Raw genomic sequence first — 56217 nt, 5'->3', positions numbered from 1 at the left:
GTACAACTACAAGGAATTGCAACAATGGTTAAAAGACATCGGTCACGTTTTCCATACCGATTCTGATATTGAAACCATCCTGCACCTCTACGAGGAGGTAGGAACAGAAGCACCTAAACATTTGCGCGGCATGTTCGGCTTTACCATTTACGACTCCCGCAAAAAACGGTTGTTCGGCGCACGCGACCACTTCGGGATCAAGCCGCTCTACTACGTGGAGACGCAAGATTCCATCGGGGTCGCCAGCGAAATCAAAAGCTTGCTGGAGATTCCTGGATTTACGCGCGAAGTAAACCACAACGGTTTTTATCATTACTTGACTTTCCAATACGTGCCTGATCCGGAAACGATGTATCAAGGCATCTATCGCATCCCGCCAGCGCACTCGTTCATCGTCGAAAACGACCAGATCAAGCTGGAACGCTACTGGGACGTGGAGTTCAAGCCGGATGAGAGCAAGCCGTTCTCGTATTTCGTCGAAGGAACCCGCGATGTGATGATGGAGTCGATCGACAAGCACCGGATTAGCGAAGTGCCGCGCGGAGCTTTCCTCTCCAGCGGCGTCGATTCCAGCAGTATCGTCGCCATGCTGCGCACCTATGAGCCGGTGAAAACTTTTTCCGTCGGATCAGACATCCCTGGCTACAGCGAGCTTGATTTCGCCAAGCGCACGGCTGGCTTTTTGGGAACCGAGCACTTCGAGCGGGTAATCAACGCCCAGCAATACATGGACGAATTGCCGCGTCTCATCTGGCATCAGGATGAGCCGGTGGCAGACCCTTCTGCGATCTTGCTCTACTTCGTTGCGCAAATGGCAAGCGAGCACGTCACTGTCGTCTTGTCTGGCGAAGGTGCCGACGAATTTTTTGGCGGGTACAACATCTACAGAGAACCTAGCTCTCTCAAAATGTTTTCCGGCATGCCGGGCTGGATGCGCCAGTCCATCGGCTACATGGCCCATCGCCTGCCTGATCAGGTAAAAGGGAAAAACTTCCTCATCCGCGGTTCGAAAACGGTTGAGCAACGCTTTTTCGGAAACGCCCTGATCTTCAGCGAAGAGATGAAAAGACGCGTCGTGATGGACGACATCGCACGCTCTGAATCGTACGTCTCGCCGTTTACGATCACCGAGGACATTTACAAGCGCGCCTCCCAGTACGATGATGTAACGAAAATGCAGTATCTGGACATTCACACTTGGCTGCGCGGAAACATTTTGATGAAAGCCGACAAAATGACGATGGCCAACTCCCTGGAGCTGCGCGTTCCGTTCATCGATCTGAAGGTGTTCGAATTTGCTGCGACCATTCCGACGAAGTACAAGATCGCCAACGGCACGACCAAACACGTTCTGCGCGAGGCGATGAAAGACTTCTTGCCGCAGGAAATCAAATCGAAGAAGAAACTGGGCTTCCCGGTTCCGACGCGCCATTGGCTGAAAAACGAGTTTTACAAATGGGCCAAAGAGATCATTTTCGAATCGAAGGTCGACAATTTGATCAACAAGGCTTACGTGCTCTACATGCTTGACGAGCATCGCGAAGGCAATGCCGACTACAGCCGCAAAATCTGGACGATTCTCGTCTTCATGCTGTGGCACCAGATTTTCATCGAGCAAAAATATACGTTTGATCCGTATGTGAGTCCAAACGTAGACATTCGCCGCAAAAAAAATTCCTTGCAGCACATCGGTTAACTTAACTGGCAAGGAGCGAGTGAAAAAAATTTGCAGACCCTCTCTTACTTTTCGTAGATTGTGACTAGAGCGATTTCACAATCACGCGCGGGGTAAGGGAGGGTCTTTTGTCATGCTTCTCGATTGGTGGGAACGTTATCGCCGTCTCATTCTGATCGTTGCGGCCATCGCTTTTTTGGCGCTCAGCTTTTGGCTTTATCAGCGAGACAACCGCGAAGGGACGGTTGGCGTGCCGATCGCTGCGTCTGCCTATGCGCAGGGCGCAGCGGAGCCGAAAGCGCCATCCGTTGCCACCGCGCCAGCGGAGCAAAGAGCCGCACCTGACACGTCGGTGCCTGCTTCGGCTTCGGCTTCCAGGCAGCTTGCAGCCGGGGCGGCACAAGAGCAAGCTGCTCCGTCTCTTTACGTCGACGTGAAAGGAAAAGTGAAAAAACCGGGGCTGTATCGCTTTGCGCCTGGCAAGCGGGTCGCAGATGCGATCGAAGAGGCTGGCGGAGCGCTTCCACAGGCAGACCTCGATCAAATCAATCTGGCTCAGCCACTCGCTGACGGCACCGCCTTGATCATTCCGGCAAAAGGCAGCAGCGGCACTTCTCCCCTGCCCGGCGTAGGCTTGCCCTCCCCCGCTTCTGTCCAGGTGGGCGGGAATGGTGCTCTAGGTGCGGGGAGCAGCAAGCAACCAGGCAAAACGGTCAATCTCAACTCGGCCACAGTCCATGAGCTGATGACGTTGCCTGGAATCGGCGAGTCGCGGGCAGCAGCGATCCTGGAATACCGCACACAAGTCGGTCGTTTTCGCTCGGTCGACGAGTTGAAAAAGGTATCGGGGATCGGGGCCAAGATGTTCGAGAAGATCAAAGACCACATCGTTGCGCAATAAACGATCATCCGGTCATGATTGGCAAAATTGCCACATAGAATGGGAAAAGAATATCGGAGGGAGGTATGCCCATGGATAAAATCGGGTTCATTGGTACGGGCAGCATGGGCAGTATCTTAATTGAAGCATTGCTGTCCGCCAAAGCGCTGTCTCCCAGCCAAATGATCATCACCAATCGCACAATCGAAAAAGCCGAACAGCTCGCAAAGCGGCTTGGCGGGCTGGCGGTCGCTCATAGCAACGCAGACTTGGCCAGAGAAGCCAACATCATCGTGTTGTGCGTCAAGCCGCTGGAATACAGCGAGTTGCTTGCCCAACTCGCCCCTGTTTTGACGGAGGGACATCTGTTCATCACCATTACCAGCCCGATCAAACTGGAGCATTTGGAATCGAAAGTGCCATGCGCCATCGCCCGGGTCGTGCCCAGCATTACCAATGCCGCACAAAGCGGAGTCAGTCTATGCGAGTTCGGGTCGCGCGTTAGCGAGGAGCAACGTCATTACATCCGCAATCTTTTCGCCCACATCAGTACCCCGGTCGAAATCAGCGAACCGTTTTTGCGCATCACTTCGGACATCGCCAGTTGCGGCCCTGCTTTTCTCAGCTACATTTTGCAGCAGATGATTCAAGATGCCGTGGAGGAGACAAACATTTCTCCAGAGGCTGCTACGTATTTGACCTCGCAGATGCTGATCGGCGTGGCTGACTTGCTTCGGGAAGAAAAATTTACGCTCCCTTCCTTGCAGCAACGGGTCTGCGTCCCGGGAGGCATCACCGGAGAAGGTTTGATTCCTTTGCAAAGTAAGTTTCCAGGCATTTTCAGAGAAGTATTCCAGCGCACACGAGCGAAATTTTCCGAGGATCAGGAACTGCTTGACCGTTACTTGAATGAGCAGCCGCAGTAGCTTGCATATGTGCTGATCGTTGCACAGGTCGATAAAAGATCGCGTGACAGGCTGCGTGACAGGCTGCGTGACAGTATGCTTGACTGGGCGCGTGATAGGCTGTGTGATAGTACACTTGACCGGGCGCATGACAGGCTTCGTGACAGTATGCTTGACCGGGCGCGTGATGGGCTGCGTGATAGTACACTTGACCGGGCGCGTGATAGGCTGCGTGACAGTACACTTGACCGGGCGCGTGATAGGTTGCGTGACGGGTACGCTTTGACCAAGCGCGTGATAGGTCGCGTGACAGTACGCATGACCAGGTGCATGACAGGCCGCGTGACAGTACGCATGACCAAGCGCGTGATAGGCTGCGTGACAGTACGCTTGACCGGGCGCGTGATAGGCTGCGTGACAGTACGCTTGAACGGGCGCGTGATAGGCTGCGTGACAGTACGCTTGACCGGGCGCGTGATAGGCTGCGTGACGGGTACGCTTGACCCGGGCGCGTGATAGGTCGCGTGACAATACGCTTGACCAGGCGCGTGACAGGCTTGCTTGCCGGACCCGCACGCAGATAATCAAAAAGGAGTGGGACGCCTGTCGTGCAGGCTCCACTCCTTTTTTCCGTTTGGATTATCATGCTCCCTCTTCTAACCAGCAGTGATTGCTAAAGACAGAAGTAGCAAGCAAATAATCTTGTATGGTTGTTCACTCGAATCGATTAGCGAACGACGATGTTGACCAGTTTGCCAGGAACGGCAATGATTTTGACGATCGTTTTGCCATCGATCAGTTCTTTGATCATGTCGTTGTTAAGCGCCAGCTCTTCCATTTGTTCCTTGGTCGAATCGGAAGCGATCAGCAACTTCTCTTTGTTCTTGCCGTTGATCTGGATGACGATTTCCACTTCGTCCTCCACCAGCTTCGACTCATCGTAAGTTGGCCATGCTTCGTAGGAGATCGTTTCGTTGTGTCCGAGCTTCTCCCACAGTTCTTCACCCAAGTGCGGAGCGATTGGCGACAACATTTTTACGAAGTCTTCCATGTACGATTTCGGCAGAACGTCTGCTTTGTACGCTTCGTTCACGAATACCATCAGTTGGGAGATACCTGTGTTGAAACGCAGGCCCTCGTAGTCTTCGGTTACTTTTTTCACGGTTTGATGGTAAACGCGCTCCATGCTCGTCGCTTTTTTCGTATCGACGATTTTCTCGTTCAGCTCGCCGTTGTCTTGCACGAACAGGCGGTATACGCGGTCCAGGAAGCGGCGCGCACCATCGAGGCCTTTTGTCGACCAGGCGATGGAAGCATCCAGCGGCCCCATGAACATCTCGTACAGGCGGAGCGTATCGGCGCCGTGGCTGTGTACGATATCGTCAGGGTTGACGACGTTGCCTTTGGATTTGCTCATTTTTTCGTTGTTTTCGCCGAGGATCATTCCTTGGTTAAACAGCTTTTGGAATGGCTCCTTGGTAGGTACGACGCCGATGTCGTACAGGAATTTGTGCCAGAAACGGGAGTACAGCAAGTGCAGTACCGCGTGCTCTGCTCCACCGATGTAGATGTCGACTGGCAGCCATTCTTTCAGCTTTTCCGGATCAGCCATGGCTTGATCGTTGTGCGGATCGATAAAGCGCAGGAAGTACCAGCAGCTGCCCGCCCATTGCGGCATCGTGTTGGTTTCGCGGCGCGCTTTCATGCCTGTTTCCGGATCGACGGTGTTCAGCCAGTCGGTAATGTTGGCAAGCGGCGATTCGCCCGTGCCGGATGGCTTGATTTCTTTTGTTTTTGGCAGCATAATCGGCAGTTCGGATACGGGAACAGTTTTCATCGTGCCATCTTCGAGGTGCAAAATCGGAATCGGCTCACCCCAGTAGCGTTGACGGCTGAACAGCCAGTCGCGCAGACGGTAGGTCACTTTGCGATTTCCTTTGCCTTCGGCTTCCAGCCATTCGATCATTTTGTTGATCGCCTGCTCTTTGTTCAGACCGTCGAGCATGCCGGAATTGATATGCTCTCCATCGCCTGTGTACGCTTCTTTGGAAATGTCTCCACCCGCGATTACTGCTTTGATCGGCAGGTCGAATGTTTTTGCAAATTCATAGTCGCGCTCGTCGTGTGCAGGTACCGCCATGATCGAGCCGGTTCCATAGCTGATCAGCACGTAGTCCGCGATCCAGATCGGCAGGCGCTCGCCGTTTACCGGATTGATGGCGTATGCCCCGGTGAATACCCCTGTCTTTTCTTTTGCCAGGTCTGTACGTTCCAGATCGCTTTTGTGTTTGGCTTGCTCCAGATAAGCTTCTACGGCTGCTTTTTGCTCTGGGCTGGTAATCTGCTCAACCAGTTTGTGCTCTGGAGCGAGTACCGCGTAAGTAGCGCCGTAGAGCGTGTCCGGGCGCGTCGTGAAGACGGTAAAGCTTTGATCGTGTCCGTCGACGGCAAAAGTAACTTCTGCCCCTTCGGAGCGGCCGATCCAGTTGCGCTGCATTTCCTTGATGCTCTCCGGCCAATCCAGCTCTTCCAGGTCTTGCAGCAGTCTTTCCGCATAGGCCGTAATTTTCAGCACCCATTGCTTCATTGGACGGCGCTCGACTGGATGTCCGCCGCGCTCGCTCTTGCCATCGATGACTTCTTCGTTTGCCAGCACCGTTCCCAGTGCAGGGCACCAGTTTACAGCTACTTCGTCAATGTACGCCAAGCCGTGCTCATACAGCTTCGTGAAAATCCACTGGGTCCATTTGTAGTAGTGCGGGTCAGTCGTGTTGATCTCTCTGTCCCAATCGTAGGAGAAGCCCAAAGACTTGATTTGGCGGCGGAACGTGTTGATATTTTTTTCCGTGAACTCCGCAGGGTCATTGCCTGTGTCGAGTGCGTATTGCTCAGCAGGCAGACCAAACGCATCCCAGCCCATTGGGTGAAGCACGTTGTAGCCTTGCATCCGCTTCATGCGGGACAAAATATCGGTAGCCGTATAGCCTTCCGGGTGTCCGACGTGCAGCCCTGCACCGGAAGGGTACGGGAACATATCGAGAGCGTAAAACTTTTGCTTGCCTGGGTCTTCTGATGTTTTAAAGGTTTTGTTTTGCTCCCAGTATTGTTGCCATTTTTTTTCGACTTCACGATGACTGAAAACCATGGTAGAGCACTCCCATCTTGAAATAGGTAAAAAAGTAGAAAACTTGGCTATGCCAAGCTGTTGCCAACATCATGATCCAAACTGCCTTTCGGCCATATAAAGAAAACCTCACGCCCCAATCGCTTGAACGAAAGGGACGAGAGGTTTGTTTATACTCCCGCGGTACCACCCACATTGGCGAATGCAAAGCATCCACCCGCTTAAATCCGTAACGGGGATGAGCCGCCCACCCTTACACAACCATATTAGAATGGCCTTCAAGGCGAGTGCTGAGAGGCGAGTTCGGACGATCCCGGGTTGACTTGCACCTGCCGTCAACTCTCTGTATGCTCGCGGGGCATATTCCTACTATTCCTCTTAAACGCGTCGAAATTTGCAGTTATAACGCCATTATAGTCAATTGGAACCAACCATGTCAAACTTTATGGCTTGCGTGCGGAAAAAAGCAGGCGCTCGCTCGCTTCCTGCGGTGGCAAGTCCGAATAGTCTGCCGTAATGACGATGTCCGTGAACCCGGCCTCCGCGAGCCAGCGCATCAGTTGCACAGGCTGGTAAGCTCTTTGCCAGTGCTCCTCCTCCATCCGCTCGTACAAGCCGTTTGGCTGGCGGATGAAAAAGGTCAGCTGATGCTCTACTTCCAGGCGAAGCGGGTCGCAGAAACATTGCCAAATGTACGAAACCTCGTCGTCGACGTAGGTGAACGTCTCGTCTCCGAAAACGTGCAGCATCTTGTACGGACTGTGCACATCAAACAAGAAGCTTCCCCCTGGAGCAAGATGAGCGAACACGCGTCGAAACGTCTCTTGCACGTCCGCCTCTTCTGTCAAGTAGCTGAGAGAGTCGCACAAGGAAATGACCGCATCGGCTTCCGGCAAGGAAAGCTCGCGCATATCTTGTTCCACCCACGCTACCTCTACTTGCTCCTGGCGCATTTTATCGTAGGCAATCGCCAGCATTTCGGCTGAGAGGTCGACACCTGTGACGCGATAGCCCCGCTTCGCCAGCGGAATGGCGATCGTCCCTGTCCCGCAGCCGAGATCGATAATCCGCTTGGGTGCGCTGCCTTTTTGCCAGCTGCGCTCAATCCAGTCGAGCCACTGATCGTAGGGGGTGTCTGCCATCAACGCATCGTAGACGGCGGCCATGTGTGCGTAGGCCATCTTTATTACCCTTGCACAGCGAAGGAAACCTCTTCTGCATCCTTCCACAGGCGCTCCAGGTTGTAAAACTCGCGATCTTCCCGGTGGAAGACGTGAATGACGATATCTCCCAGGTCAACCAGCACCCAGCGTCCTTCGTCTGCCCCTTCAATCCCGCGAACATCATAGCCGTTTTTATGGGCCTGGTCGCGAATTTCACGCACGATTGCCTGTACTTGGCGCTCGTTGTTTCCGTGGCAAATCATGAAGTAATCTGCAATGACGGACAGCTTGCTGATGTCCAGCACCTTGAGATTTTCTGCCTTTTTGTCATCGGCTGCCTTCACTACCAAGCGAGCCAACTCTTCTACTGTTTTAACCATCAAAACCCTCCTTCTCTCCCTTTGCGGGATACCAAATCGTTATAGGCAATCAGCGTCAACGGATAAACCGTTTTCTGCTTTTCTATCAAAAACTGAATGGTGCCGCCCAAAGCTAGTGCCAAGGCTTGATCCAAATTCTTTTCAGCCAGCGCGCGAATCTCGTCGACACCAGGAAAAATGCGGTTCGGTTCTATATAGTCTGCCACACAAACGACTTTTTCTAACAGGGACATCCCCGCTCGCCCCGTCGTGTGGTAGCGAACGGCTTGCAAAATATCCGTATCTGTCACACCGAGATCCGTCTGGATGACGATTGCCCCGGCAAAAGCGTGCCACAGCTCTTTTTCCCCTTCCAGAAGCTCTGTCGGCATATCGTGGCGAACGAGAATTTCGAACATTTTCTCCACGGGCCAGCATTTGCAGTAGTCGTGCAACAGCCCTGCAAGCTCCGCTTTGTCCGGGTCAGCCCCGTAGCGAACGGCAAGGTTGCGAGCTGACTGGGCGACTCCGAGCGTGTGGTTGAAGCGCTTTTCATGCATTTGCGCCCGAATGCGGGCAAGCAGTTCTTCCCGATTAGTCAAGAGTTTCATAGAATCGGTTCTCCTTTATATAGCGCTCCACAGCAGCTGGCACCAGGTAGCGGATGCTTTTGCCCGCAGCCGCCTTTTCGCGGATCAACGTGGAAGAGATGTCCCAAACCGGCATCTCCACAAACGTGACGTACTCGCTTGCCTCCCGATCCAGCTCGGTGCCCGGCCGGGCGAGTCCTATAAAGCGTACCATGCGAAGCAGCTCTTGGAACTGGTACCATTTGGGCAAGATTTTGACCATGTCTCCCCCAATAATAAAAGAAAACTGACAATCAGGGAACTGCTGTGTTAGCTGAACCATTGTGTCGTAGGTGTAGGAGGGGCCTTCTCTTCTCAGCTCGATATCCGTGACGCGAAAAGCCTCGTGATCGGCCACAGCCATCTGAACCATGTTCAGGCGATGCTCTGCCAATGTCAGACTGTCCCTCTGTTTGTGCGGAGGAATGTGCGTCGGCATGAACCAGATTTCATCAAGCCCGGCCTGTTCCCTGGCTTGTTCTGCTGCCAGCAAATGACCGCAGTGGATCGGATCGAATGTCCCGCCCATCATCCCTACTTTTTTGACGGCATGCTTCATGGCGGTAGTCCTTATGGTTACGGCAGCTTGATGGTCTTGTGCTCCCGGGACTCTTTGTACAAGACAACCGTATGGCCGATCAGCTGTACCAGCTCGGCACCCGCACCTGCTGCCAAATCTTCTGCTACCTCATGTTTGTCATCGCTGTTGTTTTGCAAAATCGCTACTTTGATCAATTCGCGCACTTCCAGCGCCTCTTTGATCTGGGTGATCATATTTTCATTCACGCCCCCTTTTCCTACTTGGAAAATCGGGGTGAGATGGTGTGCTTCTGCGCGCAAAAAGCGCTTTTGCTTGCCGGTCAACATCGGCATGCCTCCTTTTAGTTCCTGCAATCAAGATTGATCAGGTTGTTTTCGTCAGTTGCTGCAAGACAATCTCACGCATGACATCTGTCGGTGCGTCTGTTCCCGTCCACAGCTCAAATGCCAGTGCACCCTGGTTTACGAACATCCCGACGCCGGAGTGGACAGTCGCGCCGATTTCTTTCGCTTCACGCAACAGGCGCGTCTCCAGCGGGTTGTAAATCAGGTCGCTGACAGTCAGGCCGGGATGGAGCCATTCTGCTGGCACAGGAGTTTCCTGCACGTTTGGCAGCATGCCGATGGAAGTCGTGTTGATCAAAAGGGAGGAGTCTGCGATGGCGTCTTTGCCTTCCCCTTGCTCCACGATCCGCGTCGGGACGATTGTTCCCACATGCTCTGCCAGTACAGCCGCTCTTTCCCGCGAGCGGTTGATGATGCGAATTTCCTTGACGCCTTTTTCCGCCAAAGTAAACGCAACAGCACGGGCAGCTCCGCCCGCGCCCATCATCGTAACAATTTGTTTGTCCAGCACGATCCCCGTCTCCGCTACAAGCGAGCGGACGTAGCCCATGCCGTCCGTATTGTAACCGATCAGCCTGCCATCCTTGCTTACGACCGTATTGACCGCGCCGATGCGCTTCGCCAGCGGATCGATTTCATCGAGCATCGGCATGATCGCCACCTTGTGGGGAATCGTCACGTTAATCCCGCGCAAGCCCAATGCGCGAATCCCCGCTACCGCGTCCGCCAAGTCTTCCGGGTCTACGTCAAACGCCGCATAAGCGAATCCAAGTCCGGTCTCGGAAAAAGCAGCATTGTGCATCATCGGAGATTGGGAATGGGAAACCGGATGTCCGAACAGGCCAACCAACTGCGTTTTGCTTGTAATCATGGAGCATTTCCTCCCCCGTAGCTTCTCTCTCTAGCATATGGCACGAAAAAGGGAGCGCCATACGCGGATACTTGTTGAACTGGCTAGATCAGCCCGCGGCGCATGCCCACGCTTACTCCTTTTGGCGCGTGAACCACGACGTTCGCTTCGTACTTGCCTTGAATGGTCACCCAGCCCAGCCCGGAGATGACGATATCCGTAGACATTTGCGACTGGGTCACCTTGAAGGAATGCTTGACGAACGGCGGGAGCGCTTTTGCCGCTTCTTCTCCTGTCGGAGGCACCAGCAGCGTGCCGTGATGCTTTTCCATCACTTCGTCCGCTTTTTCCAGCTTCGTGCGATGAATGTACAAGTCGTTGTCTACATAAACGACAAACGGCTGTTTAGATCCACGCACAAAGTCGATGCGTGCCAAGCCGCCGAGAAACAGAGTTTGTCCAGCTTCGAGCTGGTATACTTTGGAGTTGATCCGGCTTTTCGGAGTGATTTTGCGCAAATCGGCTGGCGACACCATATGTCCAATCTGATCGCGGTTGATGATGCCCGGCGTATCGTAAATGGAGCGGCCGTCTTCCAGCGGAATTTCGATTTTATCGAGCGTCGTGCCAGGGAACGGCGATGTCGTGATCTCCAGCTCTGCGGCTCCGTAATCGTGCAGGATGCGGTTGATCATCGTCGATTTGCCGACATTGGTCACTCCAACGATGTACACGTCGCGCCCTTTGCGCAGCTCCCCGATCCGATTCAACAGTTCATCGATATGCAGTCCTTTTTGCGCACTGATCAGCACGATGTCTTCCGGGCGCAAGCCGCGCTCTTTTGCTTCATGCTGCATCCAGTTGCGCACGCGGTTCAGGTTGATGTTTTTCGGCAGCAAGTCCACTTTGTTGCCCACGAGCAAAATCGGGTTTTTCCCGACAAAGCGCGGCAGCCCTCTGAGCCAGGAGCCTTGGAAGTCAAAAATATCGACGACCATGACGACCAGCGATTGCGTAGAGCCGATGCCATCCAAAATTTTCAGGAAGTCGTCGTCACCCATTCCTACCGGAGCGACTTCATTGTAATGCTTGATGCGATAGCAGCGCTGACAGATGACGACCTTGCGCCCCAATGCCGACTCCGGCGCATAGCCGGGCTTTTTCGCATCCTCTGTCTGAATCGCGATCCCACATCCGGCACAAGAGCCGAGTGTTTGTTCCGTCATGCTTTTCTCCTCCACGAAACCATTCCTTTCCTTTCCATCCAGCTTAAAGCCACGCGCTCCATCTGACGGTTAAAGCGCGTCCAGAAACCGTCCGTCTGGGCCACAGGCACGACCAGGATCGTATGAAACCCCAGTCGATTTCCCCCCAGCACATCAGTAAACAATTGATCGCCAATCACGACAGTCTCGGCGATGGTCACGTTCATTTGCCGAACTGCCTGCAAAAAGGCACGGTTGGTCGGCTTTTTCGCCGCACAAATAAAACCGAGATCGAGTGGTGCACAGAAGCGATGTACGCGCTCCTTGTTGTTGTTGGACACAACAGTGACCTGAATGCCTGCTTCCTGCATCCGGGCCAGCCAGTCGATTACCTCCGGAGTAGCCTCCGGCCTGTCCCACTCCACCAACGTATTGTCCAGGTCTGTTATCACCGCACGGATTTTATTTCGTTTCAATTGATCTATATCAATGTGATGGATTGACTCTACGAACTGACTGGGCATCAGCTTGTTTAAAAACACGGGGCACCTCCAAATGATGTGCAGCCATTAACCGCGATTTCGGCACCTACTATACCATAATCGACCACTCTGTTGCAAAAGAAAAAGCTTGCGCCGCCCCTTGCCACGGACAATCAGAGTGTGTCATAATGGCGGTACTTATAAAACTGTTTTTGTTTAAATAGTTTTCACCCGTAAGTCAGGCAGGGGGTCGCTGAAGATGAAAGACCGAATCATGAAAGGTTTTATTGAAGAGATCAGAGAAAAAGGCATGAAGTTTTCCATGGACGACCTGGCGCGCAGGCTGGGGATCAGCAAGCGAACGCTGTATGAGCATTTTTCTTCCAAAGTGGAGATTCTCGAAACAATCATCTCCCAGACGTTTGCCGAGGGCGATGAAAAAACCCGGCAAATTCTCGCTGACGACAGTCTTTCTCTCCTCGATAAAATCAAAGGGGTCATGCTGGTGTTGCCGACACACTACGAGTTTTACGATTTGCGCATTCTTGAACAGATGAAGCGCTACTACCCGGAGCAATGGGCTCTGGTCGACTCCGCGCTCTCGGACGATTGGCAGACGCTGCGCGCCCTGATTGAACAAGGGGTCAAAGAGGGGCTGATCGTCAACATGAACGTGACATTAGTGATGAAGCTGATCATCGACGCCGTCAATTCGACACTGGATCAGCGCTTTTACATGAAAAACCAGATTACGGTTTCCGAAGCTTTGGCGGCGATTGTCGATGTTCTGTTGTACGGCCTGATCCCTGTGGATAAAAGGTAGCCCCTTTTATTCTCTTTTTTTGCGAAAACCAATAAAACAAAAATAGTTTTTCGAGTACACGACTTGAAAGAGGTGTTCACCATGGCTGTTTTTACCCAAATGACAAAAGCGCAACGCACTGGCTTGCTGTTCGTGATTCTGATTTTGTTCATCGATATGCTGCTCTACAGTCTGTTGATTCCAATCGTCCCTTATTTTTCCGAGACGCTAAAGCCCTCCTCTACCATGATGGGCATTCTGTTCAGCAGCTATGCGGTCGCCATGCTGCTCGCCACTCCGATCTTCGGCCCGATCTCGGACCGCTTGGGCAGACGTGCCGTGCTGTTGGTCGGCCTGATTGGGCTGGCAGCTTCCACGCTGCTGTTCGCGTTCTCTGACACCATGGCCTTGTTGATTACTGCCCGCTTCGTGCAAGGGATTGCAGCGGCTGCGACTTGGCCGACCGCTCTCGCCCTGCTCGCCGACCTGTTCCCTCCGAAAATGCGCGGAGCGGTCATGGGAACGGCGTTGACCGCTATTTCTACAGGCACTTTGCTCGGCGCACCGATCGGCGGCTGGCTGTTTGAGATCAGCGATCACCGGATGCCGTTTCTCGCCGCTGCGGCCTTTACGGTCATCAACATCGTGCTCGTCTTTTTGTTCCTGAAGGAAGAAGCGGCTCGTACAGCCAGCGAAAAGCTTGCGGTAGGCGGATTTTTGCGCAATCCACAGGTCGTCTTCATCGCCGGAATCGTCCTGCTGGCGGAAGTATCGCTCTGTCTCTTGGAGCCGACGCTGCCCGTCTTTTTAACGCAAAAGTTCAGCATCACCCCGACTGCGATCGGCTTGCTGTTTGCAGCGATGACTTTGGCCTACGGATTGATTGCCCCGGTAGCAGGCTCGCTGTCCAACCGTTTTAATCCGTATAAGCTGATGTTCGCCGGAATCGTCATCCTCGCTGTCTTCATGCCTTCACTGGTATGGGCTGGCTCGCTGTGGCAGGCGGGAATTGCGATGGCGCTTGTCGGCGCAGGCGTAGGCTTTACGCTGTCACCCACCCTCCCGACTTTGGGCAGCATCATCGACCAAGGGGGAAGCGGCGCCTATGGCACAGCCTACGCTTTGTTCAACATGTTCCACGGGATCGGCATGGTAGCCGGGCCGTTGGCAGGCGGCATTTTGACGGATTTGTTGCCTGTATCGTCTGCCATCCTCGTTGTGGCAGCAGCCGTGCTTGGCTTCGGCATCATGCTGTTCCTCCAGCTCAAAGCGAGTGGAGCCGTGCGAGTCTCTTCGTCAAAAGGCGAGATGCATTCGTCTTAATGTCTAAAGGAAACGCACAGACGAATGCTGCTGGTAGCGACTGGGTGACCAAGCCACTGACGAAGCAACCACATGCTCCAGCCAAACAAACGACACCCCCGCTGTCACGCTAGTACGTGGCCATCGGGGGTGTCGTCTTTTATTCGCTATCGAACGGTTGTTGTCTCGTCTCCATCAGGCGCTTGACCCGCTCTGTCGGAGTCCAGCACTGAAAACGGTAGTCCGGCCGCGTCTCGTACGTCAGCCGCGAACAGCGATAAGTCACGCCGCCGGGCGCTTTTTCCACGCGAAAATGCGTACAGGTCGCACAACAATGAAACGGGTTCTCCTCGCCCATTGCCCCTCCTCCTATCTCCCCAGCTTCCAAGGAAACATGGACAATTGCTCGTAGCGCTCCTGTTTCGGCTCGGCAAAATTGGAAAAGCCAACTCCGACCAGCCTGACACCCGGCGAGTAATCAAACGCATCGAGCAAATCGTCCAGAAGTTCTTGCCAGTTGGCCCCTGCGACTGCCTTGTGCTGTTTGGTCCGTTGCGTAAAATCGGCGTACTTGATCTTGAGCGTAATCGTCTGCGGCTCGACCCCATCCTGGCGCACGTCCTCTTCGACTTCCCGCAGCAAGGAATAGGCAATCGGCGCGATCGACTCGCGGTCATACAAGTCAAAAGACAGCGTCGTCTCGCGGCTCGTCGACTTCGGTGCGCGGTCCATCACGATCTCCCGGCTGTCTTCCCCTCTGGAGCGGTCGTACAGCGAGCGGCCAAACTTGCCGAACAGTTGCACGACCTCGTCCAGAGACAGTTGCCAAAAGTCCTCGACCGTAGCAATGCCCTTTTTGGCGAGCAATTCCTGCGATTTTTTCCGACGCCGTGCAGCGTTCCGATCGGCAAAGGGCGCAGTACGTCCAGCGCCTGCTCGGGACGAATGATGACAAAAGCGTCCGGCTTTTTCAAATCACTGGCGATTTTCGCCAGCGACATATTATAGGAAAGACCGATACTACAGGTTAATCCTGTCTCCCGTTTGATTCGCCGCTTGAGCTCGCGCGCGACGGGAACGGCATTCTCGTAGTCCGTGACGTCCAGGTAGGCTTCGTCCAACCCGACCGTTTGGTAACGCGCCGTATAGGAAGTGAAAATCTCCCTGACTTCCGCCGATTTCTCGATGTAACGCCCATAGCGGACGGGGAGGTACACACCCTGCGGGCATTTTTTTCGCGCCATCGCGACAGGCATGGCAGAGCGAACACCGTACTTGCGCGCCTCGTAGCTGCACGTCGAGACGACGCCGCGATTGGCTGTTCCCCCGACGATGACCGGCTTGCCGCGCAACTCGGGGCGGTCGAGCTGCTCTACACTGGCGAAAAACGCGTCGATATCCAGATGAAGGAATTTTTTCATAGCGGATAACCACCAAACATACATTCTCATTTGTACTTGTATTATCCTTGTTTTGGCCCTTCAATGCAAGCGGATATCTCCCCAACCGCCGTTCGCCCGTTACTGCTCTTGCGCTTCCATGACCCGAAGCAGCTCGGATACGGGAGGATTGCCTTTTTTCGCGTAGACGATCGTCCCGTCTTTGCCGATGATATAGACGATTCGCTGCTGGAAAAACAACCCGAGGATTTTTCCTACATCATATGCCTCGCGAATTTTTTGGCCTTCATCGACGATCAAAGGAAATTCATACTGAAATTTCGTTGCAAACGCCTGCTTTTTGTCCAGTTCACCCGGATTGATGCCAAACACGACCGTATTTTTCTGCTGCAATGTGCCGTAGTTGTCCTGAAGGGCGCACAGTTGCTTCGTGCATACCGGGGTATCATCTCCCGGGTAAAAGACCAGCACGATCGTTTGCTTGCCTACATAGTCGCGCAAATCGACCGGGCCTTTTGTGCTTTTGGCGGAAAAGACAGGGGCTTTTGCTCCAATTGGCAACATTTCACTCACCTCTAAGCCCAGTATACATCGAAAATCGTTTTGCGATTGCAAAAAGCCGCCCTGCGCAAGTGCAGAACGGCTTTTCGTTTAGTTGGCTTGCAGCTTTTGCTGTTTTACCCGGGCAATAAATGCCTGGGCGATTTTAAACATCTGGCTATCGTGCGACCACATCCGCTCTGGATGCCATTGCACACCGATGTACAGCCCGTTTTGACTCTCAATCGCTTCAATCACTCCGTCAGCCGCGCATCCTGTCATCTGGAAGCCTGGCGCTACGTCCTTGACTGCCTGATGGTGGGACGTATTGACCAACACTTCTTGTTGTCCGAGAGCGTCCGCCAAAAATCCCGGTTGCAGCGTGACTTTGTGTGCGCCGTACTGGCGCGAGCCTTTTTGCGCGTGCTGGAAGGCTCCCGGAACCTGGCTCGGAATATCCTGGATGAGCGTGCCGCCACACGCTACATTCAAAATCTGCATTCCGCGGCAAATGCCCAAGATCGGCTTTTTCAGCTCCAGCGCCAGCTTGATTACCGCAAGCTCGGCCAAGTCCCGCTCGTATTCGATATCGCCAAGCCCTTGCAGCGGTTCTTCCCCGTACAAGTGCGGGGCAGGATCATCTCCGCCCGTCAAAATCAGGCCGTCGAGCGACTCGACCATTTCCCGAAACGGCGCTTCCTGTACCGTCAAAAGCGGCAGGATAAGCGGTATTCCGCCTGCGCGGGCCACTCCGTCCACATAGCCTGAGCCGACGTAAAAAAATTGATCCAGATTGTTATTCGGGAAATACATTTTCGTACACGCGACACCAATAATCGGACGCACGCAAAGTCACTCCCTTATCGCTACCTTGGTTTATTTGACGTTTGAAGCGTACTTGAAGTCGATGAACCCGAGAGCGTCCACGACGACGTCTTTTACGCTGTCTTGCTTCACCCACGCATAGGTGAAATAGTAGATCGGCAATGCAGGCATTTCATCCATGACGATGGCGTCCGCCTTTTGCAAAATTTCTTTGCGCTTTGCCAGATCGCCTTCCTTGGCAGACTGGGCGAGCAGGTCGAGGAACTCTTTGTTCTCCCATTTCGATGTGTTCAAGCCGCCCTTGAATACTTCCAGGAAGTTGATCGGATCGTTAAAGTCGCCGATCCAGCTGGCGCGGCCGATCGTGAAGTTGCCTTCTTTCATTTGCTCGCGGTGGACTTTGTTCTCTTTGTTCACCAGCTTGACTTCGATGCCAAACGCTTTTCTCCACTGATCCTGGATCACAGTGGCAATACGCTGGTTCACTTCTGTCGTATTGTAGGCGATCGTCAACTCAGGCAACTGGGTCAAGCCTGCTTCCTTCATTCCTTCGGCCAGCAGCTTTTTCGCTGTTTCCACGTCGCCATCCTTGATGTAGCCATCCGGATTGAGCGCCATGGTTGGCGGGAGGATTCCCAGCGCTGGCGTGCTCTTGAACGGCACTACGTTTTCCGAGATTTCCTTGCGGTTGACAGCAGTTGCGAACGCCTGGCGAATTTTTTTGTTGTCGAACGGCTTTTGCGTCGTGTTGAAAATGTACCAGTACGTGCCTGCTGTCGCCTGGGACTGCATTTTCCCGGAATTTTTCAGCGAGTCCAGCGCATCGAGCGGCAAGTCGCCGAGCGGAGAGCCAGCCCAGTCCAGATCGCCTTTTTCGAACATGGACAGCTCGGTATTCGCATCTTCAATCATGTTGATCGTCAAAGTAGACAGTTGCACAGCATCTTTATCCCAGTAGGAGTCGTTCTTCGCAAACTCGATCAGCGATTTGTGCTCCCATTTTTTCAGGACAAACGGGCCGTTGCCGATGTACGTTTCTGGCTTCGCAGCCCAATCCTTGCCGGCTTCGACCGCCTTTTTATTGACTGGGAAATAAGTGACGGACGCCACCAGCTCAGGGAAGAATGGAGCCGGATTTTCCAGTGTCACGACCAATGTTTTGTCATCGGTCGCCTTCACGCCGACATCGTCCGCTTTCGCCTTCTTGGCGTTGAACGCTTCCCCGTTTTTCAAATAGTACATCTGATACGCATAGCCGGACGCTGTCTCGGGATCGAGCACCCGTTTCCAGGCGTATTCAAAATCGTGGGCCGTAACGGGATCGCCGTTGGACCATTTGGAATCGCGCAGATGGAACGTGTAGGTCAAGCCATCAGCGGAAACTTCGTACTTCTCGGCGACCGCCTCTTTCAGCTCGCCTTTTGCATTCAGGCGCAGGAGGCCATCAAATGCTGCACGGGCAACAGACATCGAAGGGATGTCTTCTGCCAGTCCAGGGTCGATCGTGTTCGGCTCACCTGTGTTCAGGTTGACTTGCATTGTTTGCGGCGCGCTTTTCTGCTCCTCTTGCGCACCTGGCGCTTTCTCTGGCGTGCCGGCTTGCGGCGTTCCACAGCCAGCAAACACCAAGCTGGTCAGCAAAACGGCGCAAAATGATAGATTCTTCAACTTTTTCACAACAAAACCCCCGTCTTTGGAATAATTCTTCTTGATTGTTAGGAGCATGACTAAATAATATTATCTTGAGAAAATTTTGTCTACACGAATAAAAAGGAGATGGGTTTGATGCTATCCAGTCTGTTTACCCCTGTTTCAGAACTTTTGGAAGCTGCTGGCGGTGAGTGGGGAGTCTATCTGGAAGATTTACAGACAAACGAAAAGCTCGCGATCAACGAGAACGAACGGTTTTATGCGGCAAGCGTCATCAAGGTGCCGATCATGACAGCCGTGTTCGCGGAAGCGCATGCCGGAAAGCTCGCTCTCGAAGACAAAATCAAGCTGCGCCAGGAAGATCTCGTCGGCGGGGCAGGCGTTCTTCAGCACATGACACCCGGAACCGAGTTCACCGTGTACGATCTCGTCACCTTGATGATCATCCAGAGTGACAACACAGCCACGAACATGATGATCGATCTCGTCGGGACAGACAGCATCCGCAACGCCATGCGCAAGACAGGCATGGAAAACAGCTCCTTTTACAACAAACTGATGGTCGTGCCCGCCGAACTGGAAGGCTACAACGAGATTACAGCAGCAGATATCGGCAGCCACCTCCGCTATTTGGCGACTGGCAAAGTCATCTCCTACGACAGCTGTCTGAAAATGATTGCGATCTTGAAGCAGCAACAGCATCGCGACCGTTTTCCGTTCCTCTTGCCCGATCCGGATGGCGAGATCATCGGCATGGTTCCCAAATGGGAGTTCGCCAACAAGACAGGCTCGGTTACCAAAATCACGCATGATGTCGGAATTTTCTACACAGGTCCGCACGCGATCAGCGTCTCCCTGCTCAACAAAGGTCTTGCGCAAAAAGATGCAGCTGCTGTCATGGCCCGCATCGGCAGTCTTTTGTATGACGCGTACGGTCCAAAAGCGTAGCTTGCCACTGCCCGCCCGCTTCGTCTGGCGGGCTTTTCTGCGCTTTTCTGCGCCCACGCGAAAAAACGGGTCTTTCCTCTCGCAACGAAAAGGAATGACCCGCTTACTTTTACTTATCTTTTTCCAAAATCAGGTTGGACACTTGCCATGCGCTGGAGAAGGACAGCTCGGACAGCTGGCCTTGCCCTTCACACCAGTCTCCTGCAAAGAACAGGTTGCGGTAGTCCGGGAAGAAGGTCGGCATTGGCTTTTGATTCATCGTCCATTTGATCTCCTGTACCACTGCGCGGGCGGAAACACGCGGAACAACCAATTGCTCGCGCCAGCCCGGGAAGTGCTTGTCGTACAGGTTCTCGATCTCTTGCTTGCGGATATCTGCCGCTTCCTTGTTGCCGACGTCGGCCTGACGCATGTACGCAGTCGCCTGCAACAGCTGTCCGCCCTCCGGCACACAAGTGCGGTCGTAGTAAGAGATGTCGGTGATAAAAATATTGTTCTGCTTGTCGTAGATGTAGGAGAACGGCACGTCAATGCGCTCTTTCAAACCAATGTCGTATACCATGACGACTGTCGGCTCGTATTCCGCATGCTGGGCCACTGCGTGCTCCAGACGCGTTTCTGCGAATACTTTTGCCAACTCTTTCGGCGGAATACAGCAGACGAACTCATCAGCCGTAAACTCGCCCTCCGGCGTCACCACTCCAACCACGCGATCGTTCTCTACGAGGAACTTTTCTACTTTGTTCTTGAGCATGATGGTTCCCTGGTTTGCTTCGATCACGCGAACAAATTCGTCGATCAGAGCTTGCCAGCCGCCACCGATATAAGCTACAGGCTTGTTCGTGGTGAACAAACGGCTGTAGTACGTGAAGAACACATCCGACGGAATTTTTTCCGGTTCACGGGTAAAGAAGTTGGAGGAGGCGAGTGTCAGCATCATATCTTGCACTTCTTCGCTGACATGCTTTTTTTCCATCCACTTTTGGATCGACATGTGCGGATGGCCTTTTTCCACTTTGAGCATCGTTTTCAGGATTTCAAACGTGAACAACACCTTGTCCATCCCTTTGAGCAGCTTTGTTTGGAAAAGTCCTTGCACGTTGGAAGGAACCGCAGTCAGATCGCTTCCGATATCGTACTTCGCTTTTGTCGGATTGAAATCTTGCCAGTCAATGTTGAGTCCGAGTTCTTTTTCAAACGTTCTCAATACAGAGCTGTCGCGAGCATAAATGGCGTGAGCACCGAAGTTGAAGTTAAAGCCTTTGATCTTCAATGTAACGGCACGTCCACCCAATTGTCCGCGCTCCAAAACTAAAACTTTTTTACCTTTAGACGACAGGTAGGCAGCACTGGAAAGACCAGCCAGTCCGGCACCTACAATAACAACGTCATAGTGATTGGTTGTCATACACAATCTCCCCTACGCACTAGCGATGTTGATTCATGAGCTAAACCCTACAATAGAATAAGGGATGGATAAGGTGGAAGTCAACTATTATTGAACTGTGTCTATTTTTATACTGTCTGATACCATTTTTTACCTAGATCGGCTGTGCTATGATGAAGAAAAACGCAAAAGGTGGTTGCCACATGGACTGGAATACCCCGATTCCTCCGGCGCAAAAAGAGGCAGACACGCTCCCTGCCATCTGTGAAAACAACGATCCGCTCATTTCTCTCAAGCAGTATGCCCCACAGTTCGAGGTATATCCGGCCTACCACATCCAGGAATTGGACGGAGCCACAGCGGATTGCCTGATCAGAAAAGGGGTCGCAGACAAGCTTTTGCAAGCCGCGAAGCTGCTCCCGCCCAATCTTCGCTTCGTCGTGCTGGACGGATACCGCCCGATCCGGGTGCAGCAAGCCTTGTACGACCGTTTCAAAGCGCAGCTTCTCGCCCAAGGCTTCGTCGAAGGCGAGGAATTGTACACGGAGCTGCACCGCTTTGTGGCCCGCCCCACGCACGATCCGGCAAAACCGCCGCGTCACCTGACCGGAGGGGCCATTGACCTGACGATTGCCGGGCCTGACGGCTGGCTGGAGATGGGAACCGCTTTTGATGACTTTTCACCGCGCGCCTGTACGCGCTATTTTGAAAGCAACGAGCTCACTGACGAATCCGACAGACAAGCGCAGGCCAACCGCCGCTTGCTGTATGCGGTGATGACAGGCGTAGGATTCACCAATTACCCAGACGAATGGTGGCATTTTGACTACGGCAACCAGGCATGGGCGGCTCAAACCGGGCAGGCATGCGCCATGTACGGCGGCGTGTAGCTTGCAAGCAAAAAACTCTATCGCGGCTTCCCCAAATCGGAAACCGCGATAGAGCGATTAGTCGTTGCGTCTTGTCATCTGCTGCCAAACTGTACCGCTGGCAGCTTCTCCCCGTTCGATCCGCTGTACAGCCATTTGCACCTGCAAGCTGACTTCGAACTCAGGATCGTTCTGGGCTGCGTGCAGGGCTTCCAGGGCTGTCTCATCGCCTACTTCAAACAAATAGCGAGCGGCACGCCAGCGCACCAGCTTGTTCCGATCTTTGAGCGCCTCACACATCGGCCCAATCGCCCGGACATCGCCCAAATCGGACAGCGTGTCTCCAGCCGTCCTTCTCACGGAGACAGAGTCGTCCCGCAGCGCCTCGAACAACAACGGGAACACATTATCGCCGCCCACCATGCCAAGGTAGACGACAGCCAGCCTGCGAATGGAAGGCTTGGGATCGCGGAGCGCTTTTTCCAGGACAGGCAAGTCTTCCTCTGTCGGCTCCATCCGATCCAGCGCTTCATAGCGGTTTCGCCAATCCGGGTCGTCCAGCATCTCAAGCGTGACGACTTTTTTCTCGCGCTCCACTTCTTGCGGCGCTTCCCCAGGACCAAGCAGCATCGCTTGCTGGACGATTTCCTCCACGCGGCTTGGCGGGTAAGTCGCATCGACCTCTTGCGCTACTTCTTCGCCAATTTCGCGCAAATCGCCGTAACGCACGCCATGCTCCACCCATTTTCGCTCCATGATCAAGTTCGGTGAAGCAGATCCAGCCTGTACAGCAGCCTGTCCGAATCGCTCAGGCAGAGCTGCGCGAATTTGCTCGGTTCCCATCGTTACTTTCACTTGCATCGGCACGCCGCGAAACATCTGGACGAATACTTGCGCCTCGCCGTAGGCTCCCGCCTGCTCAGCGGAGACGACAGGAATTGCCGTTCCTTTTCCTGCCTGCAAAATCTCCCGCGCTTCTGTCAAAATGCGCTGCCAGTCGGCATTCGACTTTCGCTCCAACGCCAGGAAGTCCGCCGTGTGAAAAATCGACGTCACTCCGTCAATGGCGAGCAGCTCCTGCATCAGTTCCGGCGCTTTCGCTGCTTCCGCCTTTGTATAAACATGTTGCACGCCGCCTGGCAGAGTCTCGTCCACGTTCAGCTTCATCACGTTCGGACTCGGCGTCGGTTCGATCGACAACAGTTTCATCTTTCGTCACTCCTTTTTCCGCAATGCTACCTCTCCCCTATGGTAGCACGGAAGCTCCTGCGTTTGCCAATCCGCAGGTGCAAGCAAAAGCAGTTTGCCTGCTACAAATTCAGCCTGTAGTAATCGTTGGCAGACTTCACGACGAAGCCGCAAGATTCGTACAGCCCCAGCGCCTTGCTGTTCTCACAGGCGACTTCCAGAGAGACGTGCTTGTAGCCTTCCTCTTCGATCAGCCGAATCGTTTGCGCCAACGCCTGACGGCCGTAGCCTTTGCCTTGATGGTCGGGATGGACGCAAAATCCGTAAATGAACGCCTTCGCATCTTTGCGGCTCACACTGATTTTGCCGACCGCTTCCTCTTCTACAATCACCAAGTATGTACGGGAGTTGAGATCGCTTGCCATCATCTCGGCCATCTCTCGCACCTGTTGTTCTTCCATTTGAAAACCGTGCACATTGAGTTGAATCAGCGTCTCGTAATCGTCAGCCGTTTCCGGGCGGATTCGCAACGTGTCGTTACAGGTCTGACGCCCGCCCTCGCCCAAGTCCATCCAGTGCTCCGAATGTTCGTACGTCGCGCCGATTTGCTGCATGTACGCTGCTCCGGACTGCGAGTTGTGCTGGACGATAAAGAGGAGCGAAGGAATTTCCCGTTGTTTGCACGCTTCTTCGGCAGCTCGCTGCAAACTGGAAAAAATTCCTTTTCGGCGATAGTCAGGGTGTACCATCCCGCTCGCTTCTGCCTCTTTCCTGTGGAAAACGTACAAGCCGAGGAATCCGACCAGTTTGCCGTCCGCGTAGCAGAGAAAATCTTCTGTATGTTTGCCTGAGCGGTTTCGCAGCATGTCCGGGTTGATTTTCAGATCAATCCCGTCATGTTCGTTGCATAATCGAACCAATTCGTTAATTTGCGCCAATTCCTCTGCGGTCAATGTTTGTTTCGCTACGATCTCGTATGTCAAAAGCCTCGCTCCTTTTTCGTTAAAAATAATGCCTTCTCATTTCTTCGATCATTTCATCCAGGTTGTTTGCCACTTGCGGAATCGTGTAGCCGACGTACAGGGGCGACGTCACAAAGCGCGGGATGGCTTTCGCAATCAGCTTTTCTTTCCATTGATAAAAGAAAAAGTTGTAGCTCTGGTTGCGCGGATTGACGTGATGCAAAATCCAGTGCGCCAATATTTGCAAGTATTCGGCCATTTTGGGCAGCCGATCCAAGTCCTCCAAAATGACATTGTATTCAAAAAAGCCCGCTCGCGGATGCGTGGAGAGCGTGCAGGAAACCCCTGCTTCCTTGTCGATCGTAATGCCCATAAAGTCGCTGTCCTTCACTTGCGAGCGATAGTCGTAGCCAGTCAGGCCGACAATCTGCATGTGCGGATGGCGAATGCTCCCGCCGGAATACGGGCCGTGGTTTTTGAAAAACAAAACCGAGCGAAAAGAACCGCTTCTCTCCATCTCCAGCCATTTCTCGACGCCAAAGGAGAGCAAAGCGTGCACATGCTCCCGGGAATACGTCGACCAGTCGCCGTTGCACTCCTCTGATTCAATCAACACTGTCTGATGCGTGTCTTGCAGGACGGGAAATTTGTTCATCAGCCAGATCATGGAACCTCGCTGCTCCAGGACGTCAGTCAAACTGCCGCGATCACAAAAAGGACACGCTGTTTCCCGATTGATTACGCTCTCCGGCTTCTTTTTTCCGATGTGCATGTTAAAGTGCAAATGTGTCTGCGCCATACAAAGCGTCCCTCCATTTTCTGGATACTTTCACTTTACACTGAATTGTTTTGAAAATCATGCCGTAATTTCGCTCGCGGCACATTTTGGCCACAGAGAAAGCCTATTTTCCTTGATCTACGCGCTCGTTTCTTTTTTTACCCCAAATGGGTTGCATATAATGGGAGCAGTGAAAACCGGAAAGGTGTTGGATGCGATGGAAAAATCATTCTATTACCCGGTGAGCTGGAGCGAAGCACACCATTACAAGGCACTGCTCGATCAGGAGGGCGTTCCTTACGAGATTCAGTCTCCGCTCGACCTGCCCATTTTGGAAGAAGGGAAGCTGGCGATTGTCTTCCCGTCCATTCCGTTGCGTCTGTACGCCTGGGTGCGCACCTTGTTCTACCGCGACGGCTTGCGCTACCCTGATACCTTTTCTTCCTTCCGCTAAAAAGAAACCCGCGTACCTCTCCCGCCATCTCACATACGATAGTAGCAACGTTGTCGAGGGCGGCTGCCAAAGGGAGGTGAGGGAATGCCTGCATACAACATTCGCATCTCGATCAGAAGGCTAAAGCTCGATTTGTACGACGGCAATACGTTGATCCGCTCCTATCCGGTTGCGCTCGGCAAGATCGCGACGGAAACACCTCGTGGCGATTTTACGATCATCAACAAGGTTCCTTATCCCGACTCGTACCCGGGAGGACCGCTCAGCGTTTTCGGAACATACTGGCTGGGGCTGAGCAAACCTCATTACGGCATACACGGCACAAACAACCCATCCTCGATCGGGCACTACGTCTCGCACGGCTGCATTCGCATGTACAATCAGGATGTCAACGAACTGGCCAAAATCGTTCCCATCGGCACACCTGTCCGAATCCGCCTGCAATAAATGGCCGCGTGCACAGGCAAAGACCCGCCTCTTCATTTTCGAAAAGGCGGGTCTTTTTTACATGAGGTGCTTATCCGTTTCATCGACCGTTTTTTGGTCATTCGTCTCCAAGTATACGAGAAATCTTCTGGCTTGCTTGTACATAATCGAAAGCGTCATTTCCCTGATTTTGTTCATGATCGCTTCTTTGTCCTTCGGATGGACTTCACAAGCGAGCCTTTCTTCTTGCAATACGAGGTAAGACATCACCCATTCCGGGTCCAGCTTATAGGCAGGCAACGACAGCGACTCCTCTACTCTAGTAATCCTCTCTAGTCTACAGGAGATCGGCGTTGCTTTCCCAGCCTCAATAACTGGCTAGACAAACAGAGATTGGCACCCTGCCAATTACTTCCCTTGCTCCAACTCTTCGATCAGGGCAGACAACTCCGCCCAGCGCTCTACTGCCGCTTCCAGATCGGCAGTCACTTGCTGTTCTTCCGCAAACAGCTTTTCTACCTTGCCGTAGTCGCTGCCCGCTCCGGCAATTTCTTTTTTGAGCGTCGCGAGCCGTTCTTCAAAAGTTGCAATTTTGCCTTCGATCGTATCCCAATCCTTCTGATCCTTGTACGAAAGCTTTTTCGTGCGGTTGTTGCCGCGCGTCGCCTGACTGCTCGCCTGCTTCTCGACGGATGGCTGTTGCCCCACGGAAGCTGTTGCTGCTGCGGTGTCCTCCACTCGCTTTTCTTCCAGATACTCGGAGTAATTGCCGATAAAATGGCGAATTTGTCCGTCTCCTTCAAAAGCAAACAGGTGGTCGACCGTGCGATCAAGGAAGTAGCGGTCATGGGAAACCGTGATGACCGCGCCAGGGAACTGCTCCAAATAATCTTCCAAAATGCTGAGCGTCTGGATATCGAGATCGTTGGTCGGCTCATCCAAAAACAGCACGTTCGGCTCGCCCATCAACGTGCGGAGCAAGTACAGCCTGCGCCGCTCGCCGCCAGACAGCTTGGCAATCGGCGTCCACTGCATGGCTGGGGAAAAGAGGAAACGCTCCAGCATTTGCGAAGCGGTAATCGCCTCGCCGTTGCTCGTCGTGATTACTTCTGCCGCTTCCTTCACATACTCGATCACGCGCAGCTTCTCGTTCATCTCCACGCTATCCTGCGTGTAGTAGGCGATTTTCACCGTCGTCCCGATATCGATCGTCCCGCTGTCAGGCTGGATTCGTCCGGCCAGCATGTTCAACAGCGTCGACTTGCCGCTGCCGTTTGGCCCGATGATCCCCACGCGATCACCTGGCAGGACGATATAGCTGAAGTCGTTGATGAGACTGCGGTCGCCGTAACCTTTTTGCACGTGCTCGATCTCGATGACCTTTTTGCCCAGTCGGCTCGCGCCAAGCGCCATCTCCAGCTTGGCTGTCGGGCCTTCCACGGTCCGGTCGCGCAGCTCCTCTGCCCGCTGGACACGCGCTTTTTGCTTGGTCGTCCGCGCTTTGGCCCCTCTGCGCAGCCAGGCCAGCTCGCGGCGCAACAAATTTTGCCGTTTGTCTTCTGCTGCTGCCTCATTTTCTTCCCGCTCGGCTTTTTTCTCCAAAAACGTGGCGTAGTTGCCTTCGTAGCTGTACAGCTTGCCGCGATCCAGCTCAAACGTGCGGTTCGTCACCCGGTCGAGGAAGTAGCGATCGTGCGTGACGAGCAGCAAAGCGCCCTTGTAGCGGGACAAAAATTCCTCCAGCCACTCTACCGTCTCATTGTCGATATGGTTCGTCGGCTCGTCCAAAATCAGCAAATCGGCTGGCTGAATCAGCGCCCGCGCCATGGCTACCCGCTTGCGTTGGCCCCCGGACAGCTCTTTGACTTTTTGCGAAAAGTTGTGCAGCCCGAGCTTCGTCAAAATCGTCTTGGCCTGGGTATTGCTCTCCCACGCATCTGCTGCGTCCATCCGCCCTTGTACAGCGAACAGGCGCGCCTGCTTTTTCTCGTCCTGCGGATCTGCCTGAACGGCTTCCAGCGCGATTTCGTACTCACGCAGCAGCTGGATCAGCGGAGACTCTCCGTAGAACACTTGCTCCAATACGGTTGATTCCTCATCAAAGCTTGGGTTTTGCGGCAAGTATTCGACGTGAAAATGGTTGGCGTGAATGATTTTTCCGCTGTCTGGCGTATCTTGTCCCGCCATGATGCGCAACAGCGAAGATTTTCCTGTACCGTTGACTCCGATCAGCCCAATCCGTTGCTGCTCTGCGATATGGAAGGAAATATGATCAAACAAAATTTTGTCTCCGTAGCTTTTGGAGAGGTTTTCTACTGAAATAATTTGCATGGTCTTCACCTGTACTTTTCTATTTGCCCTCTCCAGTTGAAAGGGATGCTATCTTATGATCGTACCATTTTTTTCGTGCAAGCTCTAGGATTCTCTGCCCGGTTCCTGTCCGGCATGCAAAAAAGCAGGCGCACTTCACTCGTCGTGAGTACGCCCCGCCTGTTGGTTCAGCTCGTCAGCCATTGCTCGGTTTGCGACAATAGCTCCCCTATTTTCTGGTCGCGCACCACAAGATCCGCCCAGTCATCGAGCGGCGTCGGCTCCTGATTGACAATTACCAGTCTCGCCCCGCTTTCTTTCGCCCGCTGGGGAAACCAGTTAGCCGGACTGACTGTCAGCGAGGAGCCGAGCACGAGGAACAGCGAAGCGCTCTCAGCCCACTCGACGGCTTGCTCAACCTGCGTCGGCGGCAAAGCTTCTCCGAACAAGACGACATCGGGACGGACAAAGCCTCCGCACGCACACCTAGTCCCGTCTGCCTGCAAATACCGCTCGCTGGAATAGCGCTCCTGGCAACGAATGCAGCTAACCGTGCTCAATGTGCCATGCAGTTGCGCCACTGCCTGGCTCCCTGCCCGCTGGTGAAAGCCGTCTACATTTTGCGTGATGATGCCTTCGACCAGCCCGCGCTGCTCCCATTTTGCCAACAACTCGTGTCCTGCATGCGGCTGGCAGGCCAGCAACCCTTCGATCCGCTTGCGGTAAAAAGCGGCGAACTCGTCCCGGTTCTCGCGCATCGCTTTCGTGCTGGCGAGCTGCTGGGGGTCCAATCCGCGCCACAATCCGGTCTGGGAACGAAAATCAGGCAGGCCGCTTTCGGTAGACATGCCTGCACCTGTAAAGACAATCGTTCGGGGTGATTGTTGCAGCCATTTGGCCAGCGACTCCATCTGCATCTCCTCCGCTTTTTGCTCTCATTGTAAAGGAGGAAAAAGGAGGTGTACAGCAAATAAGGAGTCTTGTGTCTCGTACGTCAGCTAATACGTTCCGGCATATCCGTATTGCTGCGGATAAGACGCCTGAGGCTGTTGCTGGAGCTGAGGCTGGCTGGGCGGGTAATACGTGTACCCGGACAGTTCCGGATAGTGCGTGTACTGTCCGTACTCCGGCGCCTGGGCATAAGCGGCGGCATCGTAGTAATAGGAGCTTGTCGGCCATTGGCTGGAATAGCCGTAGTGCGGAAGCTGGCTGGACGGGCTGTTCCATTGGTTCGTGCCTTGGTTTGCGCCCGGATTCGAGCCTTGGTTCGCTCCCGGATTCGCCCCTCGCTGGCAACCAAGCGGCGGACCGATGACAACGGTTCGGGTGATCGGAGCAAAAGTGTCCTTGACCTTCGCTTCGTCCAGGCAGTACGTGTGCGCCCATACGCTTGCCGGGGTCAGTCGCAGGATGTCGGAGCCAAAGATCACTTCCGGCACCGGAGCGTCAAAAACGGCTATCAGATGCGTATCGTCCGTCAGGGCAATCTCGTAATGCCACCAGCCCTGCGGCACATTCGCCACTTGCCTCGGCTTGATATGGAAAGTAAGCAACTGGTTCGTGAATGGATTAATAATGGAAACGGCTGCCTCGCCGGACACACAGTAGACCAGTTCGGAAGCGTTTTGATGAATATGTGGCTCAATCACGTTTCCAGTCGTCAAAAAGATGTCGAGCAGCGAAGTGTTGCCCAGCGTGTTCAACTGCTGGATGCCGAGAGAATCGATGAAGTTGCCCGCGTCTTTTCGAAAAAACGTGTTGTTGCGCATATCGTACGTAAATTGCGTATTCGGCGAAGTATAGTCCCGATAAGTGGTAGCCATCTGTCCCGTCTTCCCTCCAACGTTCTGGGTATATGTCTCATAGGTATCCATATTCCCGAACGCCCAGTTGGTGCGCCTATGTTTTCAACGAGGCAGCCTGGATTCAGCTCGCACGGCTCGTTGCATTGGCACTCCCTCTCCTGATCGGCATATCGTAATAAGAGTCGCGCCAAGTCCTCATGGGAGGTGAGTGGAAGTGGCCACCTATTTCGTCTCGGACATTCACGGCCAGAACCAGGCATTTCGCAGAGCATTGCGCGATGCCTCCTTTTCCCCGCAAACGGGAGATCGTCTCTATGTGATCGGCGATATGATCGACCGCGGCCCGGAATCGAAGGAAGTGCTGTTCGACCTGTTTACCTTGCAAAAGCAATATCCAAACCAGGTCTTTCTCCTGAAAGGCAATCACGAGCAGATGCTGGAGGATTGGCTGAAAGGACAAGGAAACCCGGAGCTGTACTTGCGTTACAACGGCGGAGATGCCACGATCCGTTCGCTCTTGGGAAACCACCCTCTGCGCCGGGCTTTTCTCCATTCCATGCCATCCAGCGCCGAACAGGAGGAAGCTCGACGGCTGATTCAGAGCGAGTACCCGGGACTGTTGCCCGCCTTGTCCGCCTTGCCGTTGTACATGGAGCTTCCAGCCGATCCGCAGACGGGAGCGCCCGCTGTTCTGCTCGTCCACGCGGGCATTCGTCCCGGCATTCCGCTGCGCCAGCAAAATCCAGAAGATCTCCTGTGGATTCGCGAGCCCTTCTACCTTTATTATGAAGGAGACAGGCCAATCGTCTTCGGTCATACCCCGGTGCCTCGTTTGCCTGACTATGAAGGCTATGGTCCCTGGCGGCGCGGCAACCTGATCGGCATCGATGGCGGTGCCGCTTATCGGCGAGGAGTATTGTTGGTAGAGTGGCCCTCTCTGCAATCGATCTTTGTCCCTGTTGGCGACGTCCAGCCTGCCATGCAAGTACGCGTCATCTGACGGCGACACTACCTGTAGCCCTAGCGCTTCGGGTAGCGCCTCTATCCTGTTTTTGGTACAAGCACAAGCCTTTCCCTTTGAAAAATTGTTACTTTTTATAATCTACTTCCGAATCGTAATATGGTAAGATATGAACGAGGTGTTGTTATGAAACGTCAACAAGTGATGGAACAATCCATGTTTGCGGCTTGGGGCTTGTCCCTGATTGCCACGGCTGGAAGTCTGTTTTTTTCGGAAGTATTGAAGTACATACCGTGTGATTTGTGCTGGTACCAGCGCATCCTGATGTATCCGCTCATCATTTTGCTCGGAGTGGCGTCCGCGAAAAAGGACTACAAAATGTCCTCGTACGCCTTGATTCTCTCTTTGATCGGCGGTTGCATCTCCCTCTATCATTACTTGATCCAAAAGGTTCCCTTCCTGCATGAGCTGGGCAATGCTTGCGGCATTGTCCCCTGCAATACGGACTACATCAACTGGTTCGGGTTTATCACCATTCCTTTTCTGGCGCTGGTCGCATTTGCTTTAATCAGTATTTCGCTGTTCATCGTCATGAAAAACGCAAAGGAGAATTGATGCATGAAAAAGATTATTTTCCTGTCTATCCTGGTAGCAGCGCTCTTGATCGGCGCGATTGTGTACTCGGATATGTCCAACCGCCAGGCGGCTGCCGGCAATCCTTACGGCAAAGCCAACCTGAATCCGGCTACTATCGAGCAATTGCAAGACCCGCTGTACGACAACCTGATCATGCCGGACGAGCTGAAGAGCAAGATCGCGGGCAAAGAAGACTTGTACGTCTACTACTACAGCCCGCTGTGCGAGCATTGCCGCGCTACGACACCTGTTTTGGTGCCGATCGTCAAAGACATGCAAATCGACATGAAAAAGCACAACCTGCTCGAATTTAACGCAAGCTGGGATGATTTCCAGATCGAGTTCACCCCGACTCTCGTTCACTACAAAGACGGCAAGGAAGTAGCTCGTCTGGTAGGCGGCCACGAAGCCGACCAGTGGAAGAAATGGCTGGAAGAGCAGAAAAAATCATAGCGGACAAAAGGCCCCGGACGCGAAAGCTCCAGGGCCTTTTCTCTTATAGGTGACAAAACTGTGAACGAAAACAGCCAGAAATAGCCCGAAAGAGTCATTAGGCTTTTGGAAACGAATGCCTATAATGGATACTGGGTATATTCCAGGAAAACGGAGGTAATGGTGTTGACCCTTATATACTTGACCGAGACCTTTGGCTTTCGGGCGACGTGGAACCCGGAGCTTTTTCTGTTGACGGCTCTGATCGGACTGGCTTACTTTTCCTTGACAGGACCTTTGCGCCATACTTTCCCTGACGCCAAACCTGCTTCGCTCAAACAGAAACTATCGTTTTCCCTCGGCTTGCTGCTGTTTTACTTCGGCATGGGCAGCCCCTTGAATGTCGCGGGCCACTTTTTGTTCAGCGCCCATATGCTTCAGCAGTCGATTCTCTATCTCGTGATGCCTTTGTTGCTGTTGGCCGGCACACCGCCCTGGCTCATGCGCTTCCTTTTTTACCGCAAAGGGTTGAAAGGGTTTTTGCGCGTGGTCAGCCATCCGATCCCTGCCGTCCTTTTGTTCAATGCCCTATTCTCGTTTTATCACATGCCTGTTATTCTAGACATGACGATGAACAATTTGGCGGCGCACAACCTGATTCACCTGTTGCTCCTGGTGACAGCGCTTTGGATGTGGCTTCCTGTAATCGCTCCCATCCCGGAGATCCATCGGCTGTCCGAGCTGCAAAAGCTGGCTTATATTTTTGCCAACGGCGTGCTGATTACGCCAGCCTGTGCGCTGATCATTTTCTCCGAGTCGGCGCTTTACGAGACGTATGTAAACGGGCCTTCCATGTTGTGCGCGCCTTTTTTCTCCGCTCCGATCGACAAATCGATGTTCGCCGTTCCCCTGCCGCCGTTGGAGGATCAGCGTCTGGGCGGAATCATCATGAAGCTGTTGCAGGAATTGACGTACGGTTCCGTGCTCGCTTACGTCTTCGCAGCCTGGTACCGGAGAGAGAAAGACCAGCCTGACGATGGACTGATGCCGCAATAACCGTCCGCGAGTTGTTCTGCCTCGCCATTTGAAAAAGGAGGAATCCGGCGTGCCACTCACCCCAACTGCCGCCACTCGACTCAGACGGCTCGTGCTTTTGTTGCCGCTCTTTGTCCTTGCCGCTCTCATCGCTTCGTGGCTTTGGCTCACCCCTTCGGAGGTCTCAGCCAAGTTGCCGGATGCACAGCTGCAAACTTTGGATGGAGCCGCCTACTCCCTCTCTCCCAAGCCGGGAACCGTCCGGCTGGTCGAGCTGATTTATACTCGCTGTCCCGATATTTGCCCTACCACCACGATCAAGATGGTGCAGTTGCAAAAACGTCTGCAGGAAGCGGGGGTTATGGGAAAAGGCGTCGACTTTTTGACGATCACGATCGATCCGCAAAACGATACGCCTGACGTCTTGCGCTACTATGCCCGGCAGCTCGGCATTGCAGAAGACGGCTGGACGATCTTGCGCGGCGACGAAGAGACGATTCGCACGGTGACGAGTTCGCTCGGCTTTTTTGCCAAAAAGACGGATGACGGGTTCATCTCCCACACGTCGAGCACTTATCTTGTCGATCAAAACAACGCGGTTATTCGCAAATTCGGCATGGGGGAAGAATTTGATCCCGAGCAAATTTATCAAGAGTTGTTGAACTTGAAGAAGGAAGGGTAACGCAAATGAAACGCTTTTTCACGCTGTTCCTGTCCGTGCTGACCGTTCTGGCTGCGGCATGCTCCAACCAGAATGACCAGGGGATGGAGGCTGCTTCCGGCGCCCCTGTGGACGCCGCATTTACGCTGGAACCAACGGAGCCTGTAGCTGGAGGCACGATTACGTTTTCGGTCAAGGTGACCCAGGAAGGAAAGCCGGTAGATGATGCGCGCGAAGTATCGTTTGAATGGTGGAAGGATGGCCAGGAAAAGCATGAGACGATCCCGGCAAAGCTCGTAGCCGACGGCGTTTATACGGCGCAGCAGACGATCAGCGAGCCTGGCTCCTACTTTGTCTACTATCACGTCACCGCCCGCGACTTCCACAACATGCGCAAAACACCGTTTACGGTAAAAGCGGTAGACAGCAACTCCCCTGCTGGCGTTAACACGTCGGAGCAGACAGCAACAGGACACGAGCATCACGGCCAAGCCGCTTCCGGTGAAGCGCATGCGCCAAGCGGAGTCGATTTTCACCTCATGCCGCCAGACGAGCTTGCAGCGCAGTCAGAGGCAGCGATGCTCGTTCACCTGATGAAAGACAACCAGCCGTTCTCAGGCGGCACGGTCAAATTCGAATTTTGGACGGGAAATGAGGCCAAGCACAGCTTCGTCGATGCCAAAGAAAGCAGTGCTGGGCAGTACGAAGGCAAGCTGACCTTTCCCGCTGCTGGCGACTACACCGTGAAAGTCCATCTGGAAAAAGGCGATATTCACGACCATAAAGATTTTGCGGTCACCGTCAAGTAACAGCGCGCTGCCCTGCCTGCGGCAAACCGCAAACAAAAACGGCCATTCCCTGAACGCGGGAAGGCCGTTTTGTTTTGATCAGCATGTAAAGTAAGCAATCCGATCCAGTTCCAAACCGTAGTATTCCCAGCGGTTTTGTCTCCAGCGATAGCCAGTCACGGATGTACGGCCGATGAAAACAGGGTAAAACCAGAAGGAACGGCCATTTTTCAGCCAAATATACGTATAGCGATATAAGCAGGGATAGAAGCCGCCCGGTTCAATTCGCCTTGTTCCCCCATACCCTCGCGATCCCGGTGAGCTGGGCGTCCTGCCTGGGGGTGGACCTGGTGGTGGCGGAGGAAAGCCTCCAGATGAACCTCCGGGTGGCGGCGGCGGCGGTGGATAACCTCCTGGGGGATACTGATATGACATGACGTTTCACCTCCTACAAGTCTCCCTATAAGAGATGCAGCAAACGCACAGATGGACTGTGCGTTTGCCCGCGGTCATTCACCTATTTTTTCCGCTACTGCCTCTGCCTGCTTGTGTCGCGCTCATGAAAAAAGACGGTGCAATCGCACCGTCGCTAACTGTATTAATAAGGCCGTCCACCCATAATGAAGCGGTATTCCCAATGCGTATTTTTGAAGTCGGTCACTTTCACTCCGCCGGATTCTTTCGAAAACGTATGCAGCAGCTTGTTGTCGCCCATGTAGATGCCTACGTGGGTAATGCTCTGCTTCGGCACATTGATTCCTTTGTAATCGGATTCCTTGTAGCCTTTATACGCCATGAAGAAAACGAGGTCGCCTTTTTTCAGCTTGTTGATATCCGTGGTGTACGTGCCATTTTTTTTCACAAAGTCGGCTTGCGAACGCGCTCCCCCATTGCCCATGTCGATATCGGCACCATCGCGGTACGCCCACATCGTAAATTCGGAGCAATCCATCGTCTTTTTGTTGGAACGGGTCGAGCTGTATTCATAAGGTGTGCCCAAATATTTTTTGCCTGCCGCAATCACGTTATCTGCGATCTCGCCAGAGTTGGAGCCTTCCTCCTGGCCTGGGTCCGGAGTCGGGGTCGTGCCTGTCCCGTTGTCCAAAACGGCAATTCGGCGCGCACCTACCAACTTTTTCGTATAATCGCTGACGTTTTTCAAAACGACTGCGTCTTCGCCCTGCGAAGAGTATATGTACTGGTCATTTCCGATATAGATGCCCATGAAGCTCGGCTTTCCTTTCCCATTCGAGGAAAAGAACAGCAAGTCTCCTGGCTCGATTTTGTCGGCAGAGACGGCCTCTCCCGCCTTGTACAACTCATCAATCGTGTCGTCGATGGTCAGCCCGGCTTTTTTGTACACATAAGTGGCCAAGCCTGCTGAACCGAATGAGTTGGGTCCTACTGCCCCGTACTTATAGTCCTTGCCGAGCAACGATTGTGTCAGCTTGACAATTTCCTCCGCTTTCACAGAAGATTGTGAATCCACAGTCTTAGCTGCTGCCTGTCCACCTTCCGCGAACAGAAGCAGGGATGTACTTAGCATGACGGCGACAGTCGACTTTTGCAACCAATCTCGTTTCGTCATTCGTTCTCCTCCTGGCTGTGTTTTTCCCAACAGATTGGGTACAAACCCACTTTACTGGAAAAAGCGTATGTGTATAAGTCTGTAAATCTTTCCAATTGAGGATTTGATTACATAGTCGGATGACCATAGCCCTAGCTTTTGCCCGCTTCGGAATCACTCGCCCCTCTCTTCGCTCTCACGGCAAAAAGGCCCTTGTCCGCTTTTGGGACAAACGCCTGCCCGGTTTTGTTTGGTTACGCCTGCTTTCGATTCGGCAGCTTTCTGCGCGGGAGTTTGCTGCCCGCTGTCACCTTGCGCAAAAACTCCACCGTTTCTCCCATTTTCAGCTTGTGGGAGCCTTTGACCAGTATGGTAGTGTCCGGTTTCACGCGTTTGGCGAGACTGCGGTGCAAGACTTCCTTGTTTGCGCAATGCATCACCCGCTCTGCCGGAAAGCCTGCGCGAATGGCTGCACGCGCGATATGGCGGGCACTGCTGCCGAACGTATACAAGTAGTCTACATTTTTGCTGCTCAAATACTGCCCGACTTCTTCATGTCCCTGTACTTCGTATTTGCCCATCTCCAGCATGCTCGCCAAAACAGCTACTTTTGTACCGTGTTCAGACTGGCTGAGGACGTCGATTGCCGCCTTGGCTGCATCCGGGTTGGAGCTGTACGTGTCGTCGAGAACTTGCACGTTGTTGTTCAGGCGATAGCAGACCAGTCGTTTTTTTTGCGGCTGAAATTGGCGCAATCCTTGCCGGATATCCGCGAGCGGTATGCCGAGCGTGTGCGCCACGGCGATCGCTGCCAAAGCATTGTACACGTTATGTCCTCCCAGCGTCGGGATGAAAAACGCCTCGCTTTGCTGTCCGATCTGGCAGACAAAAGAGATTCCGTCTGCCTCCATCACGATGTGCTCCGCCCGATAATCAGCTTCCTGCTCGATCCCGAACGTGACGAATCTGCCAGCAAAGCTTCCTCTGAAAGGCTGCCCGGCAAATCGGCGGGAGTAAGGACAGTCCCGATTGATAAACACGGTTCCTGTCGGCTTCATGTTGCGAATCAGCTCCGATTTTGCCATCGCGAGGCGCCCTGCCTTGCCTTCAAAGTTGCCAATGTGCGCCGTGCCAATATTCGTAATCACGCCCATGTTCGGTTGAATGATCCGGCAATGCTGTTGAATGTGCCCGCTTCGCAAGATTCCAAACTCAAGCACAGCCGCCTCGTGCTCGTCCCGCAAGCGTTTGACATGCGCTCGCGTATTGCCGAGAAAATTTTTGTTGTACATCGACCGATACGTGGACATACGTCTATTCAAGATCGCGAAGATCATTTCTTTTGTCGTTGTTTTTCCCGCGCTCCCTGTGACTGCGATCACTGGCTTGTTCAGAATCAGCGTTTTTTGCGGCCTGGTTTTTCCTGCCTTTTTCTTCACTGACAATCCCCCCTCTGCCTCCCTCTCCCAATCAGCTTTCCTATTGTATGAGCGGCTGAGACAGCCTGTATAGACCGTCATCTATGAAAACGTTCCGCTTCTATCCAAAACAAGCAGGCAACTTTTGGAATAGAGTAGATGGGAGAGGTGAAGCCAATGAACAAGAAAGTCACGATCGCCGCAGTAGGCGATATTCTCATGTGGAAGAATCAAGTGGCTTGCGCCAAGCTGGCTTCAGCCGATCAATATTCCTTTGCCGATATGTTCGCCCCTGTTGCTCCGCTTTTGACAGGTGCCGATCTGACCATTGGCAATCTGGAGACGACCTTTTCCGGAAAGAGTCAACCTTATCAGATCGGCTCGGCGCGCACAGGCTACCCCAGATTCAATTGTCCTGACGAGCTGGCGCGCGATCTCAAACAAGTCGGCTTCGACCTTTTGACGACCGTAAACAACCACTGTCTGGACGGAGGGCCAAACGGACTTTTCCGCACACTGGACGTGCTGGATCGCCACAAGCTCGCTCACACAGGCACGTACCGCTCCTTGCAAGACTCGACCGTCCCTTTGATCCAGGAAGTAAACGGAATCCGCATCGCTGTGCTCGCCTACACGTACGGCACGAACAAGCAGGTCATTCCCGAGCACATGCCGTGGCTGGTCAATCTCATCATGCGCGATGCCATTTTGCGCGACATCGCTTCCGTTCGCCCTCTCGTCGACCTCGTGATCGTCTCGCTGCACTTCGGCGTGGAGTTCCGCTACACTCCGACCGCCAATCAGCGACTGCTCGTACAAAGCTTGCTCGACCACGGAGCAGATGTCATTCTCGGCGCGCATCCTCACGTCTTGCAGCCTGTCGTCGCACCGACCGCCACTCTGGCAACTGGAGAGAAAAAACGCACACTGGTCGCCTACTCGCTGGGGAATTTCACTTCGGAAAAAATGCTCAGCTTCGATCAATCGCAAATCGGTGCCATTCTGCGCTTTTCTGTAGAAAAGGAGGCAGAGGGTCGGGTATCCATCGGGCGAATATCCGTCATTCCCACCTATTGCCAACGTTACACGTATGGCGGGCGCGTCCGTTTTCGCGTCGTTCCCATACGCTCCTATTTGAGGCGTCCCGACATCCACCTCCCGCTCATGCAGCGAAAAAAACTGCGCCTGATGTGGGACCGCGCTGTTCGCATCATCGGCCGGAAGCCAGGCATTTTGATCGAGTAGGAGGGAGCGTTTCGTCCTTGCTCCCTCTGTTTTTTTATAGCTTTGATAGCATGGAAAAATGGAACAAGAGCAAATTATTCGGAAGAGACATCCGAACGCTCTGAGCTGAATCTATAGCCAAGGAAGACGTCATACCAGCAATGGGCTGACCAATAGTCATGTGCGGGTATGCCCGTTTTGCCAGCCGACTGGAATACAATCGGGTTCGCTCGTCCGTGTCCAAAAGCTGCTAGTTCTTTCTTCCCACCATGAAAAAAGGGGTGCGACTGCCAATGGCAATCACACCCTTTTCTATTTGCGTTCGATTACAGCACGCACTTTTGATAGCCTGCCGCCGTCTGCTCGGAGGCCCCCTCGTCTGCTTTGCTCGGCTCTGTCGCCAACACTTGTTTCAAAATCTGGGTGGCCCGCTCCAAATCCAGACCTTTGACCAGCGCAATTTCGCTGCTTATCAGCTGTTGGGCATTATCGAGCATCAGCTTGTCGCTCGTTCCCAATATTTTCCCTTTGCTGATCACCCATAAATCCCGAACCACTTCCGCGTGCTCATGAATATCGCCACGCTTCATTTTTTCCGTGTTCAGCTTGAATCGCTGTGCCGCATTCAGCGCGGAGTCAGGGCTCCTTTCTTGCATCGCTGCCAACACATTGTCCAAAATGTCGGCATCTACAATCATCCGAATCCCCAGCGCGGACATCTTTTCAACGGGGACCATGATATTTAACTCTCTTTGCAGCATATGGAGCACATAATAGAGGTGCTTCTCACCCAGAAACTCTTTTTCCTCCATGGCGTCAATTACGCCTGCCCCGTGCATCGGGTAAAAAATCTTGTCTCCAACCTGAAACATACGTCCACCTCCTACAATGCGATCTTCTCCATTATAACACAGTTATTGATTTTAAAATTTTTAATTTTATCATGCACATTTATTTTAAGTCAACATCTTCTTTTGGATAAAAATACATAAACTTTTGTGAACAAGCCAGACAGACGAAAAAGCCAGGGACGGTCTACCGACTCACGTCGCTTTCGACCATTCCTGGCTCTTTTTTTGCCCGCCCCATTTGAACACGAGCATGCCAACGATCACAACCAGTACACCGCTTAGCTGCTTCCATGTAAAAGGAACTTGGGTCAGCCCCATCCATCCCAACGAATCCCACAGCAGGGCAAAGCTGAGCTGCGAGGTCAACGCGATGGAGACGGCAAGCGTCGGGCCCAGCAGGCGGATTCCTTGTACCAGGCAAGTGACCACTCCCACCCCGATCAGCCCGCTAAACCAGTACCACGGCTGCATGTTGCGCCATTCCCACAGCTTTTCCCCCTCAAACAAAAGGCCGCACACGAGCGAGGCCAAAAACCCCATCCCCAGCACCAAAGTCGTCGTCGTCCACGACCCAGCCCGCTCGTTGACCTTGCTGTTGAAAACATTTTGCAAGCTGACCAGTGAGCCGGCCACGATCGCGAGAACAAGTCCTGCAAGCATCGTATTCCTCCTCCTACGCGTATAAATGCGGATTGGCTACTTTTTGCAAGCCTTGTCTGTCTTTGATCAACAAATGCGTCTTCTCGCGCTCGACCAATCCAGCTTGACGAAACTGCTGAAGAACGCGATTCACGTGGCGAGAACTCGTGCCGATCAGATTGGCTGCGTCGGACAGGCTCGCCGAGCTTACTTGTCCTCTGAGGCTAGAATCCCCGTCCTCAAAGCACACCGACAACAAATAACTCGCCAGTCGCACTTCTACCGGGTACAGCAAGTTGAAGCTTAAATCGTTCGACTTGACGGTAAATTTTTTCGTAATAATCTCCAGCAAAAAGTGTAAAAACGGCGCATGATTGCTCGCGTATTTTCTCAGGAAACGGAAAGGCACGGCAAGCAGCACAGACGGTGCTACCGCCTCAACGGTGTTCATTGTCTCCATTTCCCGCACGTATTCAATATCCCCGATCACCTCAAGCGGCGTCTTGAACGACAGGATCAGCGTCTTGCCTTCCTGCGAGTTTGTAAATATTTTCAGCTTCCCGCTCACCAGCACATAAAGCGTGTCCGCGCTCGCTCCCTGGGAACAGATAAGCTCTCCTCGCTCCAAATAGCAAAGCGTCATATGCGCCTGCAGCTCCTCGGGGAAAACCGTTTCCAACTGATACGCCTGCAAATAATGGTTTTGCTCTTCACGATCTTGCGTTACTCGCATGACTGGCTCTTCCCCCGCTTTCTGCTCTCTATCCGCTTGATGATCCGATCAAGCTTTTAGTATGACCACTCCTGCGATCATCAAGCCGATTCCGACCACGTGCGGCCACGTTACCTGCTGTTTCTTCACTCCAAACCAGCCCTTGCTGTCGATGAGAAACGTCAACCCAAGCTGTGCTATCAGCAGCGTCGAAATCGTCAGCGTCACTCCGATCTGTTGGATCGCAAAGACATTGCCGAAAATAATGACGGCGGCAAAAGCACCGCCAAACCGATACAGCGGCTTCACTTGCCGCAGTGCCTGCCAGTTTGCCCTTCGGCTGGCGAGCAGCACGAAAAGAGCGGCGACAAAGCCCGTCAACTGAGTCAATGTCGCGGCTTGCCACGTTCCGATGTCGTAGCTGATCCGGGCGTTTGCCACTCCTTGCAAAGTGAGGAATGCCCCTGCGAAAAATGCAAAAAGGATGCCTTTCAATTCCCTCTCCCCCATTCCCTCCTTCATTAAAAAACAGATGCAGGCTTGCAGGGAAGGACATATGTCCTGAAAAAGAAAGAACCCTCGGATTGATCCTGAAGGCTGTCGATGTTGGTTTAGGAAAAGCGGTTGAGAGGGCCGAACTTGCCGCTGCATTTCCCTTTTGATCGGTTACTGCTCCCGATTCCCGTTCCCGGTTTGAACGTCACTTGCAACTTGCAGCTTACAGTTCGTCCCCTGCTGGATACGAGCGGATTGCAGCTCGCCACGGGCTTGTTATCCAACTCCTCACGGGCGTTTTCGCCTAATTTTTAGCATTTTCACCAAAAACCCGTTACTTTTTTCCTGTTCATACGACATACTCAATGTATGCCATTTGTAAAAACATAGGAGGAAGTATGAACAGGAAAAAGACCATCTTGGCACATGGCTTGGCCCTCGCGCTGAAGTCGCGGCAACACCTGGCTTTGCCGCAGCTGGACACAACTGCTTTGCCCGCATTTTGAACCATAGTTTTGCGCACAACACTCAGGAGGAGATTCTTATTTCTACACGTAAACGGTTGTTCATGTATATTGTTTTTCTGATCATTGCGGTGTTCATGCTCGATGTTATTCTGTACTGCGAGCAGCTGTTGAAAGAAGAGGCGGCGCTTACTTTCGAACGCTTGCCGTTTCTCTTGTTCACCACTTTATACCCTGTTCTCATCGGGCTGGTTTTTGCCCTGCCGACCTTTATCCAAACATGCGTGACAAAAGGAAGCTGGACATTCGATTGGCTGCCTTTTACCGTGCTCGGCATTCCTGCTCTTCTCATCGATCTGATTTTTCTCGTTTACTTCTATCCCGTAGGAATAGATGTGCCGCTGTCTTTCTTCGCTGAATACGGAAGCCAGGCTTCGATTATTTGCGGTCTGGCGTTTGGCTATCTTGCTTTGTCTTGCTGGAAAAAGAAAGCGGCGGCGGCTGTTTTGTCTCTGTAGACAGTGTTTCGTCAGAATCGCTTCGGTTCAAGAGTCTATGAATCGAAGCGATTCCGCTCTTCCTTATCCCCTGGAGCAAAGGAGACGAAACATGAACCGTCTGGATTTGATCTCGTATGTTTTTCCTAACAAGCATGCTGCTGAAAAAGAATGGTGCTCCTACTTTTCCCAATTGCTAAAAGAGGTTCCCCACTTCCGAGAAGCTGACCAGCTCCGTCCTTTGTTTTCCGGCTCGGCAATGCCGGCAACAGATTTTCGCACGGGAGATGCAGCATTTCCCGCCATCGTGTTTCATTCGCCAAAAGCGTTTAAGCTGAAAGTGGCAGATTTGCTTATTTCCGATCGCAAATCTGCGGGTATCGAGCTGGCAAGTTTGAACAGTTTGCACGCGGAGCTACCCCAGACGCAGGAACAGTCTGCTGGCATCGACATTTCCCAGCTGTATCATCAACTGAAAGGCAGGCTGACAGGAGTCGATCATACGGGAGTCAACATCCCCGTTACGCTCATGCCACGTCCAGAATGGGATAAGTTCCTCGCCACGCTTTCCACCGTTTGCAACTTGTACCGCTACCCGGATGAAGACTGGCCGTTCATTATCCCGGCGGAAGCGGAGGAACATGCGACAAACATCACGGATTTCTCGGTGAAACGAACGCCGAAGTTCGAACTGGTCTACGATTCGTATACCGCCAAGCCGCTTTTTCAGTTTGCCCTGGAAACAAATATATCGCGCGAAGAAATGGAGGCGCTATTTCCCGCCCCCAACGGATTTGCCATACCGGGACTGGAAGAGATTTTTCGCTGCGTCGCCATCAAAAGCCCGTGGGATCATGGGCTGGGCTTCCGCTTTGATTTGTACTACAAAGCGGAAGGAAAGGGGCTGTCCGATTGGGAGACGGGCGAATGGCTCATAAAAAACGGCGGAAGAATCCGCGGGTAAGATTTTGGCAGACCAGAGGGTTGGGCTTCTGGTCTGTTTGCTTTGTGTGGTAATGCTTGCCGTTTTCAGCCAGTAGGGTACGTTGCATTGAAAACATATGAATTGTTTTTTCGTTGAAAGCACAAAAGTGGACAGCCGTCCACCAATGCGGATCACGAATATTTACAGATCACTCCACGTCTAGAGAACCGTTATAGACGGCCTTCCTGTTTAAAATCTTTGACTAATTTCCGCAGCAGGCTCCCCATCCCACTCCCTATTAGGGATGTCATCAGATTAACGATGAGAAATGAAACAGTCCAGGATAGTTCCAGATATTTTATAAATAAAACTCCTGCTATCGCATTGGCGAATAACAAAACTAACAAATGCAGCTTCGGCCACACAAAACGTAAAAAGCCGCTGAGAATTATCGATAGCAGGTGAAATACGATCATTTTCGAGCCGATTATTATGAAAAATTCCATGTAACCACCTCTTTGCTCTCTAGCTCTCGCTTACCTGACTGGCAAATCATCTCATTTTCCTTTCCAATGCGCGTATTTTCTTCATTGCCTCTTCATCCGCGGTGGCAGAGTAATACTTACCGTTTATTTCCACAATCAAATAATTGATTGCATACTGTTTACTGTCAAGTGGAACAATCACGACAGCATCCTCGTAAGACCCTAATAGATTGTTGGAAGTATAGGCATCATACTCGCTCATTTCCCCTGTTATTTGAATCGTAGGAAGCAGATCATCGAATAGGGCGTCGATCTCCGTCAGTGCCGCTGGAGCCCACTCCACTACAGCAGAGCTACTCTGAAAATCTACCAAGTCTTTCTCCCCATGCAAAATGTCGTGTTGTGCCTGGAACGGGATGTTTTTCTGGTCAGAATTGCAAGCGGTTAAAATCAAAAAACAAACGAATACGAGCTTTTTCACTTTATACCTCCTCCCCTTTTACAAATCCAGCTTACAATATTCCCCCAAAAACCGCCAAATCTTGATCGATTCCAGCCTGAACAACACAGCGTCCGCCACTTCGCCAGTCGCTGCCATGAGTACGTCAATCAGCGTAATTTCGTTCCCCTCTTTATCTGTCCCGGTTTTGTCAGCCTACGCAGGTGCATTAGGACTTCGATTTAAATGTCTTATTCGCTGCATCGTTACCATTCGTTGGAAGTCATCTCCCAATCTTTCATGAAAAATCTTTAACAGAACTTCCATACTCACAAACTTATGACATTTTATTCATAAAATAAAACTGTATACGATTGGAAAAATATGGTACATTCAAACAGATGTTACCGATAGGAGAGGCAGGGGAATCACTATGTTCAAAAACAGTGTTTTTTCAGCATTAGGCGTAGCGTTATTTGCTACCATCCTGACATCCCAGGTTCAAGCCGCAGAAGTAAGCTTGCCGGCAAACGATGGCAAAAGTGCACCAACTACCGTTCGTTGGCAGGCAGACTCCTCATTTGCTGCTAAAGCGAAAGGATGGAGTTCCGAGGAGAAATGGATCAAAAAATCTTCTGCTGTCCCGCAAGGTTGGGTCGTCATTCGCGAAGATCTCGGTTCAAAACTGATCAAAAATACAGCAGGCGCGCCCTTTGGCGCGGAATTGCGAGTCAGCAAATACTCTCCCGTTCCGGTAGGATGGGTCGTTTTGCGAGATGAACTGGCTGGCAGGACGATCAAATGTACAACAGGGGCTTCTTATCGTCAGGAGTTCACTGTGACCAAGTTCTCTCCGATTCCAACCGGCTGGGTTGTCCTGCGCGAGAACTATGACAGCAAAACAATCATGAATGCCAACGGCGCTCCTTATGGAACCGTACTGCTTGTGAGCAAATATTCACCGATTCCGGCAGGATGGGTTTACAATGGCCAACAGGTTACTGGCATGTACATTAAAAACATGAATAAATAGAAAACAATTCTGATCAAGCATATCAGTGAAAAAGAACTGATGGATCAAGTATTACTGGCCATCCGTTCTTTTTTTATCTTTCTATCTATCTGCGATCTGTAGTCTTTTTAGAAGGTGACTAATTCTCTGCAAAAAAGCCAATGATGCCGGAAATTCCGAAAGTAAAACTGCAAAGAGAGATTTGCTCAGTTGCCAAAAGATGTTGCAAAGATGAAGGACAGGCTTGCGTTATTGGCGGCTGGAGAGCGAGGAAGATGAAAGACAACCGTGCTTAGGCGAATCGAACGAACAAGCGAAGGTGCCTGATTCGATTATCTCTTAGCTTTGGTAAAAAAGCACCGCTCCAAAAGCGCCCACTCCCCTCCACTCCAAACAAAAATACCCGCAAGCCGGACACCTTTCTCCCTGTGTCCAGCTTGCGGGCGAACGCACCTATTTGCTTTCCCCGCTCGACAATCCATTCAGCGATTTTGCGTCTGCTTCGTCCGGTAAAACTCATTGAACAGCTTCATCAGCGCCCGCTTCTCGATGCGGGATACGTATGAGCGAGAAATCCCCAACTCGCGGGCAATTTCGCGCTGTGTCTTTTCTTTGTCCTGATCCAGACCAAACCTGCCGATGATGACTTCTTTTTCGCGCTCATCGAGAATATGGATGTGCTGATAAATCTTGTTTGATTCCAGTTTGAGCTGCACAGCATCGACCACTTCGTCGGTTTCTGTGCCGAGCACGTCGATCAGCGTAATTTCGTTCCCTTCTTTATCGGTCCCAATCGGATCGTGCAGGGAAACGTCTTTTTTCGTTTTTTTCAGGCTTCGCAAATGCATCAGGATTTCATTTTCAATACAACGCGCTGCATACGTAGCCAGCTTGGTGCCCTTTTCCACCTGGTAGCTCTCGATTGCCTTGATGAGGCCGATCGTGCCGATGGAAATCAGGTCTTCACTGTCTTCTCCGGTGTTTTCGAATTTCTTCACAATATGCGCCACCAGCCGCAAATTGTGCTCGATCAGCTTGTTGCGGGCATACGGGTCGCCTTTTGCCATGAGGCGGAGGTACTTTTCTTCTTCCGTATCCTGAAGAGGCTGGGGAAACGCATTGTTCTTGACATAAGCAACAAACATAACCAGTTCTTTAAACACAAGGGAAAGCGCCGCAATGATGCTGGACATGGCTGCCACCTCCACGTCTATATAGCTTACTCCTATCCTTATGTGGGCGAATACCCAGATGTGCAAGTACCACCCGAAAACAGCTGTTGTATGTTGCGGGGCTTGCTTCTGCTCTCCAGCCTGTGTGCTTCAGGACGTCGTGATCTGGATGAATTGCAAAATGATCGGGGCGCCCTGCGCAGGCACTTCGCTCAAAACCAAAACTCCGGGCTGAACCAAGTAGCTATTGGGAGGCTGCAAAATGCCATTGATAAACAAGTTGACGATGGACACGGTTTGCTGCCCGATAATCCCTGAAGTGCTGAGCTGCGGCGTGGCGTCAGCATCTGTATACATATTTTTTTGTCCGTCTGAAAACGTCGTGTATTGGTAGATCGTGGTCGAAAGCAAGCCAGGAGTGCACGGACAAGGAGGACAGGTTGGGCACGGCTGACCGGGGAAAATGTCCGGGCAGCCATAGGGCGGCATGACTTGCGAACGCACATTGACCGTATAAATTCGCTGCCCTCCGCTTCGCTGTATGTTTCTATGCTGCAAAACGATTCACTCCTCTCTTGCGCTGGAATGGGATTACCCCAGGCATGTACAATCGCCTGGGGCCTCCCTTGCACTTGGTTGTTCTTTTAGTTGACGACAAACTCAACCAAGACAGATACACCATCGTTTTCAGCGTCTCCGTCAGGAATCGTCAGCGTGGATGTGGTGACAGTAGACGTGCCTCCTGGCTGCAAAACACCGTTGATATAGAGGTTGTAGTAGGCAAAAGTGGATGGGAATGCTGTCGCAGCAGTACCCGCGTCCGTGCTGAATGCTGTGGCCGCAATCGCAAAAGTCGCTCCTGTGCCTGTTCCTGCTCCAATTGTCGAGTTGAAGCGCAGAGACGTCATGAATGGTTTGATGATTGGCATGTACACCAACTCCTCGTGAAAAGTAGTAAGGATGAACCTTACATTACATATCAAATGAAGGAATCGGCTTTCCCGAAACGGACAAACATCATTTGGGAGAAAGCATATTTTCTTGGTGGCTCCCACTGCCTTTATGCTAGAAATCTATCCTTGTCTGATAGCAAAGCCGTGCTCCAACCTGCCAACCTGGATGGAAAATGATTATGCAGCGTCTCGTCAACAACTACTGACGGAGTAATCAAAAAAAGCGTCCACTTCCCGCGGACGCCTTTCCCTTTCAAGCCTCATATTCAATTTTCGCCAGCAGCTTCACTCGCTCATGCTCTGCCTCTGGTTCGCCCGCGAGTGAAAACAGCTCTTCATTAACCGTGCCGTAAGCCGTTTGTTGCCCGTACAACAGCAGCACGGTCGGGTAGCCAGTCAATTCCTCGGAAAACGCAGCTGGCAGCTTCTCGGCAAAAATTTCCCCATCCGAAACGCACTCCTGTCGCAAATACTCCAAAAAATCTGCTCGCTCCTCTGCCTTCGCCACGGCGTGTACTTCAAAAAAGTCTTCATCTACCCATGTGAGTCCTGTCGCTTTCATAAATTCCGATGGATACATGTCTCCATCTTCCGTATATACTGGCTCCAGAAAAGCTTGCAGCTCATCCTCTGTTTGCAAGTCTGTTCCCCACACCACCACGACATGCTTCATGGACACCTCATCTCCTTTTCTTACTGACTCATCGGTTTAGCGTGCATGCTCACCATAGGCAGCACGAATGCGCTCGACCCGCTCCCGTTCCTTGCGCAAAACGGCCTTCTCCGCTGCCAAGTCCAATAAGCTGCCCAGCTTTGTCCAATCCGGCTCGCCTGTTGGAACATCCCCCTTGTCCAGCATCCGCCCCCAAGCCATGAGCGCAATCTGGCGCTGTGCCTCACTGCCTGCCAGCCAATGTGCGAGATCATGCCATTCGGGAGCAGACACGGCAAACAGCTTGTCCCATCCTTCGAGCGGGTACGCCGCATATGCTTCCATCCAGGCGATGACTTCCCTGGCACGAAAATGCTTGAGGCGGCCATAGGCTGTATAGCCGCTCATCGTCTCGCTGTTCGCCTCGTTGTCCAGCTCGGCCAGCACCAGCGGCAAGCCTTCCTCTTTTGGCAGGCAAACCGCTGACAAGTACGCCCGCTGGACATCTGAAACAAGCTTTTCCTGCCCAGCTGATTCCCACAGCGAGCGAACCCAATTCGCCGCCTTCATCCCCAACGTTTCAACCAGCAGTTGGCACCATGGCTCTTTTGCAGCAAAGTTCGGCGCCTGGCTGATTTTCGCCACCCAAGCCTGCTGGACGACTTTTGCGTCATACTGATCGAACGCTTTTCGCACACGCTCGTCGTCTGCGCCATGCAAGGCAGCGTACTCGACGAGCTGCGCAAAATCGGTTGCTGCGGTTTCCAGCGTCAGCTCCCGGTACGTTTGCAGCCATTTTTTCCAGCGAACCGCATTTTCCCCATGCACATCGAGTCCATCTGCGCCAGCAAAAGGCTCGTAGTTCCACACTTCCGCTCCAATACAGCCCAGCTCGGTCACCCGCTCGACAAACGCTGTGAAGCTGTGCCCGAGCAAAATATATTCGTCTGTCTCATGCCCCCAGGCGTAAACAGGCGGATCGTCCGCGCATGCTCGCAAATCCAAGAGCAACATGTCGCCATTGCCGCCGACGTGGAAGCAAAGGTACTGTCGCTCGTCGGCGCTTTCGTCGTCGTGACCGAAATAAGGCCACTCCAAACTGTCCAGGCTCCAGCCGATATCCCCGCCGAGGGAAAATGGCTCGACGGTCCTAGTAGGAAGCGACCAGTATATTTGAACTTCGCTTGTCCCTTCCAGAAAAAGACGTCGAAGCGCAAGCGGCAGACTGATCCCCAGTCGCTGCTCTGCTTCGTCCACTTGCCACGGCTGCGCAGGATCAGCGATGATCAGCGGCCAGGTGTGCGCGCCCTGCCTGTCCATATCCGCGATCAGCGCTCTCCACGCAGAAACCCATTTTTCTATTTGTTGGCGCATAGCTACAGCGCTCCTTCCACTCTGCTCGTTTATCACAATCCTTCTTTTTTCATTGTTGCGAATATAGCTCGCGACTTTCAACCTTCTAAAGAACCATTTTTATCCAACATATACACCAAAACACCGCTTCTGCGTTCACGCTGGGCTAACGTTTACGTAAAAGTCCCTCCCCCCAGCCGACACCACAAAAAAACGCCTCTCCCGGACCTGTCATCGCTGGCCCGAGAGAAACGTTTGTCGCTACACCGTCACTAATACGCTTTTTACCATATGGCGGAATTGATGTCCGCTCACCGTCACATTCCCGTCCTGACGATAGCCCATTGATTCGTAGAGTTGACGGGCACGCGGGTTTTCCTCGTCTACCAAAAGGGCGATGCGGTCGTGTTTGCGCCGGATTGCCTCTTCTTCGAATGCCGAAAGCAGCATTTTTCCGATTCCTTTGCCGCGCTGATCGGCCCGAACGGCGACCGAGTCCAAATAAAATTCGTCGTCGCGCGCTTCCTTCACCAGCGTGGGCGCAACTCCTGTCCGCTTTTGAACATACTCGACAAACGGGCGATCCAGCTGCTCCGTCTGACTGCCGTGGTAGAAAAGCGCTACGCCGACCGGCACGCCTTCACGCATGGCGATAACCGCATTTTCATAGCTGAGCCGATTGCCTTTTTGGGCAAAAAACTGCTCCAGCAGCAAGAGCGCTTCTTCCTGCTCTGTCGCTCCGGTCAATGTGTGGGCGATGTCGCCAATCGCTTCATAAATCAGCGGTGCCGCAAAAGCTGCATCTTGAGGTTCCGCTTTACGTATCATGTTACTCTCTCCCTGCATGTAAGCGTCCACCCGTCATCTCTAATCGGAAAATCGTCCGTGGACACGTTTTTTTGTTGCCTGTACGATCATGCTTCCGCTTTATTGTGTCACACTTTACACCCAAGGTCGAGCAACCGGGACATCCGTCACAAATTGGCAACAAAGAAACCGCTCTCATAAACGAGAGCGGTCGCAGTCGCATCAAAGCGGCTCTATCCAATCATCTTTTCGATCGTCAGCTTGCGCTCGTAGCGCAAATCGAGAAACTCCCCGCTGCGCCGCACCAATGGCCGCATCGGCTCGTCCTGGTGAATCAGGATCACTTCGACTTCTTCGCCGCTGCTCAGGCGCGCTCTCGCTCCGACGTACAGCAAGGCAATGTAACGCACGAACACAGAGACTATTTCAATACTCAACAGCCCGTTGCAAGCTTCTTTCCATAAAAGCTGCGCCGCTTCGAAAGGCGAGGTGCGGCCTTTGTACACCCGATCCGAGCAGATGGCGTCAAACATGTCGGCAACCGCCAACACTTGGCAGTCCAAAGGAATCTCATGGCCTTTGCGCTGCTCAGGGTAGCCGGAGCCATCCAGTCGCTCATGATGAAGCAGGGCGCACAAGGCAAGCCGCTCTGATCCGCCTTCCATCTCCTTGATCATTTCGTAGCCGTATGTCGTATGTTTTTTCATAATCGCGAACTCTTCGTCTGTCAGCTTGCCCGGCTTTAACAAAATTTCTGTCGGGATGCGCATTTTCCCCACATCATGCAAGAAGCCAGCCGTTCCCATAAACGTCACCTGCTGCTCGTCCCATTTCAGCAAACGGGCAATTAGCGAACAGAGAATGCCTACGTTCAACGAATGTCGATATGTATAACTGTCCGCCCCTTCCAGGACGTAAAGGGAGCGAAAAAGCCCCAAATCCTTCGTGGACTTTTCCAGTACATTCTCAAAAACTTGCGAAAACTGATCCAAGCTGGCTACTTTCCCCTGCTTGAGCTGATCGAAAATCAACCTCGTCTGATCCAAAGCCTGTACATAGGCGGCAACCGTTTCCCCGTCCGCCTCCAATTGGAATAATTGCGTAGTGACATGCTCTCCAGTTCCCTCTGACCATGTTCGCACGATGTTGACTTCCCGTACGCGCTGTTTCAGGAGAATGTGCACATGTGCAGCTGTTATGGTCGTATTCTTCCCCAGCAGCAGTACACCGCTATCCGAGTAAAGGTCATCTGCTAGTTCTTGCCCAATCAGAGTGTGATCAACGGGGGCCGTAGGCATACAATCAACCTTTCCAGTCATGTCTTTTTCTAAATTATAGAAAGGAAGGAGGAGAGTTACAATCTTTTTTTCGACAATTGCCATGATTTCCTGAGCGGGACCTTCTGCCGCCTGCGCACATACGATATAGAGCGAATGCTAGCGGTGAACTCAAGGAGGGACCTCGTTTCATGACAACACTGTACATCACGCCAAAGGCATGGAGGCAGATCGAGCAGGCTGTACGAAAAAAACCCTCGGTGGAAACAGGAGGGGTAATGATGGGGTATCCGCTCGGTGATGAAAAGTGGGTCGTGACATTTGCCAGCGACCCTGGGCCACGAGCGATTCACCAGCCCAATTCGATCTTTTTCGACGATGACTATCTCAAACGGCTCGTTCGCAAAATGAGCAGAAACAGCCAGTCGCAATACATCGGGGATTGGCACAGCCACACGATCAAGCGCCTGTCTCCAAGCAAAGGAGACAAACGGACGATCTGGACAAAAGCTTCGCAATCCATGTACATGTCTTCCTCGCCGCTCATGCTGATTGTCGGGCTGGGCAAGCGCAACCAGCTTCAGGCGCGCGGCTTCATTCTCGGGAATACGCTCCAGGAAGTCGGGAAGATCGAGCTGTATAATCGGCAAGTTCATCGACCGCACGCCGAAAAAGCTCCAGTGCCTGGTTCTTCCCCCAGCTTGGCTGGTTCTCTGATACCACACAGATCGCAAAGCGCGGTTGTTCCAAAGGAGCGTAACCGACGAACCAAAGGTGATTTTTGGCATCGGTTGTACTCCCTGTCTGCGCGGTCCCGCTCTTCCCGGCCACCTGCCAGGAAGAGTTCAGCAGCATCTGGCCGGTCCCATCTGTGACGACCTTGCGCATCATTTTTCGCAGCTTGCTGGCTGTCACGTAGTCGATGCCGTCGGCCGCAAGCTTTTGCTCCGGAAACGAGTAAAAAGACTGACCGTTCCGGTAGGCGATTTCCTTGACCAGACGCGCCTGCGCGGGTTCACCTCCGCGCAGGATCGTCACCATCAAATTCGCTGCCTGCAACGGCGTTATCCGCACATCGCGCTGGCCGATGGCGCTTTGGATCAGCACGCCTTCGTCATTGTGGGACACGCCCTCGGCAAATACACGCCCGCTTTCTTCGCCGTCGAGCTGCTTGAAACCATCGAGCTTGAACAAGTGGGCCGTGGCGTGCCCAACCTCTGTCGTCAAGCCCAGCCGGCGGGCGTATTCTGCAAGCTTTTCCCCGCCGACCCTTTTCGCAACCTCGGCAAAAGCGATATTGCACGACTGCGCATACGCCTCTTCCAACGTGACGCTGCCGTGCCCCTCTTTTTTCCAGCAAGAAAAATGGTACTTGCCATACTCTCCGCTGCATGTAAACCGATCGGTCGGGGAAACGACGCCCTCTGCCAGAGCGGCGGCAGCGACTACCGTCTTGAAGACGGAACCTGGCGGCAACTGTTTGAACGCTCTGTTTTTCCACTCTGTCGCAAGCCCGCTCACATTCGTCTGGTCGTAGGCCGGGCGACTGACAGCCGCGATGATATCGGCATTTTGCGCATCGAGGACAATCAAGCTGCCTTCCCGAAGCCCGACCTGCTCAGCCGCTGCTTCCATGCGCCGCTGAATGTCCACATCGAGCGTAGTGGACAACGACAGCGGATAGTATTGATTGCTTGGCTTCGTATAGCGAATATCCAGACCACGCAGCGGCTTTCCTTGACCGTCCACATAGTAGGACAAGACAGATGGCTCCACGCCTTGCAAAAAGCGGTCGAAGCTCCGCTCCAGACCAGACGCGCCCACGGTCGATTCGGCGTTCATTTTGCCGTTTGCCCATTCATCGGGATACAGGGACTCGACCATGCCGGGGTTTTTATGAATAAAGCCGATGAGGTGCTTCGCTACTTCTTCCGTGCGATAGCGCTCTGTCACCGCCAGCGCCACCACGCCCGGTATCGCCAGCGCGTTGATCTCCTCTGCCTGCTGTTTGGTTAGCTCGATCAGCTTGCCTGCGTCATTGCGCAAAAGCTGCGGCACCTTCGCCTGCTCCATCGCCCGCGACAATCGCTCACTCGGCTGTCCGGTGATCTTCGCCAGTCTGACAAGCCCATCTGTGCCTTCCATGCTCCCACGAGCGAGCGGAAACAAGATCAGCGCCAAATGCTCCACGCCCGTGAACGCATAGCCTCCCCGATCCAAAATATCTCCGCGCCCGCTGTGCAGCACGATACTTTGCTGCCGCTGCTTCACCGAGGCTTTCACCAAGTCGATCCCGCGTCTGGAAAAGCGGTGAGGCGCTCCGAGCTGTATCCACCACAGACGGGCGATCAGCCCCAGCCAGACAAGCGACATCACCATCAGCACCAAAAAATGCCGTCTTTTGATTCGGCGATCCAGTTGCATGAAGCTTCCCCTCCTCGCCCTTTTCTTCCCAGTATTGCCAGAATAGCCGGGCGAAAAACGATCCGGTGCGAAAACTCGACACTCCAAGCGGCTTGTGCTGATGGTGCATTTGTTCCACAAAAATTCTAAGCACACTACCGTTTTCTCGTGCCCAATGTTTAAGGCTAGCATCATTTTCATTGGCAAATATCCAATTCATTACACGTGATAGGCAGCATTTCGGTTCGTGAACCAAATGAAAGATGGTTTTATTTAAATGAAAATATAAAGTGTTTAAAACTCAAATAATGTAAAAAAATGAAATTTTATCAATTAATATGAAATGAGGTTTTTCAACCTAAAAAATGTGATAATTTACCATTATCATACAAAGGAGGTAAGAACTAATGAAGAAACTAGGAGCGTCACTTTTGGTCGCAGCACTATTAGCTACCACAGTAACTACATTCTCAATTCCGGCAACGTCAACATTGGCAGCACAAAAACACAGCCCAGAGATACAGCAATATCTCGAGTCTAATGATGCACTCAAGGAAAGTGAAAGATTTAGAGAGGAAATAGGCTTGTCCTCCAATACTAAAAACTTAAAAGCATTGTCCAAAGACTCTCAAAATTTCTCAGAAAAATATGGGGTATTTCTCACGAAAAAAGAGGAAAAAGAGCTAGATGCAAGGCTAGAGGAACAAAAAAAGCTCATTCCGCCAATCAAGGACTTCATTGCAGAAAATCTGCAAGAAGAATTTGCTAGCATGTATATTGATCAAAAACTAGGGGGCATAGTTCGTATTGGATTTAAAACTGGATCTGAAGAAAAGGTCAAAAAATTTGAGGAAGAACTGAAGAACCTTTATTCAAAAGACATGCTTGAGTTATACTACACAGATTATACTGAACAGCAACTGGATGAAATTGCAGAGTCTGTATCCGAAAAAAGGGATGTATTAGCACAGCGGGGACTGGATATTTCTTCTGTCAGTGTTAATATTCCTGAACAAAAAATTGATATTGGAGTAAAGAAAAAGACTGCTGCTTCCAGAAGTCTTCTTTTAGATTCAGTCATTGTTAGTGATTTAGATCTAGGCGTTGATGGCAATCTCATTAATATATTTGAAGAAGATGTGCATGAAGTTCAAGCTAGCCCATCCAGTAAATTCAGGCCAATTCAAGCCGGTTTAAGGATTACTAATGTGGAGACGGGTGGTAACTGCACATCTGCATTCTCTGCTCAAATTGGAACAGATTCTTATGTGCTTACTGCTGGTCATTGTGTCGAGTCTACTGGAGATAAATTCTCTCAAGGCGGGGAGAGATTTGGTAGAGTTGAGGATTATAACTTCGGGGGAAATGTTGATGCTGCAATCATTAAGTTAGATGAAGGATCTGATGACGCCACTTATTATCTTTTTGGTAACGATAAGTCAAAATTAAATAACATTGATGAGGTTCAAAAAACAAAAAATGAAACAGTTGGAGATGCCGTATGCATTTCTGGTGCTACAACAAGAAGCGTCAAATGCGGGACATTAGAATCAAAGAATTGGAGTGGCTACCTAACCACCAGTGACGGTAAAGTTTACTTTACAGGCTTGAGACAAGCGTCATATTCAAGCCAGAGTGGGGATAGTGGCGCTCCAATCTTTCTAGGGGGTACAGCTATAGGCATTCATAACGCAGGGGATGGTATTTACACTCATATAACTAGAGCTGTTAATCATTTTGATATTGATGACATCTATATTGGAGACTAAGATATTTTTTATACGAGGGAGAATAGGTAAAATGAATAAATATCTAAAGTTCATTACCTTGTCTACCATGGTTCTCTTAACAGTAGGTTGCTCAGAGGAAAAACCTAAAAATGAACATAAAGGACTAACGGGATTTGTCATTGAGGCGAACTATGAAAAAAGAGCGCTACTTGTTGCAGAAAGTGACAAAACATCTGCTACAGAAGGAAAATATGGTGTTGAATGGTATTCGTTAAATGACGATGCTATTCTGCTTGATAGTAAGAATAGTAAGATTTTGTTTACAGATATTGAAGTGGGTTCAGAGGTAGAAACATGGTCAACTTCACCTTCGCTAGAGTCATATCCAGCTAAAACAGACTTGAGTAAGCTAGTAGTTGCAGATGATGTGAAGCACCCTAATTCTGATATGTCACAAAAGAAAGCCATTCAAGCGGCTTTAAATTTTGCAAAAAATCTTTCTGACAAACCAGCAACACTAATCGTGCAAAAGATAGAAATGAAAAAAACTGAATGGCTCATTCATATATATAATTTTGATTTAGGGAAGAGTTATGAATTAAGAGTTAATCCAGAGACTGCTGAAGTCTCTTAAGCCCCAAACTGCAATTGAGTCACCCCCTTATCTTGCTAAATTAAAATCAGAAGAACAACTTATTGAATAAAAACATCCCGCTCCACTTTTGATAGTGGGGACTGACCCCCGTCCGTAGGACAGGGATCAAAACACCTTAGCTATTTAAGCAGCCAGTTGCCGAAATTGAATCGGTGACTGGTTGTTTAGTTT

The 56217-nt window shown here is 52.2% G+C and carries 57 protein-coding genes, 2 pseudogenes and 1 other annotated feature (1 of these 60 only partly in view); of the genes and pseudogenes, 22 read left to right on the top strand and 37 right to left on the bottom strand.

Annotation, left to right across the window (positions count from 1 at the left end; all coding sequences use genetic code 11):
* From asnB to comER, 3 genes are all read left to right on the top strand, one after another.
* Positions 1–1696: the 3' portion of an asparagine synthase (glutamine-hydrolyzing) gene (asnB, locus tag M2298_RS24290; protein WP_217022441.1), read on the top strand. The gene continues 230 nt to the left of window position 1, outside the view; the window shows 1696 of its 1926 coding nt (coding positions 231–1926); its start codon lies beyond the left edge, outside the window; it ends in the stop codon at positions 1694–1696.
* A 112-nt stretch (positions 1697–1808) separates the two neighbouring features.
* The gene (locus tag M2298_RS24285; RefSeq protein WP_274875164.1) at positions 1809–2576 is read left to right on the top strand and encodes a helix-hairpin-helix domain-containing protein; all 768 of its coding nucleotides are present in this window, start codon (positions 1809–1811) and stop codon (positions 2574–2576) included.
* Between the two features lie 71 nt (positions 2577–2647).
* Positions 2648–3481, top strand: a complete 834-nt coding sequence (gene comER, locus M2298_RS24280) for a late competence protein ComER (protein WP_122964128.1) — start codon at positions 2648–2650, stop codon at positions 3479–3481.
* Between the two features lie 706 nt (positions 3482–4187).
* On the opposite strand, the gene leuS is transcribed toward comER, so the two are convergent.
* The 9 genes from leuS to M2298_RS24235 form a co-directional block, all read right to left on the bottom strand.
* Positions 4188–6605 (bottom strand): leucine--tRNA ligase, encoded by a 2418-nt coding sequence (leuS, locus tag M2298_RS24275; protein WP_280649201.1) that lies wholly within the window; start codon positions 6603–6605, stop codon positions 4188–4190.
* Between the two features lie 129 nt (positions 6606–6734).
* Positions 6735–6976, bottom strand: a binding site (T-box leader).
* A gap of 51 nt (positions 6977–7027) precedes the next feature.
* A complete protein-coding gene (locus tag M2298_RS24270; protein ID WP_173597425.1) occupies positions 7028–7765 on the bottom strand; it encodes a class I SAM-dependent DNA methyltransferase in 738 nt (245 codons plus the stop codon).
* A 5-nt stretch (positions 7766–7770) separates the two neighbouring features.
* Positions 7771–8127, bottom strand: coding sequence for a ribosome silencing factor (rsfS, locus tag M2298_RS24265; protein WP_063231353.1), 357 nt, complete (start codon positions 8125–8127; stop codon positions 7771–7773).
* Positions 8127–8717 carry a bis(5'-nucleosyl)-tetraphosphatase (symmetrical) YqeK gene (gene yqeK, locus M2298_RS24260; protein WP_122964131.1) on the bottom strand — a complete coding sequence of 197 codons (591 nt, stop codon included), beginning with the start codon at positions 8715–8717 and terminating at the stop codon, positions 8127–8129. The genes rsfS and yqeK overlap by 1 nt, the downstream gene beginning before the upstream one ends.
* On the bottom strand, positions 8701–9294 hold the full coding sequence (locus M2298_RS24255; protein WP_122964132.1) for a nicotinate-nucleotide adenylyltransferase: 594 nt from the start codon (positions 9292–9294) through the stop codon (positions 8701–8703). The genes yqeK and M2298_RS24255 overlap by 17 nt, the downstream gene beginning before the upstream one ends.
* Before the next feature lie 17 nt (positions 9295–9311).
* Complete coding sequence (yhbY, locus tag M2298_RS24250; RefSeq protein ID WP_122964133.1) at positions 9312–9602, bottom strand: ribosome assembly RNA-binding protein YhbY; 291 nt, start codon at positions 9600–9602, stop codon at positions 9312–9314.
* Between the two features lie 37 nt (positions 9603–9639).
* On the bottom strand, positions 9640–10491 hold the full coding sequence (locus M2298_RS24245) for a shikimate dehydrogenase (protein WP_122964134.1): 852 nt from the start codon (positions 10489–10491) through the stop codon (positions 9640–9642).
* 83 nt (positions 10492–10574) lie between these two features.
* Positions 10575–11696, bottom strand: coding sequence for a ribosome biogenesis GTPase YqeH (gene yqeH, locus M2298_RS24240; protein WP_122964135.1), 1122 nt, complete (start codon positions 11694–11696; stop codon positions 10575–10577).
* Entirely contained in the window at positions 11693–12217 is a 525-nt protein-coding gene (locus M2298_RS24235; protein ID WP_122964136.1) for a YqeG family HAD IIIA-type phosphatase, read from the bottom strand. Before M2298_RS24235 ends, yqeH begins: the two co-directional genes overlap by 4 nt.
* A gap of 199 nt (positions 12218–12416) precedes the next feature.
* Here M2298_RS24235 and M2298_RS24230 point away from each other — a divergent pair, with 199 nt between their 5' ends.
* Together M2298_RS24230 and M2298_RS24225 are read left to right on the top strand one after the other, a co-directional pair.
* Entirely contained in the window at positions 12417–12980 is a 564-nt protein-coding gene (locus tag M2298_RS24230; RefSeq protein WP_173597427.1) for a TetR/AcrR family transcriptional regulator, read from the top strand.
* An 81-nt stretch (positions 12981–13061) separates the two neighbouring features.
* On the top strand, positions 13062–14282 hold the full coding sequence (locus M2298_RS24225) for an MFS transporter (protein ID WP_173597428.1): 1221 nt from the start codon (positions 13062–13064) through the stop codon (positions 14280–14282).
* Between the two features lie 139 nt (positions 14283–14421).
* On the opposite strand, the gene M2298_RS24220 is transcribed toward M2298_RS24225, so the two are convergent.
* From M2298_RS24220 to M2298_RS24195, 5 genes and pseudogenes are all read right to left on the bottom strand, one after another.
* Entirely contained in the window at positions 14422–14619 is a 198-nt protein-coding gene (locus M2298_RS24220) for a hypothetical protein (protein ID WP_122964139.1), read from the bottom strand.
* Between the two features lie 11 nt (positions 14620–14630).
* Positions 14631–15682: pseudogene (locus tag M2298_RS24210) on the bottom strand (DNA polymerase IV).
* A gap of 99 nt (positions 15683–15781) precedes the next feature.
* Complete coding sequence (locus M2298_RS24205; RefSeq protein ID WP_173597429.1) at positions 15782–16225, bottom strand: peroxiredoxin; 444 nt, start codon at positions 16223–16225, stop codon at positions 15782–15784.
* Positions 16226–16312: 87 nt separating this feature from the next.
* The gene (locus M2298_RS24200) at positions 16313–17047 is read right to left on the bottom strand and encodes a gamma-glutamyl-gamma-aminobutyrate hydrolase family protein (RefSeq protein WP_122964142.1); all 735 of its coding nucleotides are present in this window, start codon (positions 17045–17047) and stop codon (positions 16313–16315) included.
* A 30-nt stretch (positions 17048–17077) separates the two neighbouring features.
* Entirely contained in the window at positions 17078–18703 is a 1626-nt protein-coding gene (locus tag M2298_RS24195; RefSeq protein ID WP_280649198.1) for a peptide ABC transporter substrate-binding protein, read from the bottom strand.
* A 108-nt stretch (positions 18704–18811) separates the two neighbouring features.
* On the opposite strand from M2298_RS24195, the gene M2298_RS24190 reads away from it, so the two are divergent.
* Positions 18812–19624 (top strand): serine hydrolase, encoded by an 813-nt coding sequence (locus M2298_RS24190; protein ID WP_280649197.1) that lies wholly within the window; start codon positions 18812–18814, stop codon positions 19622–19624.
* A 109-nt stretch (positions 19625–19733) separates the two neighbouring features.
* Here M2298_RS24190 and M2298_RS24185 read toward each other — a convergent pair whose 3' ends face one another.
* On the bottom strand, positions 19734–21032 hold the full coding sequence (locus tag M2298_RS24185) for a phytoene desaturase family protein (RefSeq protein WP_122964145.1): 1299 nt from the start codon (positions 21030–21032) through the stop codon (positions 19734–19736).
* 182 nt (positions 21033–21214) lie between these two features.
* Between M2298_RS24185 and M2298_RS24180 the strand changes: the two genes are divergently transcribed.
* A complete protein-coding gene (locus M2298_RS24180; RefSeq protein WP_122964146.1) occupies positions 21215–21901 on the top strand; it encodes a M15 family metallopeptidase in 687 nt (228 codons plus the stop codon).
* Positions 21902–21958: 57 nt separating this feature from the next.
* Here the strand turns inward: M2298_RS24180 and M2298_RS24175 are convergent, their stop codons facing one another.
* The 3 genes from M2298_RS24175 to M2298_RS24165 form a co-directional block, all read right to left on the bottom strand.
* Complete coding sequence (locus tag M2298_RS24175; protein ID WP_173597431.1) at positions 21959–23089, bottom strand: virulence factor; 1131 nt, start codon at positions 23087–23089, stop codon at positions 21959–21961.
* Positions 23090–23190: 101 nt separating this feature from the next.
* Positions 23191–24051 (bottom strand): GNAT family N-acetyltransferase, encoded by an 861-nt coding sequence (locus M2298_RS24170; protein WP_173597432.1) that lies wholly within the window; start codon positions 24049–24051, stop codon positions 23191–23193.
* Positions 24052–24070: 19 nt separating this feature from the next.
* Positions 24071–24829, bottom strand: coding sequence for a DUF4931 domain-containing protein (locus M2298_RS24165; protein WP_063231335.1), 759 nt, complete (start codon positions 24827–24829; stop codon positions 24071–24073).
* A gap of 196 nt (positions 24830–25025) precedes the next feature.
* Between M2298_RS24165 and M2298_RS24160 the strand changes: the two genes are divergently transcribed.
* Complete coding sequence (locus M2298_RS24160; RefSeq protein WP_122904675.1) at positions 25026–25262, top strand: hypothetical protein; 237 nt, start codon at positions 25026–25028, stop codon at positions 25260–25262.
* Between the two features lie 84 nt (positions 25263–25346).
* Complete coding sequence (locus M2298_RS24155; RefSeq protein WP_173598597.1) at positions 25347–25709, top strand: L,D-transpeptidase; 363 nt, start codon at positions 25347–25349, stop codon at positions 25707–25709.
* Between the two features lie 57 nt (positions 25710–25766).
* On the opposite strand, the gene M2298_RS24150 is transcribed toward M2298_RS24155, so the two are convergent.
* From M2298_RS24150 to M2298_RS24135, 4 genes are all read right to left on the bottom strand, one after another.
* Positions 25767–25988, bottom strand: coding sequence for a hypothetical protein (locus M2298_RS24150; protein WP_122964150.1), 222 nt, complete (start codon positions 25986–25988; stop codon positions 25767–25769).
* 108 nt (positions 25989–26096) lie between these two features.
* Positions 26097–28019: an ABC-F family ATP-binding cassette domain-containing protein gene (locus M2298_RS24145; RefSeq protein ID WP_242771969.1), complete on the bottom strand. Its 1923-nt coding sequence runs from the start codon at positions 28017–28019 to the stop codon at positions 26097–26099.
* Positions 28020–28186: 167 nt separating this feature from the next.
* Positions 28187–28909 (bottom strand): NAD-dependent deacylase, encoded by a 723-nt coding sequence (locus M2298_RS24140; RefSeq protein ID WP_280649196.1) that lies wholly within the window; start codon positions 28907–28909, stop codon positions 28187–28189.
* An 87-nt stretch (positions 28910–28996) separates the two neighbouring features.
* Positions 28997–29821 (bottom strand): cupin domain-containing protein, encoded by an 825-nt coding sequence (locus tag M2298_RS24135; RefSeq protein ID WP_280649195.1) that lies wholly within the window; start codon positions 29819–29821, stop codon positions 28997–28999.
* Positions 29822–30017: 196 nt separating this feature from the next.
* On the opposite strand from M2298_RS24135, the gene M2298_RS24130 reads away from it, so the two are divergent.
* The 6 genes from M2298_RS24130 (at position 30018) to M2298_RS24105 (ending at position 34337) form a co-directional block, all read left to right on the top strand.
* On the top strand, positions 30018–30803 hold the full coding sequence (locus M2298_RS24130; protein ID WP_173597437.1) for a metallophosphoesterase family protein: 786 nt from the start codon (positions 30018–30020) through the stop codon (positions 30801–30803).
* 147 nt (positions 30804–30950) lie between these two features.
* The gene (locus M2298_RS24125; RefSeq protein WP_122964155.1) at positions 30951–31379 is read left to right on the top strand and encodes a disulfide oxidoreductase; all 429 of its coding nucleotides are present in this window, start codon (positions 30951–30953) and stop codon (positions 31377–31379) included.
* A 3-nt stretch (positions 31380–31382) separates the two neighbouring features.
* Positions 31383–31853: a thioredoxin family protein gene (locus tag M2298_RS24120; RefSeq protein WP_122964156.1), complete on the top strand. Its 471-nt coding sequence runs from the start codon at positions 31383–31385 to the stop codon at positions 31851–31853.
* Positions 31854–32018: 165 nt separating this feature from the next.
* Positions 32019–32888, top strand: a complete 870-nt coding sequence (ctaG, locus tag M2298_RS24115; RefSeq protein ID WP_063231423.1) for a cytochrome c oxidase assembly factor CtaG — start codon at positions 32019–32021, stop codon at positions 32886–32888.
* 49 nt (positions 32889–32937) lie between these two features.
* Positions 32938–33549 carry an SCO family protein gene (locus M2298_RS24110; RefSeq protein ID WP_173598600.1) on the top strand — a complete coding sequence of 204 codons (612 nt, stop codon included), beginning with the start codon at positions 32938–32940 and terminating at the stop codon, positions 33547–33549.
* A 5-nt stretch (positions 33550–33554) separates the two neighbouring features.
* Positions 33555–34337, top strand: coding sequence for a FixH family protein (locus tag M2298_RS24105; RefSeq protein ID WP_280649194.1), 783 nt, complete (start codon positions 33555–33557; stop codon positions 34335–34337).
* 577 nt (positions 34338–34914) lie between these two features.
* On the opposite strand, the gene M2298_RS24100 is transcribed toward M2298_RS24105, so the two are convergent.
* Together M2298_RS24100 and M2298_RS24095 are read right to left on the bottom strand one after the other, a co-directional pair.
* A complete protein-coding gene (locus tag M2298_RS24100) occupies positions 34915–35904 on the bottom strand; it encodes a C40 family peptidase (RefSeq protein WP_122964159.1) in 990 nt (329 codons plus the stop codon).
* 233 nt (positions 35905–36137) lie between these two features.
* A complete protein-coding gene (locus M2298_RS24095) occupies positions 36138–37328 on the bottom strand; it encodes a UDP-N-acetylmuramoyl-tripeptide--D-alanyl-D-alanine ligase (RefSeq protein ID WP_254223384.1) in 1191 nt (396 codons plus the stop codon).
* Positions 37329–37478: 150 nt separating this feature from the next.
* Between M2298_RS24095 and M2298_RS24090 the strand changes: the two genes are divergently transcribed.
* Positions 37479–38546 (top strand): CapA family protein, encoded by a 1068-nt coding sequence (locus tag M2298_RS24090; protein WP_274875162.1) that lies wholly within the window; start codon positions 37479–37481, stop codon positions 38544–38546.
* Positions 38547–38851: 305 nt separating this feature from the next.
* Here the strand turns inward: M2298_RS24090 and M2298_RS24085 are convergent, their stop codons facing one another.
* The 4 genes from M2298_RS24085 to M2298_RS24070 all read right to left on the bottom strand — a co-directional run bounded on the left by M2298_RS24085 (position 38852) and on the right by M2298_RS24070 (position 41222).
* A complete protein-coding gene (locus M2298_RS24085; protein ID WP_122964162.1) occupies positions 38852–39397 on the bottom strand; it encodes a CarD family transcriptional regulator in 546 nt (181 codons plus the stop codon).
* A gap of 171 nt (positions 39398–39568) precedes the next feature.
* Positions 39569–40036, bottom strand: a complete 468-nt coding sequence (locus M2298_RS24080) for a DMT family transporter (RefSeq protein WP_122964163.1) — start codon at positions 40034–40036, stop codon at positions 39569–39571.
* A gap of 13 nt (positions 40037–40049) precedes the next feature.
* Positions 40050–40748 carry a Crp/Fnr family transcriptional regulator gene (locus tag M2298_RS24075; RefSeq protein WP_122964164.1) on the bottom strand — a complete coding sequence of 233 codons (699 nt, stop codon included), beginning with the start codon at positions 40746–40748 and terminating at the stop codon, positions 40050–40052.
* A 48-nt stretch (positions 40749–40796) separates the two neighbouring features.
* Positions 40797–41222: a DMT family transporter gene (locus M2298_RS24070; RefSeq protein WP_122964298.1), complete on the bottom strand. Its 426-nt coding sequence runs from the start codon at positions 41220–41222 to the stop codon at positions 40797–40799.
* A gap of 568 nt (positions 41223–41790) precedes the next feature.
* Here M2298_RS24070 and M2298_RS24065 point away from each other — a divergent pair.
* The gene (locus tag M2298_RS24065) at positions 41791–42204 is read left to right on the top strand and encodes a hypothetical protein (RefSeq protein WP_173598603.1); all 414 of its coding nucleotides are present in this window, start codon (positions 41791–41793) and stop codon (positions 42202–42204) included.
* Positions 42205–42295: 91 nt separating this feature from the next.
* Positions 42296–43147 carry a hypothetical protein gene (locus M2298_RS24060; RefSeq protein ID WP_280649193.1) on the top strand — a complete coding sequence of 284 codons (852 nt, stop codon included), beginning with the start codon at positions 42296–42298 and terminating at the stop codon, positions 43145–43147.
* Positions 43148–43660: 513 nt separating this feature from the next.
* Here the strand turns inward: M2298_RS24060 and M2298_RS24055 are convergent.
* The gene (locus M2298_RS24055; protein ID WP_280649192.1) at positions 43661–44074 is read right to left on the bottom strand and encodes a hypothetical protein; all 414 of its coding nucleotides are present in this window, start codon (positions 44072–44074) and stop codon (positions 43661–43663) included.
* 391 nt (positions 44075–44465) lie between these two features.
* On the opposite strand from M2298_RS24055, the gene M2298_RS24050 reads away from it, so the two are divergent.
* Positions 44466–45065: a hypothetical protein gene (locus M2298_RS24050; RefSeq protein WP_280649191.1), complete on the top strand. Its 600-nt coding sequence runs from the start codon at positions 44466–44468 to the stop codon at positions 45063–45065.
* A 461-nt stretch (positions 45066–45526) separates the two neighbouring features.
* On the opposite strand, the gene sigK is transcribed toward M2298_RS24050, so the two are convergent.
* The 7 genes from sigK to M2298_RS24015 all read right to left on the bottom strand — a co-directional run bounded on the left by sigK (position 45527) and on the right by M2298_RS24015 (position 51279).
* Positions 45527–46237 carry an RNA polymerase sporulation sigma factor SigK gene (sigK, locus tag M2298_RS24045; protein ID WP_122964168.1) on the bottom strand — a complete coding sequence of 237 codons (711 nt, stop codon included), beginning with the start codon at positions 46235–46237 and terminating at the stop codon, positions 45527–45529.
* 129 nt (positions 46238–46366) lie between these two features.
* Positions 46367–46774 carry a DUF4183 domain-containing protein gene (locus M2298_RS24040; RefSeq protein WP_280649190.1) on the bottom strand — a complete coding sequence of 136 codons (408 nt, stop codon included), beginning with the start codon at positions 46772–46774 and terminating at the stop codon, positions 46367–46369.
* Between the two features lie 86 nt (positions 46775–46860).
* Positions 46861–47145 (bottom strand): DUF4183 domain-containing protein, encoded by a 285-nt coding sequence (locus M2298_RS24035; RefSeq protein WP_122964170.1) that lies wholly within the window; start codon positions 47143–47145, stop codon positions 46861–46863.
* A gap of 277 nt (positions 47146–47422) precedes the next feature.
* Complete coding sequence (locus M2298_RS24030; RefSeq protein WP_122964171.1) at positions 47423–47842, bottom strand: immunity 22 family protein; 420 nt, start codon at positions 47840–47842, stop codon at positions 47423–47425.
* A 36-nt stretch (positions 47843–47878) separates the two neighbouring features.
* Positions 47879–49195, bottom strand: coding sequence for an SMI1/KNR4 family protein (locus M2298_RS24025; RefSeq protein ID WP_122964172.1), 1317 nt, complete (start codon positions 49193–49195; stop codon positions 47879–47881).
* 240 nt (positions 49196–49435) lie between these two features.
* Entirely contained in the window at positions 49436–50002 is a 567-nt protein-coding gene (locus tag M2298_RS24020) for a GNAT family N-acetyltransferase (RefSeq protein WP_122964173.1), read from the bottom strand.
* A gap of 212 nt (positions 50003–50214) precedes the next feature.
* On the bottom strand, positions 50215–51279 hold the full coding sequence (locus M2298_RS24015; RefSeq protein WP_122964174.1) for an HD-GYP domain-containing protein: 1065 nt from the start codon (positions 51277–51279) through the stop codon (positions 50215–50217).
* 170 nt (positions 51280–51449) lie between these two features.
* Between M2298_RS24015 and M2298_RS24010 the strand changes: the two are divergent.
* Positions 51450–51761 (top strand): annotated as a pseudogene (locus M2298_RS24010) (Mov34/MPN/PAD-1 family protein); the annotation flags it as partial.
* A 91-nt stretch (positions 51762–51852) separates the two neighbouring features.
* On the opposite strand, the gene M2298_RS24005 reads toward M2298_RS24010, so the two are convergent.
* The gene (locus tag M2298_RS24005) at positions 51853–53682 is read right to left on the bottom strand and encodes a peptidoglycan D,D-transpeptidase FtsI family protein (protein ID WP_280649189.1); all 1830 of its coding nucleotides are present in this window, start codon (positions 53680–53682) and stop codon (positions 51853–51855) included.
* Positions 53683–54068: 386 nt separating this feature from the next.
* Here M2298_RS24005 and M2298_RS24000 point away from each other — a divergent pair, with 386 nt between their 5' ends.
* Positions 54069–55430, top strand: coding sequence for a S1 family peptidase (locus M2298_RS24000; protein WP_280649188.1), 1362 nt, complete (start codon positions 54069–54071; stop codon positions 55428–55430).
* Between the two features lie 31 nt (positions 55431–55461).
* The gene (locus M2298_RS23995; RefSeq protein ID WP_167470282.1) at positions 55462–56025 is read left to right on the top strand and encodes a DUF3221 domain-containing protein; all 564 of its coding nucleotides are present in this window, start codon (positions 55462–55464) and stop codon (positions 56023–56025) included.
* The last annotated feature ends 192 nt before the right edge of the window (positions 56026–56217 follow it).

The organism is Brevibacillus sp. 1238 (assembly GCF_029892995.1).
GTDB lineage: Bacteria > Bacillota > Bacilli > Brevibacillales > Brevibacillaceae > Brevibacillus > Brevibacillus parabrevis.
The sequence above is the reverse complement of the archived record's forward strand: the minus strand, read 5'-3'. Positions and strand labels throughout refer to the sequence as shown.

What these genes read in the sequence shown, in the direction of transcription:
- M2298_RS24285 (WP_274875164.1), top strand. Translation starts at nt 1,809, where the DNA reads ATGCTTCTCGATTGGTGGGAACGTTATCGCCGTCTCATTCTGATCGTT.
- comER (WP_122964128.1), top strand. Translation starts at nt 2,648, where the DNA reads ATGGATAAAATCGGGTTCATTGGTACGGGCAGCATGGGCAGTATCTTA.
- leuS (WP_280649201.1), bottom strand. Translation starts at nt 6,605, where the DNA reads ATGGTTTTCAGTCATCGTGAAGTCGAAAAAAAATGGCAACAATACTGG.
- M2298_RS24270 (WP_173597425.1), bottom strand. Translation starts at nt 7,765, where the DNA reads ATGGCCTACGCACACATGGCCGCCGTCTACGATGCGTTGATGGCAGAC.
- rsfS (WP_063231353.1), bottom strand. Translation starts at nt 8,127, where the DNA reads ATGGTTAAAACAGTAGAAGAGTTGGCTCGCTTGGTAGTGAAGGCAGCC.
- yqeK (WP_122964131.1), bottom strand. Translation starts at nt 8,717, where the DNA reads ATGAAACTCTTGACTAATCGGGAAGAACTGCTTGCCCGCATTCGGGCG.
- M2298_RS24255 (WP_122964132.1), bottom strand. Translation starts at nt 9,294, where the DNA reads ATGAAGCATGCCGTCAAAAAAGTAGGGATGATGGGCGGGACATTCGAT.
- yhbY (WP_122964133.1), bottom strand. Translation starts at nt 9,602, where the DNA reads ATGTTGACCGGCAAGCAAAAGCGCTTTTTGCGCGCAGAAGCACACCAT.
- M2298_RS24245 (WP_122964134.1), bottom strand. Translation starts at nt 10,491, where the DNA reads ATGATTACAAGCAAAACGCAGTTGGTTGGCCTGTTCGGACATCCGGTT.
- yqeH (WP_122964135.1), bottom strand. Translation starts at nt 11,696, where the DNA reads ATGACGGAACAAACACTCGGCTCTTGTGCCGGATGTGGGATCGCGATT.
- M2298_RS24230 (WP_173597427.1), top strand. Translation starts at nt 12,417, where the DNA reads ATGAAAGACCGAATCATGAAAGGTTTTATTGAAGAGATCAGAGAAAAA.
- M2298_RS24225 (WP_173597428.1), top strand. Translation starts at nt 13,062, where the DNA reads ATGGCTGTTTTTACCCAAATGACAAAAGCGCAACGCACTGGCTTGCTG.
- M2298_RS24220 (WP_122964139.1), bottom strand. Translation starts at nt 14,619, where the DNA reads ATGGGCGAGGAGAACCCGTTTCATTGTTGTGCGACCTGTACGCATTTT.
- M2298_RS24205 (WP_173597429.1), bottom strand. Translation starts at nt 16,225, where the DNA reads ATGTTGCCAATTGGAGCAAAAGCCCCTGTCTTTTCCGCCAAAAGCACA.
- M2298_RS24190 (WP_280649197.1), top strand. Translation starts at nt 18,812, where the DNA reads ATGCTATCCAGTCTGTTTACCCCTGTTTCAGAACTTTTGGAAGCTGCT.
- M2298_RS24185 (WP_122964145.1), bottom strand. Translation starts at nt 21,032, where the DNA reads ATGACAACCAATCACTATGACGTTGTTATTGTAGGTGCCGGACTGGCT.
- M2298_RS24180 (WP_122964146.1), top strand. Translation starts at nt 21,215, where the DNA reads ATGGACTGGAATACCCCGATTCCTCCGGCGCAAAAAGAGGCAGACACG.
- M2298_RS24175 (WP_173597431.1), bottom strand. Translation starts at nt 23,089, where the DNA reads ATGAAACTGTTGTCGATCGAACCGACGCCGAGTCCGAACGTGATGAAG.
- M2298_RS24165 (WP_063231335.1), bottom strand. Translation starts at nt 24,829, where the DNA reads ATGGCGCAGACACATTTGCACTTTAACATGCACATCGGAAAAAAGAAG.
- M2298_RS24160 (WP_122904675.1), top strand. Translation starts at nt 25,026, where the DNA reads ATGGAAAAATCATTCTATTACCCGGTGAGCTGGAGCGAAGCACACCAT.
- M2298_RS24155 (WP_173598597.1), top strand. Translation starts at nt 25,347, where the DNA reads ATGCCTGCATACAACATTCGCATCTCGATCAGAAGGCTAAAGCTCGAT.
- M2298_RS24145 (WP_242771969.1), bottom strand. Translation starts at nt 28,019, where the DNA reads ATGCAAATTATTTCAGTAGAAAACCTCTCCAAAAGCTACGGAGACAAA.
- M2298_RS24140 (WP_280649196.1), bottom strand. Translation starts at nt 28,909, where the DNA reads ATGGAGTCGCTGGCCAAATGGCTGCAACAATCACCCCGAACGATTGTC.
- M2298_RS24135 (WP_280649195.1), bottom strand. Translation starts at nt 29,821, where the DNA reads ATGGCTACCACTTATCGGGACTATACTTCGCCGAATACGCAATTTACG.
- M2298_RS24125 (WP_122964155.1), top strand. Translation starts at nt 30,951, where the DNA reads ATGAAACGTCAACAAGTGATGGAACAATCCATGTTTGCGGCTTGGGGC.
- M2298_RS24120 (WP_122964156.1), top strand. Translation starts at nt 31,383, where the DNA reads ATGAAAAAGATTATTTTCCTGTCTATCCTGGTAGCAGCGCTCTTGATC.
- M2298_RS24105 (WP_280649194.1), top strand. Translation starts at nt 33,555, where the DNA reads ATGAAACGCTTTTTCACGCTGTTCCTGTCCGTGCTGACCGTTCTGGCT.
- M2298_RS24100 (WP_122964159.1), bottom strand. Translation starts at nt 35,904, where the DNA reads ATGACGAAACGAGATTGGTTGCAAAAGTCGACTGTCGCCGTCATGCTA.
- M2298_RS24090 (WP_274875162.1), top strand. Translation starts at nt 37,479, where the DNA reads ATGAACAAGAAAGTCACGATCGCCGCAGTAGGCGATATTCTCATGTGG.
- M2298_RS24085 (WP_122964162.1), bottom strand. Translation starts at nt 39,397, where the DNA reads ATGTTTCAGGTTGGAGACAAGATTTTTTACCCGATGCACGGGGCAGGC.
- M2298_RS24080 (WP_122964163.1), bottom strand. Translation starts at nt 40,036, where the DNA reads ATGCTTGCAGGACTTGTTCTCGCGATCGTGGCCGGCTCACTGGTCAGC.
- M2298_RS24075 (WP_122964164.1), bottom strand. Translation starts at nt 40,748, where the DNA reads ATGCGAGTAACGCAAGATCGTGAAGAGCAAAACCATTATTTGCAGGCG.
- M2298_RS24065 (WP_173598603.1), top strand. Translation starts at nt 41,791, where the DNA reads ATGTATATTGTTTTTCTGATCATTGCGGTGTTCATGCTCGATGTTATT.
- M2298_RS24060 (WP_280649193.1), top strand. Translation starts at nt 42,296, where the DNA reads ATGAACCGTCTGGATTTGATCTCGTATGTTTTTCCTAACAAGCATGCT.
- M2298_RS24050 (WP_280649191.1), top strand. Translation starts at nt 44,466, where the DNA reads ATGTTCAAAAACAGTGTTTTTTCAGCATTAGGCGTAGCGTTATTTGCT.
- sigK (WP_122964168.1), bottom strand. Translation starts at nt 46,237, where the DNA reads ATGTCCAGCATCATTGCGGCGCTTTCCCTTGTGTTTAAAGAACTGGTT.
- M2298_RS24035 (WP_122964170.1), bottom strand. Translation starts at nt 47,145, where the DNA reads ATGCCAATCATCAAACCATTCATGACGTCTCTGCGCTTCAACTCGACA.
- M2298_RS24030 (WP_122964171.1), bottom strand. Translation starts at nt 47,842, where the DNA reads ATGAAGCATGTCGTGGTGGTGTGGGGAACAGACTTGCAAACAGAGGAT.
- M2298_RS24025 (WP_122964172.1), bottom strand. Translation starts at nt 49,195, where the DNA reads ATGCGCCAACAAATAGAAAAATGGGTTTCTGCGTGGAGAGCGCTGATC.
- M2298_RS24020 (WP_122964173.1), bottom strand. Translation starts at nt 50,002, where the DNA reads ATGATACGTAAAGCGGAACCTCAAGATGCAGCTTTTGCGGCACCGCTG.
- M2298_RS24015 (WP_122964174.1), bottom strand. Translation starts at nt 51,279, where the DNA reads ATGCCTACGGCCCCCGTTGATCACACTCTGATTGGGCAAGAACTAGCA.
- M2298_RS24005 (WP_280649189.1), bottom strand. Translation starts at nt 53,682, where the DNA reads ATGCAACTGGATCGCCGAATCAAAAGACGGCATTTTTTGGTGCTGATG.
- M2298_RS24000 (WP_280649188.1), top strand. Translation starts at nt 54,069, where the DNA reads ATGAAGAAACTAGGAGCGTCACTTTTGGTCGCAGCACTATTAGCTACC.
- M2298_RS23995 (WP_167470282.1), top strand. Translation starts at nt 55,462, where the DNA reads ATGAATAAATATCTAAAGTTCATTACCTTGTCTACCATGGTTCTCTTA.